Source organism: Izhakiella australiensis (assembly GCF_002006995.1).
GTDB lineage: Bacteria > Pseudomonadota > Gammaproteobacteria > Enterobacterales > Enterobacteriaceae > Izhakiella > Izhakiella australiensis.
This window is the reverse complement of the sequence record NZ_MRUL01000003.1, coordinates 337,841-385,030: the sequence shown is the minus strand read 5'-3', so window position 1 is coordinate 385,030 and position 47,190 is coordinate 337,841. Positions and strand designations below refer to the sequence as shown.

The following is a 47,190-nucleotide window of genomic DNA, read 5'->3' as shown; positions in this document are numbered from 1 at the left end:
TGCGCAGGGCCTGGCGTACAACGTGAAAACCATTGCTGCCAGCCTGCGCCGTCAGGGGTTACGGGCGAAAGCCGCACGCCGGTTCAGCCCGGTGAGCTACCGTGAACATGGCCTGCCGGTGTCAGAGAACCTGCTGAAGCAGGATTTTTACGCCAGCGGCCCGAACCAGAAGTGGTCGGGAGACATAACCTACTTGCGTACCGACGAGGGCTGGCTGTACCTGGCCGTGGTCATCGACCTCTGGTCGCGGGCCGTCATCGGCTGGTCGATGTCATCGCGGATGACGGCCCAGCTTGCCTGCGATGCGTTGCAGATGGCGTTGTGGCGGCGTAAACGGCCGGAGAACGTAATTATGCATACGGACCGGGGCGGACAATACTGCTCAGCGGCCTTTCAGGCACTGCTGAAGCGGCATAACCTGCGCGGTAGCATGAGCGCCAGGGGCAACTGCTACGATAATGCGTGCACGGAAAGCTTCTTCCACTCACTGAAGGTGGAATGTATCCACGGAGAACGCTTTGCCAGCCGGGAAATAATGCGGGCGGCGGTGTTCAATTATATCGAGTGTGATTACAATCGCTGGCGTCGCCACAGTGCCTGCGGTGGTATCAGCCCGGAACAGTTCGAAAACCAAATCCTCGCTTAGGGCGTGTCCACATTACGTGGGTAGGATCAAATAGCACAAATCCTTCCTCAGCTAGCCTGGAGATCCTTTCAAGCGGGGGGCAAAAGGTTAAGGCTGACACCTACGTACTTTCAATTGACTCTGCAGCATGGCAGAGCTAATAAATAGGGTTTAATACTATTATGCCGGAATATACTTTCGGCATAATTAAATTGATGCATCTTTGTACGTTAAGATTATTCCAGGTCTTATGTACTATTTTCCTCAAGGTTATCTCCTTTTTCTTATCCTTAAATTTAACGTTTTTTGATACTTTTTATCTGAAGAAATAACTGCGATTAGGGCGGAATTAATCTTTTTAATAACCCTCCGCATGCCATTTGTTGAGAAAATAACCAATTTAAAAATGAAAATACTCTCTCATATTATTGCCGTCCTGGCGGGTTCGCTGATCGTCACTGGTAACCTGCAGGCTGCCAGCCAGCCGGTGAAAGCGGAAACGCAATCTTTTTCATTAAAGACGGGAGCCAGTCGAATTATTTACCGTCCCGGATCTGCCGGTGCATCGTTGTCGGTTGCTAATCCGCAGAGCTTTCCCATGCTGGTTCAGTCACAGGTACTGATGGAGAATCAAACTGACGCCGCCCCTTTCGTGGTCACGCCACCGCTTTTCCGTCTGGACGCGCAGCAGCAGAACCGTTTACGCGTTGTCAGCACCGGTAATGTCGCGCAGGGCGACCGTGAGTCACTGTACTGGCTGTGTATGACCGGCATTCCGCCTTCAGTAGATCAGGAGTGGAGCCGGGAGCGGATGAAGCAGAGCGAGGCTAAGGTACTGGTGCAGGTGCGGGTAAAATCCTGCATTAAACTGCTGGTACGTCCCGCAGCCCTGAAAGGCAGCGTCACAGAGGCAGCCGCTTCGCTGACCTGGCAACGTCAGGGTAATCAGCTCAGGGCGCACAATGCCACACCTTATTATGCCAACCTGAAAAAAATCGCCGTCGGCAACCAGCCGATGAACACGCCCGGTTTTATTGCCCCCTTTAGTAGCAAAACCTTCCCTCTTATGCCAGGCGCTTCAGGCGACGTCCGCTGGGCAGTTATTACCGATAACGGCGGTGAAAGCCGTGAATATCGTGCGTCCTTGAAATAATGATCAACAATGAAATCTTTCAATACGCTTCTGGTTATGATGCTGCCGCTACTTTCACTGGCAGCAGAGGCGCGCGAATATCATTTTGATCCGGCGCTTATTGATAATGCCGGCGGCCATGTCGATCTGACGCAATTTGAGCAGGGCGGGCAGTTACCGGGCCTGTATCCGGTTGATATTCTGCTCAACGGTGAGTTTGTCGATGCGCAGGACATTCGCTTCATTCAGTTCAATGATGATAAAGGCGGCGTCAAGCTCACCCCGTGCCTGACCCGCGAGCAGCTCGCGGCATATCACGTCCGGGTTGAGGATTACCCGGATGCCGAAAAAGAGAACGGTGTTGCCGATGGCTGTTTTCCGCTGTCAGCGATCCCGGGCGCCAGTGCGGATTTCAATTTTAATAATCAGACGCTGCTGCTGAACATTCCCCAGCTGTTTATGCATGCCAGACGGCAGGGTATCGCGCCTGAGACGCTCTGGAATGACGGTATTCCGGCGCTGCTGATGAATTACCAGCTGGGTTCAACGCGTACCGAGTATCGCCATTACACCTCAAGAACGGATAACAGCAACTGGATGCAGTTGCAACCCGGCATTAACCTGGGCGCATGGCGGCTGCGTAATAATACCAACTGGCAGCGGTCGGGCGCTCAGGCTGGTAAGTGGCGAAGCGTGAATACCTATGCCGAGCGCGGACTGAATGCCATTAAAAGCCGGTTAACGTTAGGTGAAAGCTACACGCCCGCTGATATTTTCAACAGCGTGGCTTTTCGCGGCGTGATGCTGAGTTCTGATGAAGCGATGGTACCGGGGAGCCTGTATCAGTTTTCGCCGGTGGTGCGGGGGATAGCCCGTACGCAAGCCCGGGTGGAAGTGAAACAAAATGGCCAGACGCTTTACAATGCGCTGGTGCCGGCCGGCCCCTTTGCGCTGACCGACCTGATCGCTACCGGTTCTGGCGGCGACCTGGAGGTCACGATTCATGAGACAGATGGCCAGCCTCAGGTGTTTATCATCCCCTGGCAGACGCCGGCCATCGCGTTGCGTGAAGGGTACCTTAAATACAATCTGATGGCCGGTCAGTACCGTTCTGCTACCGGCGTGTCTCCCGACGTGGTACAGGCTACTGCCATCTATGGGCTACCCGCTAACTTCACCGTGTATGGCGGTGCGCAATTCTCTCCGAAATATCTGGCGCTTTCCGCAGGGGCTGGCTGGTCGGCCGGGAAAATAGGGGCGGTGTCGATGGATATCACCGAGAGCCGGAGTCAGCACCGGGCAGAGCGCGGGCGCGAGTTACGTCTGCGTTACAGTAAACAGTTTATCCCGCTTAACACCACCTTAAGTGTTAGCAGCGAATATTCGCTGTCCCGAGGTTTTCATACTCTGTCTGATGCGCTGGAGAATGACCCCCGGTATAGATCGCAATCCCTTTCACTGTCGCAGAAAAATCGCATCGGCATCGCGGTAAATCAGGGGATAGGAAGCCTGGGATATTTTGGCTTTAGCGGCTATCAAGCGCGTTACTGGGAGCGTGACGGTTATGACAGCACCTTTATGGCGACCTATACCCTGCCGTTTGAGGCGGTGACGTTAAGTCTGAACTGGTCGCAGAATCGCTACGGCAGCCGCAACAATCAAAAAGATCAGGTCACCAGCCTGTGGATGAGCGTACCGCTGGGCCGCTGGCTGGGTGGCAACACTCGCGCTTCTTACCGCTATACCAGCCCTTCAACAGGCAAGGCTACGCACAGTCTGGGTGTTAACGGCGCCGCTTTGCAACGTCGTCTGCAATGGTCAGCCAGCCAGCAGTTCAGGCCCGGCGCAGAAGAACAGAATAACGGCAACCTTAATCTGAGATGGAATGGCACCTACGGCCAGGCATCCGGTTACTACGGTTACAGCGATAGTTATCGCAGGACCGGAGCAGAACTGCACGGCGGCATGCTGCTCCACGGTAAAGGGATGACCCTGAGTCAGCCCCTGGGCGAGACGGTGGCGTTAATTGAAGCGCCAGGCGCCGCCGGTATTCAGGTCGGCGCCTGGCCTGGCGTGAAGACAGATTTCCGGGGTTTTACCAGCCAATCTTTTTTACAGCCTTATCAGACAAACACGGTGTATCTGAATCCTGAGCAATTACCGCCGGATGTGGATATTGCTGAAACTGATAAATCGATAGTCCCCACTCACGGCGCGGTTGTACCGATAAAATTCACCACGCGTACGGGCGCTCGCGCCTTAATAACGGTGTTACAGCCTGATGGGCGACCAGTTCCCTACGGTGCGCTGGTAACGGTGGTTGGCGAGCAAGCGGGAACGGGGATCGTCGCTGATGGCGGCGTAACCTGGCTGACCGGCTTGCAGAATAAAGGGGCGCTGATAGTGAAATGGGCAAAGCAGCAGTGCCGGGCAAGCTACCAGCTCCCCGCACAGCAGGACGCCGCCGGGATCTATGTCATGAATGCGCAATGTCAGCGGGAGAATTAAATTGTCGATAAGGAAGGTTTTTTTTGCACTCCTGTGTTTTGTGGCTTTGGGCAGTTTCCCGGCCATAGCGAAATCGGTGCGTACCGAGCTGCAAATTAGCCCGCAAATGGCGGGGACGGTTAAAGATGGTGCGATTTTGGCGAAGGGCCGGGTGTTTAACGCCGATGGCGCGGAGGGTTTTACCCTGTGGATGGAGGCGGCCAGCCCTGCGGGGGCGCCGGGCTATATCATTCAGAGCGAAACCGATCCGACAAAGAAAATACGTGTGCGGCTGGCTGGTCGGGACTGGCAGGTGAATCCCCTGAACAAAAACAGCATGATCTCCATTCGCCCAGCGCCTTCTGCCGCTTTTTTAATTGTTGCCGACGGGCAGCAGAATATCCCGGCAGGGAGCTGGCGACTGCTGGTTTCCGCAGCGCCCGGCTTCCATGAAAACCGCTCACAATGAGCGGTTCCTGGGCGGTGAGCACTTTCTTCAGTGCCAGTGATGGCACTTGCTGGTTTTACCGATACCGGGATTGAAGCTGTTGGTGGGATCGAGCTGTTGATAAAACGCCTTCAGCTGCGGCTGCGCTTCGTACAGGTGCCCGACGTTATGTTCAGCCGGGTACTGTGCGCCGCGCTGGTGCAGCAGCGCCAGCATCTTCTCTTTCAGCGCATGAACATCCACCCCTTTGCGCACGATGTAATCCTGATGAAACACGTAGCAAAAGAAATGCCCGTAATAGAGGCGATGGGTCAGCATGCTGTCGAATTCCGGCGGGAGCTGCTCAAACCAGTCGTTATCGTTGCGACGCAGGGCGATATCCAGCGCCAGAATCTCGCTGACTTCATTCTGATGCACTGCATGATAACGCACCGCGGCTCCGGCGGCGGCAAAGCGATGCAGAAAGGCTTTGCGCCCCTCTTCAGGGGTACAGCTAAAAAACTCACCGTCGCCTTCGGCAAAAAAGCGCGCGAGGAAACGCCGGGCTTCTTCAACTCCCTCGCCGGACATTTTCAGCATCAGATGGTGCTCAAAACGCTGGCGATATTGGGTTATTCGCGTCGGTAAATGGGAAGGAAACCAGCTGCTTACCCGTTGCAGCAGGCGATCAATAAAATTTGGCGCCACCAGTGACAGACGATTAAACAGCGCGTCCATGCGGCCTTTCAGGGTGAAAAACAGCGGCATACGATCGGTGCCGAGCTTGTCGATCATCAGAAACGTGTCTTTGCCATATTTTTCGGCAATATCGAACATATCGCGATGCAGATACTCACCGGCAACCGGAAGATGGGTGAAATGGGTCAGAATCTCGCGCCGCAGGCTGGTGAGCATTTCGGTGTTGTTGGTGCCGATATAAAAGACCTGCTGCTCAGGTTCGGCGACAAAGGTATCCAGTCGCACGGCAAATACCGCCAGCTTGCCAGCGCAGCCGGAGGCTTCAAACAGGCGACGGGCGTCGGCGTTAAAGCGTGAAGGCGTGTCGGCGTCAACCTCGCGCACCCGCGTGGCGTATTCATTATCCGAGGCGTGGCGCTCGTCATGCTCGACATCGGCAGGACGCCAGGTTTCATCGTCAAGGCGCGTCAGGATCTGCTCCGGCGTTTCGCCGAGTCGGATACCGAGGTGGTTAACCAGCACCAGCTTTCCCTGTTCATCAATGCGGGCATACAGCGCCATTTCGGTCCAGGCCGGTCCGCGCTTAATCAGGGCGCCGCCGGAGTTATTGCATACCCCGCCAACTACCGAGGCGCCGATGCACGATGAGCCGATCACCGAATGCGGCTCTCGTCCCAGCGGCTTGAGGATTTTCTCCAGCTGATAGAGCGTACTGCCAGGAAATGCCAGCACCTGCTTGCCCTCGTCCAGCAGCTGAACCCGATCGAGGCGCAGGGTGCTGATAATCACCACCGGGCGGTCGTAATCGCTGCCGTTCGGCGTCGACCCCTCCGTTAGCCCGGTATTCGCCGCCTGCATAATCACGATAGTCCCGGCCTCGACGCAGGCTTGCAACAGGCGCCATTGTTCGAGAAGTGAACCGGGAAACACCACCGCCAGCGCTTCGCCGCTGCCGGAACGAAAGCCTTTGCGGTAGCGTTCGGTTTTACGCGGGTCGGTGAGCAAATGTCCTTTGCCAACGATGCGCGTCAGCGTGGCGATTAACTTACGGTCTTCGGGCGTAACTATCGATTCCATATGATGTCCTTATATGCCAGTCGAACTTTAACCATAGCAGTTAGCCTGCGGCCGCTGGTTCTGCTATCGGCCTCTCAGCCTGATGTGATAGCGCTGTGCGCGAATGTCTTGTTATGGCAAACTTGCGCTAAGCTGTAATTTTGAGCCCAAAACTCCTTGTTGGGCAATGCGTTGAGAGAGCATTTTTTGATGAAATGGATTTGTGGTTTAGGACTGGCGGCAACGCTGGCTTTTCAGCCGGTAATGGCTGAATCGACTTTTGGTCATCACCCCCTGACGCCGCAGGCACGCGATGCGTTTGTTACCGACCTGCTAAAAAAAATGACGCTGGATGAGAAGATTGGCCAGCTGCGGTTGATTAGCGTCGGCCCGGATAACCCGAAAGAGGTGATCCGCGAGATGATTAAAAAAGGTCAGGTTGGGGCGATTTTTAATACCGTCACCCGCCCGGATATCCGCAAAATGCAGGACCAGGTGATGCAACTCAGTCGCCTGAAGATCCCGCTGTTCTTCGCCTATGATGTTATCCACGGTCAGCGCACAATATTTCCTATCACGCTGGGGCTGGCCTCCAGCTGGGACCTTGATGCGGTCAACACCGTCGGGCGGATTTCCGCCTATGAAGCCGCCGATGACGGACTGAATATGACCTGGGCGCCGATGGTGGATATCACCCGCGACCCGCGCTGGGGCCGCGTTTCGGAAGGTTTTGGCGAGGATACCTACCTGACGTCGCAGATGGGCAGGGCGATGGTGCAGGCCATGCAGGGCAAAAGTCCCGCCGATCGCTATAACGTGATGACCAGCGTCAAGCACTTTGCCGCCTATGGCGCGGTAGAGGGCGGTCGCGATTACAATACCGTTGATATGAGTCCTAAGCGCCTGTTCCAGGACTACCTGCCCGGTTATAAGACCGCGCTGGATGCCGGCAGCGGCGGCGTGATGGTCGCGCTGAACTCGCTCAACGGCGTGCCTGCGACTGCCGACAGCTGGCTGCTAAAGGACGTTTTGCGTAATGACTGGGGCTTTAAAGGCATTACCATCAGCGATCACGGTGCGATCAAAGAGTTGATTAAGCACGGCGTCGCCAGCGATCCGCAGGATGCGGTGCGCATTGCCATCAACGCTGGCGTTAATATGAGTATGAGCGACGAGTTTTACAGCAAATACCTGCCGGGACTGGTAAAAAGCGGGGCGGTGAGCGAAGCGGAAATTGATGACGCCGTACGTCACGTGCTGAACGTCAAATACGATATGGGGTTATTTAACGATCCCTACAGCCACCTCGGGCCGAAAGGCAGCGACCCGACCAATACCAACGCGGAAAGCCGTCTGCATCGCCCGCAAGCGCGCGACGTCGCGCGTAAGAGCCTGGTGCTACTGAAAAATCGTCTGGAAACCCTGCCGCTGAAAAAATCTGGCACCATTGCCGTGGTCGGGCCGCTGGCGGACAGTAAGCGCGACATGATGGGCAGCTGGTCGGCTGCCGGCGTGGCGGAGCAGTCAGTCACCGTGCTGCAGGGCATTCGCAATGCGGTCGGCGACAAGGCGGTGGTTATGTTCCAGAAGGGCGCCAACGTCACCGATAACAAAGGTATTCAGGACTTCCTCAACCAGTATGAACGCGCGGTCAGCGTCGATGCGCGCTCACCGCAAAAAATGATCGACGATGCGCTGGCAGCGGCGAAACAGTCTGATGTGGTGGTGGCGGTGGTGGGGGAATCGCAGGGCATGGCCCATGAGGCATCAAGCCGCAGCGATATTACCATTCCCCCCAGCCAGCTGAAGCTGCTGGATGCGCTGAAAGCCACCGGTAAGCCGCTGGTTATCGTACTGATGAACGGCCGCCCGTTAGCGCTGGTGAAAGAAGACATGCAGGCGGATGCGATGCTGGAAACCTGGTTTAGCGGCACCGAAGGCGGCAATGCCATCGCCGATGTGCTGTTTGGCGACTATAACCCCTCCGGCAAGCTGCCAATGTCTTTCCCGCGCTCTGTCGGCCAGATTCCGATCTATTACAACCATCTGCGAACCGGGCGCCCCTATGATTTTCAGCACCCGAATAAATACACCTCGCACTACTATGATGCCGCCAACGGCCCGCTGTATCCGTTTGGCTACGGCTTGAGCTACACCCGCTTTACGCTGTCGGACGTGCGCCTCTCCGCTAAAACCCTGGCGCGCAATGGCACCCTCAATGCCAGCGTAACGGTCACCAACAGCGGCAAGCGTGACGGCGCTACCGTGGTGCAGCTTTATCTGCACGATCAGACGGCCAGCATCAGTCGTCCGGTTGAAGAGCTGAAAAGCTTCAAGCGTATTTTCCTCAAGGCCGGGGAGACGCAAACCGTCACTTTCCCGATTGATATCAACGCGCTGAAATTCTGGAACGCCCGCATGCAATACGTCGTGGAGCCCGGTAAGTTCGACGTGATGATTGGCCTTGACTCAGCCCGTACCAAAAACAGCGTGTTTACTCTACTGTAATTGTTACGCGCTGCTGTCCCGCTGGCCGCTCTGCGGCTGGCGGGTTAATATTCTCTCCTGCCGATTTAGCACGGGTTCACTCATGACCGGGTTTCGCGACCTTATCCAACAGCAGGTTTTCCGTCTTAACGGCCTGTCACTTAACGAATTCGACCTCAGCCAGCCGCCTGGCGACCCCGGCCTTTATGGTCCTGATTGCGTTATCTGGCGCGTGCATGGCGACTTTCCCGCCATGCTGTGCGGCGGTATCAGCGCGCTGCTAATGCAGATGCTGCATCCTTCGGCGTTGGCGGGCGTCTGGGACCATTCGCGCTTTCGTGAGGATATGCTGGGGCGCCTGCGCCGCACCAGTCAGTTTATTGCGGTAACCACTTTCGGTAACAGCGCTGATGCCGGCACGCTGATCGAGCGGGTAAAGCGTATCCATTTACAGGTTGAGGGCGTTGATGCGCAGGGAAATGCTTATGCGGCCAGCGATCCTTCGCTGCTGACCTGGGTCCACGTCGCCGAGACCAGCCGCTTTCTGGCCGCGCACTTGCGCTATAAAAACCCCCGTCTCAGCCTTGAGGATCAGGACCGCTACTATCGTGAAGCGGCGCTGGTGGCCAGGGCGCTGGGCGCCAGCGAAGTGCCTGAATCAGTCAGCGAAGTGGCGCGCTATCTGGCAGCAATGCGCCCGGCGCTGCGCTGCGATGAACGCACCCGCGAGGTGCTTCAGCTATTAATGAACGCTCCGGCGCCCAGCTGGCAGGCGCGTCCGGCGATGTCGGTGATGTTGCGCGCGGGAATTGGCCTGCTGCCGGACTGGGCGCAGCAGCAGCTTGGGGTGCGCGCCGGACCGCTACAGCGGCGCTGGGTGGCAATAAATATGGCGCTGATCGGCGCGCTACTGCGCTGGTCTATCCGACGCGGCGCGTTTCACCGCGCAATGGCGCGCATGGGACGCGAACCCTAAGCGACAAGCGGTCCGGGATGGCCGCGGGGGTTCAGAGCTAAAGGGTTTTGCGCTGCGTGAACCACCTTTTGTCGCTCCTGTCGGCCTTTTGGGATATTTCCCGTTGTCTGTTGTCGGCACGGTGACGCATTCTGCGCTAATCTCCGAACAAAGGATCCCGCATTGTGATCGTCGAGGCCATATGACACGTTCCCACCTGATCTTAGAGGTGACTAACCCGCAGCAAACGCTGAGCGCCGTCGTTGAACAGGATGAACGTACAGCGTATCTCTACCTCTGGCCTGCCGACGCTTTGCGCACCCAGTTTGCCGTGCGCGGCTGCTGGCTGCGCAATTTGCTGCCGGCGCCGGCGCAGGAAGATATCGCCTCAATGGAGCAGGGGATAGCGCCGCTGCTGAGCGCTGGTGATTGCCGGACGCTGGAAGCGGAGCCGCCGCTGGATGCGGCGGGACTGCAGGTTATCTGGGAACCGGCCGGTGACGGCGCTTCGCTGTGGTATCAGGGGCAGCTGCTGGCGGTGATTCCCGGCTGGAGCCTGTATCAGGATAAGCAGGTCAGCTTCTCCGCCGGCTGTATCCGGGAGAATCGCATTACCTCACCGCTCGGTTCAGCGTCAACCAATGAATATTATGCCAGGGCGGAGAAGCACCGCTTATTCTGGCGCGACTGGCATGATGGTTACCTCTGGGAGCCGGTGCAGCGCGAACTGCTGCGCTGCTATGAAACCCAGTTTGGTGAATCGGTACGCTACTATGCCATTGGCCAGGGCGGCTGGCCGCCAGCGGCGATTTCACAGCACTTTCATCAGGGCTGCTGGATTTTTCTCACCCTGGGGATGAGCATCCGCCCGATGCCCTGGGTCGATTTTCTCTATGAGGATTTAGCGCCGGAGCACCGGCGCAGCGAGCTGGCAATGGCAATCGATGCGCAGACGATGACCGAAGAAAATGCCGTGCAGATGGCCAGTGCGCTCGCCAGCTTTGTGCCTTATCCCTGGCAGCATATTAGCTGGCTGGGTGAAGGACATACCTTAATTTCCGACGTCGCCCCGGTTGGCTTTGAAGGCTTTATTCTTTCCAGCGCGCTGGCGCGTGAATCCGCGCAGTTTACCCTGCCGAAGCGCGAGGGCGAAAAAGTTAACCTGCTGTGGGCAACCCCGGTCACTACCGCAGAACGCGAATTTGTACAGGCTGATGAAGATGGCGGGCTGAAATTAATTGCACGCTTATTGCAATATGAGGTGGGGCACGTGTTCCGTCCGCGACAGCAGGTGGTGCAAACCGATTCGCAGTAACGGAAAAATAGTTAAATGTTCTGAATGTGACGCCTGACTCACGCTTTTTATTCGCATTCTCTCCTCAAGATCTGCGACTCGCTGCCGTTAATTCGGATCAGGCAATAATGCCTTTTCGACCGACGTGGTGAGTCTATGTTTAAAACAACCCAGGGCCGATTTACTGTCATGATCGTCGGCTTTTTCATTGTGCTGCTGGCCGTTACCGTCGTGGCCATAAAAATGATGGTTGCCCCGCAACTCACCGATAACGAAGGGCGGTTAGTCCGTTTACAGATTGACCAACTGTCCGGGGCGATTACCGAGCAGATGAATCGGGTACAGGCCCAGCAGCGTACCATTACCGAAGCGGTTGGCGTATTAAGCAGCGATCAAATCGATACGCTGCTGCCGTCGCTGGTTAATCAGTACAATGACAGCAACGTCTTTGGCGGTGGGATTTGGCCTCTGCCACGGCAGCGTGACGCCGCTCGCGACAAGTTCAGTACTTTTTTCGCCCGTGATGCCAGCAACCAGCTGCAGGTTAATACCGTGTGGAACCAGCCCGCCGCCGATAACTACTGGGAGCAGCCCTGGTATAAGGGCGGCATGGCTGCACCGAAAGGGCAGTGTGCCTGGGCAAACGCTTATCAGGATGCTGCCAGCCCGCAGCCGCGCACCAACTGCGCAATGGCTATTTATCGCAATGGCGCCCAGTGGGGCGTCGCCACTATCGACGTAACCCTTGGCTTTTTTAACCAGCTGGTTAAACAGATGAGCGATGCTATTCATGGCACGGTTCTGATTGTTGAAGCCGACGGTAAAGTGGTGGGGAACGCGGCGCTGATTGGCGGCGAGGCAAAATTACAGAACCTGAGCGATCTGGCGCTACCGATGGCCGCGCCGCTGAGGCAGCTGTTAGGCAATGTCGGTAGTCAGGCAATGCAGTCCACTTACGATGGCGACGCAGGCAATCATACTCTGTTTGTCCAGCCGATTGCCGGCAGCCCCTGGTACGTGGTGAGTGATGTCCCCACCGCGCTGCTGACGCAGCAAACCAATGCCATGTTGTTGAAGCTGGGCATGGTGCAAATCCCGCTGGCGATCATTTTGCTGCTGGTGCTGCTGGGCTTTATCCGCACCCTGATGCGTAGCCTGAGAGGGCTGAACGACAATATTCAGTCGCTGTCCAGCGGTGGCGCTGACTTAACGCAGCGTCTGCCGGCCAGCAGCAGCCCGGAGTTTAACGCAGTGGCGCAAAGCTTTAACCAGTTTATCGCTTACCTGCAGGGGCTGATGCGTCAGGTCGGCGATAGCGCGCTGGCTATCACCTCCGCATCGCGTCAGATCGCCAGCGGCAACCTTGACCTCTCCTCGCGTACCGAAGAGCAATCCTCTTCAATCGTCGAGACGGCGGCTTCAATGGAGCAGCTTACCGGCACCGTGCGGCAGAATGCCGATAACGCCACTCACGCTAACCAGCTAGCCGGAGATGCTTCACGCGTCGCCGAGCGCGGCAGTGAGGTTGTGCAGCAGGTGGTGACCACGATGGGCGCAATCAATGCCTCTTCGCGTAAAGTCGTCGACATTATCAGCGTGATTGACAGCATTGCTTTCCAGACCAATATCCTGGCGCTGAACGCGGCGGTTGAAGCGGCCCGCGCCGGTGAACAGGGGCGTGGTTTTGCGGTGGTAGCCTCTGAAGTGCGTAATCTGGCGCAGCGTTCGGCTAACTCAGCGCGTGAAATTAAAAAGCTGATTGAAGAGTCGGTAACCAATATCGATCGCGGCAGCGATCTGGTGCACCAGGCTGGCACGACCATGGATGAGCTGATGCAGGGCGTAGCCAGCGTAACGACGCTGATGTCTGAGATTATGTCCGCCAGCCGTGAACAAAGCATGGGGATCGATCAGATTAATACCGCGATTAATCAGCTCGACGGCACCACGCAGCAGAACGCCTCGCTGGTGGAGCAGGTTTCCGCTGCGGCGCAGTCAATGGAAGATCAGACCGTGCAACTGGAGCAGGTTGTCAGCCGTTTTAAACTGTAATTCCGTTCGGGGGCGCCTCTGGCGCCCCCCCTTTCCTGCAAGTACAAACGCTCACAAAATTCACCTGGAAGCGTCACGGACGCTTTGTCTACACTCTGTTTATGCGTGAAACCGACCCGCTGACAGCATTATGCTGCTGCAACCCGATTAGCTGCGCGCCGAACCGGCGGCGGCTTCGCTATTTCCACTCAGTATCACTGGGTACATCATGTAATAATCGGGGGTCATCTGAAGGAGTTTTCATGTCCGAAATTGAGGTTATCCTGGTCGATGCTGCCGATCGTCCGCTGGGTAAAATGGAAAAGCTTGCAGCCCATACCCAGGGGATATTACATCGGGCGATCAGTGTTTATGTGTTTAATTCTCGCGGTGAGCTGATGCTGCAACGGCGCGCCAGCGACAAATATCACTGTGCCGGCCTGTGGAGCAATACCACCTGCGGTCATCCGCTGCCGCAGGAAGCTACAGCGGATGCTGCGCAGCGACGTCTGTATGAGGAAATGGGGCTACGTGCCCAGCTTACGCCGGTGTTCGAGCTGTACTATAACCTGGCGCTCGGCAACGGCATGAGCGAGCATGAATATGGTCACGTATTCTTTGCCTGCAGCGATCGGCTGCCGTGTCTGAATCCGCAGGAGGCCGATGGCTGGCGCTATGCCGCGCTGGCGGACATTGCCGATGATATAGCGAAAAATCCCCGGCAGTTTACCCCGTGGTTTTTACATACCTTTCCGCGCATCCCGGCGCAGGCAGCGGCCTTTTTGGCTGGCAATGCTGCGACGGTATAAAAAACGGCGCGATTAAGCGCCGTTATGCATTATTTATCCGCGAAATCCTCCGCGTCGATATCGTAGCCGGACGGCTCCCAGCGAATGAGCAGCAGCGCAATCAGCCCGGCCAGCGGCGCCAGGCCGATAACCCAGAAAACGTTGGTATCCAGCGAGGCTGACAGCAGGGGAAACAGGAACAGCGATACGGTGGAACTGGCGCGCATCAGCGTCTGGTTAAAGCCGACGCCAACGCCGCGCAGTGACGTTGGATAGCTTAGCGAAGCGAAAGTCATGCTGTGCGATCCGGGGCCGAATCCCTGTCCCAGCAAAAACAGCGCCAGCATCGCAATGGCCAGACCGGCCTGGGTAACGTTATCAGGGCGTCCGGTTAACGCCAGACCCAGCAGGGCAATAAACTGAAACACGTAGCCGAGCGTCGTCATTTTCCAGGCGCCGAAGCGGGGGACGAAGCGCACCGCCAGCAGGCCGCCGGTGAAAGCAAACAGCAGGTTGAGCGCCAGCGAAACCAGAATGGTGGTCAGCAGCGACTGAGCAAGAAAGCTGGAGATAATCACCGGCAGGCCAAAGGCGACGGCGTTATAAGCAAAGGAGGAGGCGACGGCGATCACCGTTGCCAGTAGGGTGCGCCTGAGGTAAACCCCTTTCAGCAGCGCGCCGTAGTTGCCCCAGCCGGCGCGACGTCCCCGCCGGGCCGGTTGGCGATCGGCATCATCAGCAACCTGGGCGTTAATGCCCCAGGAGTGCTGTAAAATCTGCGCCGCGCCTTCAAGATTACCCTGATTCGCCGCCCATACTGGCGATTCGCTCATATAGCGGCTGCGGATGGCGATGATAACGATTGCCGGGACGGCGCCAAAACCTAAAATCAGCCGCCATAGCCAGTCGGTATGACTTTCCGGCAGCACGGCGTAAAGCAGCAGCACCAGCAGGTAGGAGATGGATATCGCGGCGTACCAGGTCGGACACCAGAGCGAGATGCTGGCGGCTTTGTTTCCCCGCCCGCGCAGCCGCGAAAATTCGGCCAGAAAGGCCATCGCGACCGGCAAGTCGATGCCGACGCCGAGACCCATGACGAAGCGTGCGCCGGCCAGTACATATTCGTTGGGGGCAAAGGCGCAGGCCAGCGCGGCGATAACGAAGAAAAACATATCGGCCATAAATACCCGGTAGCGGCCGATTTTGTCAGTCAGATAGCCGCCAACCGCCGCACCGACAATGGCGCCAAAGGTAATCGCCGAGGCGACGATCCCGGTCCAGGTTGGCGTAAGACTAAATTCACGCGCCACGTCTTTGATGCCAAACGCCAGCGCGCCGAGATCGTAGGCGTCAAGGAACACGCCGCCCAGCGCTATCGCCATCACGATGCGCGCATTGTTGCGCGCGTGGTCGCTGTTATTGACCAGCTGAGCTACGTCGCTCGCCTTGTGTATGAATACTGGTTTCCCCGTTGGCGTTTCGCCGGCCAGCGCAACGTGCGCTGCAGATGTGAGATCGGACATGTTGTGGTTTGCTTTATGATTATAAATGGAGCAAAGAGCATACCGGTTGCGGGCTGAGTGTTAAATGCCTGCTGGTTATAAGTTAGTGCGCAATAATATTGGTCTGCTCCGTTGCCCGTGTCAGATTGTAAGCGCAGCGGCGTCAATGCAAACTTCCGCAGCATGAAACAAGACGGAGCGGCAATTTCAGCTACGCTTATAACTTGATTATCGATATGGAATAAGGACACAAGGCATGGCTTGCAAAATTTTGCGTCGCAGCGCGCTGTTTCTGGCATCAATGCTGGCGGTAACCGCCAGCGCGCAGGCGGCCGATCCGGTCAAGGTTGGCTCCAAAATTGATACCGAAGGTTCACTATTAGGCAATATTATTTTGCAGGTGCTGAATAAGCACGGCGTCAAAACGGTCAACAAGGTGCAGCTTGGCACCACGCAGGTCGTGCGCGGCGCCATTCTGGCTGGGGAGCTGGATATCTATCCTGAATATACCGGCAACGGCGCTTTCTTCTTTAACGATGAGAAAGACCCCGCCTGGCGCAACGCCAGCGAAGGCTATAACAAAGTGAAGAAGCTGGATGCTGAAAAAAATCATCTTATCTGGCTGGCTCCTTCTTCCGCCAACAATACCTGGACTATCGCGGTGCGCGGTGACCTGGCGCAGAAAAACAAACTGACCTCGCTGAGCGACCTTAGCCAGTATCTGCAAAAAGGCGGCGATTTTAAGCTGGCGGCTTCCGCTGAATTTATTGAGCGCGCTGATGCGCTGCCGGCTTTCCAGAAGGCCTACGGTTTTAAACTGCAGCAGAATCAGCTGCTGTCGCTGGCCGGCGGGGATACCGCCGTGACGATCAAAGCGGCGGCTCAGCAAACTTCCGGGGTGAATGCGGCGATGGCTTACGGCACCGACGGTCCGGTGGCAGCCCTTGGTTTGCAAACGCTGAGCGACCCTAAAGGCGTGCAGCCGATTTACGCGCCAGCTCCGGTTATCCGCGAAGCGGTGCTAAAAGAGTACCCGCAGATTGGCGACTGGCTGAAGCCGGTATTTGCTTCGCTTGATGAGAAAACGCTGCAGCAGCTGAATGCCAAAATTGCCGTTGAAGGGCAGGATGCGAAGAAAGTAGCTGCGGATTATTTGCAGCAGAAAAAACTAATCTAGCCTGACATGTGAGCAGCGAACCCGCCGGTTCGCTGCCCTTTATACCGGGGACATTTTGCCAAAGCTTATTCACCAACGCGTGCTGCTTACGCTACTTGTTCTTAGCGTGCTGTCCGCTCTGTTTCTCCCTTTTATCTCCTTTGCGCCTAACCGACTGGTCTCCGGTCAACCGATAATGCTGGCACAAAGCCTGCACGGCGTTGACTGGCTGGGTATGCTGCCGCTGGCGCTATTACTGGCTTGCGTGTTTCTGCCGGTCAGCCGCTGGCGGCTGATAATGGCGCTGCTCGCCAGTGAATTGCTGTTTCTCGGCCTGATCGCCCTTAGCGGACGTGAAGCGACGCTGTTGGCGGCGCAAAGCAGCAGTACGCTGGCCCGAACCTCATTTGGCAGCGGCCTGTGGTCACTGGCGGCGCTGATGCTGTTGGTGGCGGCCGATGCGTTGTCGCGCCTGACGCCCAACGTATTCTGGCGCACCCTGGGCAATGCGCAGATATGGCTGCTGCTGGTGCTGATATTACTCAGCGGTCAGCTTGATAACCTGGCGCTGTTGCGCGAGTACGCCAACCGCCGTGAGGTGTTTGATGCTGCGCTGTTACGTCATTTGCAGCTGCTGTTGGGTACGCTTTTCCCGGCGCTGATCATCGGCGTGCCGCTCGGACTTTGGTGCTATCGTCACGGTCGCCGTCAGTCGGGGGTATTTGCGCTGTTAAATATTATTCAGACCGTGCCTTCCGTGGCGTTGTTTGGTCTGCTGATGGCGCCGCTGGCCGGGGTGGCGAAAGCGTTTCCGGCGCTGGCGCGCATCGGCATTAACGGTATTGGCCTGGCGCCGGCGCTGATTGCCTTAGTGTTATATGCGCTGCTGCCGCTGGTGCGCAGCGTGGTCGCCGGTTTGCAACAGGTGCCGCGAGAGGTGCTGGAGAGCGCGCGCGGCATGGGAATGACCCGCCGGCAGATTTTTCTGCAGGTGGAGGTGCCGCTGGCGCTGCCGGTGCTGCTTACCGGGCTGCGGGTGGTGGCGGTGCAGACCGTCGGTATGGCAACCATCGCCGCGCTGATCGGCGCGGGCGGTTTTGGCTCCATCATCTTTCAGGGGTTGCTCAGCAGCGCGCTGGAGCTGGTGCTATTGGGCGTCATCCCGGTTATCGCGCTGGCGGTAATCGTTGATACGCTTTTTAAATTCACCCTTTCACTGATGGAGCGTGAACGCGGATGATTCAGTTTAATCAGGTCAGTAAATATTATCATGGCAACGCGGCGGTCAGTGATTTGACGCTGCATATTGGACGCGGCGATTTCACCGTGCTGATTGGCACTTCAGGCTCAGGTAAATCGACCACCCTGAAAATGATTAATCGTCTGGTCGAGCATGATGAGGGCAGCATCACCTTTGCTGATGAAGAGATCCGCGCGCTGGACATTAAAGCGCTGCGCCGACGTATGGGCTATGCCATTCAGAGCATTGGCCTGTTTCCGCACTGGTCGGTTGAAAAGAATATCGCCACGGTGCCGGAACTGCTCGGCTGGTCGAAGGCGCAAATAGCAAGCCGCGTTAGCGAGCTGCTGGCGCTGCTCGGTCTGGATGACAGCTTTCGTCAGCGCCGTCCGCATCAGCTATCCGGCGGCCAGCAGCAGCGGGTCGGCGTCGCCAGGGCGCTGGCTGCCGATCCGGAAGTCTTGTTGATGGATGAACCCTTCGGCGCGCTCGATCCTGTCACCCGCACCGCGCTACAGCAGGAGATGCTGCGCATTCATCAGCTCTCCGGGCGCACCATCGTACTGGTGACCCATGATATCGACGAAGCCCTGTTTCTGGCCGATAAAATTGTGTTGATGGACGGTGGCAAGGTGATGCAGCAGGGAACGCCGCTGGAAATGTTGACGCAGCCCGCCAGCGACTTTGTCCGCGACTTCTTTGGTCGCAACGAACTTGGCGTACGGCTACTTTCCCTGGGGCAGGCGGGCAATATGGCAAGGCGCGGCGAATGGCTGGAAGGTGAAACCATTCCGGCAACCATGACCCTGCGCGAAGCGCTTTCACAGTTTATCAGCCGCCAGCAGGAAAAATTACCGGTTGTGGATGAGCAGGGAAAACCGCTGGGTGTGCTGTGGTTCAGCGATTTGCTGCGTCAGCGGAGGGCAAGCAATGCGACGACTGGCTGATCCGCTTCTCTGGCTGATAGTGCTGTTTGTAGCGCTACTGGTGGCAATGCCCTGGAGCAAGCCACTGTTCGCCGCCTGGTTTCCACAGCTGGAGCGGCCGCTTTATCAACAGGACAGCTTTGTGCAGCTGGCGTTGGCCCATATTTCCCTGGTGGGTTTTTCCAGCCTGCTGTCGGTGATTATTGGCGTGGGCGCGGGGGTGTTGGTTACCCGCCATGCCGGGCGCGAATTCCGCTCGCTGGTGGAAACGCTAGTCGCCGCCGGGCAAACTTTTCCGCCGGTCGCAGTGCTGGCGATTGCGGTTCCGGTGATTGGGTTTGGCGCTGAGCCGGCGATTATTGCGCTGCTGTTATACGGCTTGTTGCCGATTTTGCAAGGTACCCTGGCGGGGCTGGACGCGGTGCCGGCCAGCGCGCGGGAAATTGCTGAAGGGGTAGGAATGAGCGCCCGGCAGCGGCTATGGAAAGTAGAATTACCGCTGGCGATGCCGGTGATTGTCGCCGGCATACGCACGTCGGTGATTATTAATATCGGCACGGCGGCGATTGCTTCGACGGTGGGAGCAAAAACCCTCGGTTCACCGGTTATTATCGGCCTGAGCGGTTTCAATACCGCTTATGTTATTCAGGGGGCGCTGCTGGTGGCGCTGCTGGCGATAGTTACCGACCGCTTATTCGAACGTTTGTTACGCTACCTGGCGTGAATAATCACCGAGTAGCCGACCAGCATTACGCCGCCTACGCCCCCGATTGCCATAAACAGAAACAGTAGGGTGACAGCAATTTTTTGCCAGTTCATATGCGAAAACCCGTTGCGAAGAAAAGGCGCAGTATACGCCCTTTTAAAATTTTTAGCTGGATGGGGCGTGCTTTAGCTACCGTGAGCGGCGATCGAGAAACCCTGTTCCTGCCAGTGAGAAAGCTGTTCCAGCTGGCGGTGTGAGAGTTTTTTTCCGGTGTAGACAAACAGATGCTGGCCGGGGAAAAGTTCCGGCCGGGGATGGTCGAGCGGTTCGGCCAGCACGTCAATACGCCATCCATGCTGGGACAGGCGCCATGCTTCCAGCCACAGGCGGGTGCGATCTTCGTTGCCCCAGCCAATCAGCAGCGCATCTTTACCCGCTTTTTTACGGGCGGCGTTGAGGCAAAAAACAACGTGATCGATCAGCGCGCCGTCCAGCAGGCTACACATGGTTCGGGCGGTGTTCTGATCGAGCCCCAGACGCTGGCGCACGGGGACGAAAACGTGATCGATAAGCGCATCAACCGGATGTTCGCGACCAACTGACATTATTCTGGCGCGCAGTTTCGCAGGGCGGACGTGGCGCAGCACCATCATCATCTCTTCCTGCAGGGCGGTCCAGCCGTCGTGGACTTCTACGCTGGCGCCTTCCAGCAACGCTTTAACTTTACCGACCGGCACGCCGCTTTCAATCCAGCGCTTGATCTCTTCAATGCGCTGAATATCCTCGTCATCAAATTGACGATGTCCGCCTTCCGTGCGTTTTGGCTTGAGTAATCCATAGCGACGCTGCCAGGCACGTAGCGTAACCGGATTAATGCCACAACGTTCGGCCACATCGCCAATACTATAAATAGCCATTACCTTCCTTAACTCAGACTTTCAGACTGCTGCATCTTAAACTTAACCAATACGACTAATCTGTACAACCATTTTTTATATGTACAATTTGATCCGACGACGGTTTTAATGGCATTATCTCAATTAAGAGAATATTTCTCAATTTTGAGAGGTGATATGCATCCTGCATCAACAACCGAGGCTCGTCTGGCGCAGCGGCTGGTGGCTCTGCGCCAGGAAAGGGGCTGGTCGCTGGAGACGCTGGCGGAAGCCAGCGCCATCAGTCGGGCCTCGCTATCGCGCATCGAACGCGGGGAAACCAGCCCCACCGCCACCTTGCTTAATCAGCTTTGTCGGGTTTATGGCATGACCATGTCACGGCTGCTCAGCGAGGTTGAAATGCCTGCCGCTGTCCATTTATCGCGAGCCAGGCAGCCGGTTTGGCAGGATAAAGCCAGCGGCTTTACCCGTCGCAACCTGTCGCCGCCCGCGGCGGATTTTCGCGCTGAACTGGTGGAAGGGCAGCTGCGCGGCGGGGCGCGTATTGAGTATGACCGGCCGCCAATGGCGGGTATTGAACAACATATCTGGATGCTGGATGGCGTACTGCTGCTAAGCGTGGAGCAGCAGCAATGGCGTCTGCAAGCCGGGGACAGCCTGCGTTTTCATTTGCAGGGGCGCAGCGTATTTCACGCGCCGGAAGCCGAAGGGGCACATTACTTACTGGTGGTGAACCGCTGATGATTAACTATGAATGGTTAAATGGTGAACAGGCGCAGCAGCAGCTGGCGGCGCTGTGTCGGGTATTGACGGACTGCGTGGCTGAGGGCGCCAGCGTTGGTTTTATTGATGCAGCCGATGATAAAACCATCCGGGACTTCTGGCAGGCTGGCATTCAGGCGGTCGCGCAAGGTGAAAAGGCGTTGGCGGTTGCCAGGCAGGGCGATGAAATTGTCGCGACGGTAATGGTGGTGATGGCGATGCCGGCTAACGGTATGCATCGTGCTGAGGTGTGTAAGCTGCTGGTGCGCCCGACGGCGCGGCGACAGGGGATCGCCAGAACGCTGATGCTGATGGCAGAAGAGTATGCGCGCCGTGCAGGGCGAACTCTGCTGGTATTGGATACCCGCAGCGATGACCATGCGCAGGGGCTATATCTCACCCTCGGCTGGAAGATTGCCGGACAGATACCCGCCTACGCGCTGTCGACGGAAGGTGTACTGGATGCAACCACGGTGATGTACAAGCCGCTGGGGGCCGCGTGATCATCGTCGCCGAGGAAAGTGCGCTATCCGAAGACGCCGGCATGTTGATGGCGGCACTGTCGCAAACCCTGAAAGCGATTACTGGCAGCAGCGGCCAGGGTAAATTCGATGCCGCTGCAATGGCGCAGCCGGGCTGCTGTTTTGCCATCGCCCGCGATGGCGCTGGCAACCTGCTGGGCTGTGGGGCGATACGTCCTTTACCTGGTTATGCGGGTGTTGCCGAGCTTAAGCGCATGTTTGCGCTAAAAAGCAGCGCCGGCGCCGGCACGGCGCTGCTGCGTTTTCTTGAGTCCCGTGCGCGTGAAGCCGGTTATCACGCCGTCTGGCTGGAAACGCGCAGGATTAATCAGCGGGCGGTCGATTTTTATCTGCACAGGGGATATCAGCCGATCTCCGCCTTCGCGCCTTACTGCGGCAAACAGGAAGCGGTCTGCCTGGGGCGCAATTTAAATGATGGCGGCTGACGTCTGAGCCGCGCTGTGGGACAATAGCCATCAGCATGTCGCAAAGTGGTGGTTATGGCGTTAACTCCGGCATTAAAAGAGCAGATTGCTCAGTGGTATAAAGCCCTGCAGCAGCAAATTCCCGATTTTATTCCCCGCGCGGCCCAGCGCCAGATGATTGCCGAAGTGGCGCGCACGCTGGCGGGTGAGGCCGGTCGTCATCTGGCGATTGAGGCGCCTACCGGCGTCGGCAAGACCCTGTCTTATCTGATCCCCGGTATCGCCATCGGACGGGCCGAAGAGAAGCCGCTGGTGGTAAGCACCGCCAACGTTGCTTTGCAGGACCAGATTTACGCCAAGGATTTGCCACTGCTGCAAACGCTGATCCCCGGGCTGCGTTTTACCGCCGCCTACGGTCGCGGCCGCTATGTTTGCCCGCGCAATCTGGCGGCGTTGGCGAGTCAGGATCAGCAACAGGATCTGCTGATGTACCTGCAAGAGGAAACCTTCAGCGCCAGTAAAGAAGAGCAGAAGCTGTGCGCCGGGTTGCAAAAGTCGCTGGATCGTTTTGAATGGGATGGCCTGCGCGACCACTGCGATGACAATATCAATGATGGCCTGTGGCAGCGACTGAGCACCGATAAAGCCAGCTGCCTGCGTAATAACTGCCACTGGTTCAAAACCTGTCCTTTCTTTCTGGCCCGGCGCGAAATGGAAAATGCGGATGTCATCGTCAGCAATCACGCGCTGGTGATGGCGGCGCTGGAGAGCGATTCCGTGCTGCCGCCAGCGAAAGATCTGCTGTTAGTGATTGATGAGGGACATCACCTGCCGGACGTGGCGCGCGATGCGCTGGAAATGAGCGGGGAAATCACCCCCGGCTGGAGTACCGTTCAGCTGGACCTGTTCCAGCGGCTGGTTGAGCTTTGTATGACGCAGTTTCGCCCGAAATCGCCGCCTGGGCTGGGGAATGCTGAGCGCCTTGCGCAGCACTGTGAAGAAGTGCGCGAACACCTGCAAAGTCTGGCACGTATGCTGGCGCTCTGGCTGCCGCCGGACGGCCAGCCAGGGGAACATCGCTTCGAAATGGGCCAGTTGCCAGATGAGGTGATGACGCTGTGCGCGCGGCTGGCGAAGCTGAGTGAGGGACTGCGCAGCCTTGCGGAAGCACTGCTCAACGATCTGAGCGAAAAAACGGCGAAGCACGACATCGTTAAATTGCATACTGCCCTGCTGCAAATGAGCCGGGCGCTGGGCTGGTTCGAAGCCACCAGTAAACTGTGGCGGCTGGCGGCGATGAATGAAGCCTCCGGCGCGCCGGTGTCTAAATGGGTGACGCGCGATCTGCGTGATGGCCAGGAATTATTACAGTTTCACTGCGCGGGTATCCGCGTCAGTGAACAGCTGGAAAACCTGCTGTGGCGCAGCGTTCCCCACGTTGTATTAACCTCCGCGACCCTGCGTTCGCTGAACAGTTTTAATCGTTTACAGGAGATGAGCGGCCTGGCTGAGCGCGCCGACGATCGCTTCATTACCCTCAGTTCGCCATTTAATCATGTTGAACAGGGGCGCCTGCTGATCCCGCAGCTAACCCAGGAGCCAACGCTCACCGGCGAAGCCCGGCATCTGGCGGAGATGGCGCACTTCTTTCGCCAGCAGATGAACGAACAGCGGCATAAAGGCGTTTTAGTGCTGTTTGCCAGTAACCGGGCAATGCAGCATTTTATCGCGCTGCTGCCGGCGCTGCGTCTGACGATGCTGGTGCAGGGCGATAAGCCCCGACCGGCGCTGATTGCCCTGCATCGCCAGCGCGTGAATCGCGGAGAGACCAGCGTTCTGGTAGGGCTACAATCCTTTGCCGAAGGCCTGGATTTAAAGGGGGAACTGCTGACTCAGGTGCATATTCATAAAATTGCTTTCCCTCCCATCGACAGCCCGGTTATTTTGACCGAAGGCGAATGGCTGAAGAGCCTGAAGCGCTATCCGTTCGAGGTGCAAAGTCTGCCCGGCGCCTCTTTTAACCTGATTCAGCAGGTTGGGCGGCTGATTCGCAGTCATGAATGCCGCGGTGAGATAATTATTTACGATCGTCGGTTGCTGACGAAAAGCTACGGTAAACGCCTGCTGGCGGCGCTGCCGGTGTTTCCGCTTGAGCAACCGGCGCTGCCGGAGGGAGAGCTGCCGCAGGCGCCGCCCGTGGAGCAAAACAAAAAGCCGCGCCGCTGGCGCCGTCGCTGAGAGTCGAACATGGAATTTAATCAGATAATTAAAGAGATTGGCCGCGGTAAAAATCACGCGCGCCATCTGGATCGCCAGACCGCCTGCGACCTTTACCGCCAGATGCTGGCCGGTGAGGTTCCGCCGTTGGCGCTGGGCGCCATACTTATCGCCCTGCGCATTAAGGGTGAGGGGCCGGAGGAGATGCCGGGTTTCTATCAGGCGATGCAGGAAAGGGTGGCGCAGCTGAAGGCGCCGGTCGGTCGGCCGCTGCCGGTGACCATTCCCAGCTATAACGGCGCCCGCCGCCAGGCCAACCTGACACCGCTGCTGGCGCTGCTGCTCAACAAGCTGGACTTTCCGGTGCTGGTGCATGGCGTGCGCGAAGATGAAACCCGGGTAACCAGCGAGCAGGTTTTTGCCGCTTCAGGCATTCAGCCTGCCGCCAGCGTTGAACAGGCGCAGCAGGCGCTGGACCACGGACAGGTCGCATTTATCAGTATAGAAACGCTTTGCCCTTCGCTCGCAGCGCAGCTGGCGTTGCGCTGGCAGCTGGGGGTGCGTAACAGCGCCCATACGCTGGCTAAGCTGCTTTCACCGTTTGGTGAACAGCAAACGCTGCGCCTGTCCAGTGTTTCTCATCCTGAATACGTTGCGCGCGTTGGCGACTTTTTTCAGCAGCTGGACGCCAGCGCGCTGTTGCTGAACGGCACGGAGGGGGAAGTCTATGCCAATCCCCAGCGCTGCCCGGCGATAACGCTTATTCGTCGTGGCGCAGAGCCGCAGGAGCTGGTGGCGCGCCAGCCGGAGCTGAGCCTGGCCGCTGACGCTTTACCGGCGTCGAAAAGCGCGGAAGATACCGCGAAGTGGACGATGCGCTGCCTGGCGCGCGAAGTGCCGGTGCCGCAGTCACTGAGACTACAGGTTGCTTGCTGCTTGCTGGCGGCCGGACGCGCCGCCAGCATTGAAGCGGGGTTGCAGCGGCTGGCGGATGCCGGTTATTGAGCGCGCGGACAGAGGTGTTCTACCAGTCCGACCCAAAAAGCGATGCCGTGCGCTAACACGGCATCGTTAAAGTCATAGCTGGCATTGTGCAGCGGCGCGGAAGGGGTTGCGCCATCGACGCCGATCCAGAAATAGGCCCCTGGACAGTGTTCAAGCATACAGGCGAAGTCCTCTGAGGCCATCGACGGATTAATATCCCAGTGAAGATGATCGGCTGGCAGCAGTGCCTGCGCGCACTCACGCACGCGCAGAGCGGCGGCAGGGTGGTTGCTGGTTACCGGGTAATCGCCGGCAAAGGTCAGGGTGCTTTCAATCGCCATCGGCGCGGTCAGGCTGTCGACGAAAGAGGCCATCAGCGTTTTGACCTGCTGGCGGACGTCGTTTTGCAGACAGCGCAGCGTGCCGCGCAGAGTGACCAGATCGGGTATAACGTTAATCGCTTCGCCGCCGTTAATCTGCGTTACGCTGATAACCGCTGAGGCGAGCGGCGACAGTCGGCGTGCCGGGATGGTTTGCAGCGCCATGACCAGCTGAGCCGCCGCGACAATCGGGTCCGCGCCGTTTTCCGGCATCGCCGCATGACAGCTTTTACCCTGCAGGGTGATGGTAAAGGTATCGAGGGATGCCATCATTGCGCCTGGATTAACGCCGATATGACCCAGCGGCAGGCCCGGCCAGTTATGCATACCGTAAATCGCATCCATCGTGAAACGGCTAAACAGCCCCTCGCTGACCATTTTGCGCGCCCCGCCGAGGTTCTCTTCCGCCGGCTGGAAAATAAAATGTACCGTGCCGCTGAAGCTGCGGCGGGTGCTGAGATGGCGCGCGGCGGCCAGCAGCATCGCCGTATGACCATCATGGCCGCAGGCATGCATTACGCCGTCATTTTGCGATCGCCATTCAGGGCTGCCGCGTTCGCTAACCGGCAGCGCATCCATATCGGCGCGCAGGCCAATAACCGGACCGGGGCCGTTTTCCAGCGTGCCGATAACGCTCGTTCCGGCCAGGCCGGTATGCACCTGCAGGCCGCATTCGCGAAGTTCGCTGGCGACCAGTGCAGCGGTTTTATGCTCCTGATAACCCAGCTCAGGATGCGCATGCAGCTGATGGCGCCAGGCGGCGGCGCGGTCAATAAGTGAGGTGGGCAGGTTCATACAACATCTTCCTGGCAATCTGATCTCCGGTAACCAAAACTACCATAAATTCAGCGGTGCTCAGGGGGAATCAACCAATCTTTACGTTATAACAGAATAAAAAAGAATATAACAAAAGCGCTCTGCCCGGGCGTGCAGAGCGCGGGTTTGCGTGAAGATTGGCGAACCGGTATGGCGCTCCCTGCCCGGGTGGGCAGAGTGCGGGTTTGCGCGAAGATTGGCGAACCGGCGTGACGCTCCCAGCCCGACGGGCCGGGAGCGGGGCGCTTACTTCTGCATCGGCAGGTTCAGGTCATACTCACGGGCGCACTGCTGCGCCAGCTCGTAGCCAGCATCAGCGTGGCGCATCACGCCGGTTGCCGGGTCGTTCCACAGTACGCGGCCGAGGCGGGCATCGGCTTCTTTACTGCCATCGCAGACGATAACCACGCCGGCGTGCTGAGAAAAGCCCATACCGACGCCGCCGCCGTGATGCAGGCTGACCCAGGTCGCGCCGCCAGCAGTGTTGAGCAGCGCATTAAGCAGCGGCCAGTCGGATACCGCATCAGAACCATCTTTCATTGCTTCTGTTTCGCGGTTCGGCGAGGCAACAGAGCCGCAGTCGAGGTGGTCGCGTCCGATCACGATCGGCGCTTTCAGCTCGCCTTTTCTCACCATTTCGTTAAACGCCAGCCCGGCAATATGACGTTCGCCGAGGCCCAGCCAGCAAATACGCGCAGGCAGGCCCTGGAAGGCAATGCGCTCTTGTGCCATATCCAGCCAGCGATGCAGCGTTTTATGGTGCGGGAACAGCTCTTTAAGCTTGGCGTCGGTTTTGTAGATATCTTCCGGATCGCCAGAGAGCGCCACCCAGCGGAACGGTCCTTTGCCTTCACAAAACAACGGGCGGATATAGGCGGGAACGAAGCCCGGGAAATCAAAGGCATTCGCCACGCCTTCGTCCTGAGCAACCTGGCGGATGTTGTTGCCGTAATCAACGGTCGGAATACCCATATGATGGAAATCGAGCATCGCCTGAACGTGAACCGCCATTGAGGCGCGTGCCGCTTTTTCGACGGCTTTAGGATTGCTGGCGCGCCCGGCTATCCAGCGTTCCACGCTCCATCCGGCCGGCAGATAGCCGTTGACCGGATCGTGCGCCGAGGTCTGGTCGGTGACAATATCCGGCTTCACGCCGCCGGCTTTGGCGCGTTTAACCAATTCGGGAACGATTTCGGCGGCATTGCCCAGCAGGCCGACGGAGATCGCTTTTTTCGCCGCGGTCGCATCGCTAATCAGCGCCAGGGCCTCATCCAGCGTACGGGCTTTATAGTCGACATAGCGGGTGCGCAGGCGGAAATCGATGCGCGATTCCTGGCATTCGATCGCCAGCACGCAGGCACCGGCCAGTACCCCGGCCAAAGGCTGAGCGCCGCCCATGCCGCCCAGACCGGCGGTGAGGATCCACTTACCGGACAGATCGTTGTTGTAATGCTGACGACCGGCTTCGACAAAGGTTTCAAAGGTGCCCTGCACGATGCCCTGCGCGCCAATATAAATCCAGGAGCCGGCGGTCATCTGGCCATACATCATCAGACCGGCTTTATCCAGCTCGTGGAAGTGATCCCAGTTGGCCCAGTGGGGAACCAGGTTGGAGTTTGCCAGCAGCACGCGCGGGGCATCGGCATGGGTACGGAACACGCCGACCGGCTTGCCTGACTGGATAAGCAGGGTTTCATCTGCCTGCAGCGCCTGCAGCGAGCGTAGGATCTGCTCGAAGCATTCCCAGTTGCGCGCGGCTTTGCCGATGCCGCCATAAACCACCAGATCCTCCGGGCGCTCTGCCACATCCGGATCGAGGTTGTTCTGAATCATGCGGTAAGCGGCCTCGATCAGCCAGTTAGCACAGTGCAGTTCGCTGCCGTGAGGCGCACGCACTGCGCGGGCTACGGCTTTGCTTACGGTTTCGCTCATCATCATTTTCCTCTTAGTGGCTTAGGGTGGCGTTGCTGGGCAGCAGCGCGGCGACCGGAGCAGGCCAGCTGTCGCCGGCGGCCCACAGGCGCATTTGTTCAATATCCGGCGCCAGCAGGCGGTCCTGGTCGACCCAGGCTACCCGCTGGCGGATGCGGGCAAATTGTTCTTCGATCAGTGCTGAGCTTTGCAGCGGACGGTGGAACTCCATCCCCTGGGCGGCCGCCATGGCTTCAATGCCGACAACCGCCGCGCTGTTGAAACACATGGCGCCGAGACGACGTGCAGCGTAGGTTGCCATCGAAACGTGGTCTTCCTGGTTAGCCGACGTGGGCAGGCTGTCCACGCTGCCGGGATGGGCCAGCGATTTGTTTTCTGACGCCAGCGCCGCAGCGGACACCTGGGCGATCATAAAGCCGGAGTTGACGCCGCCATCATTGACCAGAAACGGCGGCAGGCCGGAAAGGCCGGTGTCCAGCAGCAGCGCCAGACGGCGTTCGGAAATGGCTCCCACCTCGGCTACCGCCAGCGCGATAATATCGGCGGCGAAAGCGACCGGTTCGGCATGGAAGTTGCCGCCGGAAATCACTTCGCCGTTATCGCTGAAGACCAGCGGGTTGTCGGAGGCGGCGTTAGCTTCAATTTGCAAAATGCGTGCTGCGTGGTTGAGGTTATCAAGGCAGGCGCCCATTACCTGCGGTACGCAGCGAATGGAATAGGGATCCTGTACGCGTCCGCAGGTGGAGTGGGAATCAACGATGTGACTGCCTTCCAGCAGCGCCAGCACCGCTGCCGCCACGCCAATTTGTCCCTGCTGGCCGCGGGCCTGATGAATACGGCTGTCCAGCGGCTTCAGCGAGCCTTTAATCGCCTCCAGCGACAGCGCGCCGGAAATCAACCCGGCGGCAAAAACGTTTTCGCCTTCAAACAGGCCACGCAGCGCCAGCGAAGTGGAAACCTGGGTACCGTTAAGTAAAGCCAGCCCCTCTTTCGGGCCAAGCACGAAGGGTTGCAGGCCGGCGAGCTTTAACCCTTCAACAGCGGGTATCAGCTTGCCCTTAACCCGGACTTCACCTTCTCCTAACAGCATCAGCGACAGGTGCGCCAGCGGTGCCAGATCGCCAGAGGCGCCGACCGAACCCTTCTCCGGAATGCAGGGCATAATGCCGGCGTTGAACAGGGCGATCAGACCGTCGATCAGCTCAATGCGTACCCCGGAATGTCCGCGCGCCAGGCTGATAATTTTGCTGGCCATCACCAGCCGCGTTACGTCATCCGGCAGCAAATCGCCCAGGCCTACGCTGTGAGACAGCACCAGATTGCGCTGTAATTCAGCCAGGCGCGCGGCGGGGATAGTGGTGGTCGCCAGTTTGCCAAAGCCGGTATTAATGCCATAGGTTACGGTACCGGCATCAACGATGGCGCTAACGGTAGCGAAGGCCTGATGCACCGCAGAGCGCGCATTGTCATCCAGTGCCAGAGTAATGCCGCCGCGATAAATTGCTTTCAGCGTCGCCAGATCCACGTTTCCCGGCGTCAGCACGCAGTGGGAGGCTGTGAGTGCCATAGTATACTCCTGTATATACAAGTGAGTTCATTGGCCGGACGGTCGCCACACAGGGCGCCGGTAAAAAGCCGGTCAAATGCTGATTAAAGTCAGTGAAGCAGAAACGTCTAATCTTGTCTATACAATTAGCAATCACTATGCCAATGCGATCACAAAATCTGGAATTGCGTGGGCGGCGGCGTAACTGGCTGATTCAACAGGCTGGCATTACGCCGTGAAAATAGCCTGGTGTAAAAACAGGCCAGTCGATGAGGGGGATTTGCCCTGAAACAGTTCGCCATGCACTGATAGCGTGCAGGTCAAAAGGTTAACATGTATATACATTTAAGCCGCTTGTTATTACACTGAGCCCATCACCACTGTTAAGGACGTAATCATGGTCGAACAGACCGCTGTTTCTCAGCTTTCTGCAGCGATGAGCGATGATCCGGCACCGATTTATCAACGGGTTAAGCAGGCCATCATCAATCAGATTATTGAAGGACGCTGGAAAGCAAAGCAGCGCGTTCCTTCGGAAAGTGAGTTCGTCAACGAGCTGGGCGTGAGCCGCATGACCATTAATCGTGCGCTGCGCGAGCTGACCAGCGAAGGTTATTTAATTCGTATGCAGGGCGTGGGTACCTTTGTCGCTGAGAATAAAGGCTACACCGCGATGCTGGAAGTCCATAATATCGCCGAGGAGATCGCCCAGCGCGGTAACCATCATAGCTGCAAAATCCTCAAGCTCGGTACGCTAAAGGCGGGGCCGGATCAGGCCGCCGTGCTGGGTCTCTCTACCGGGCAGAGCATCTTCCAGTCGCTGATCGTTCATTATGAAAACGATCTGCCGGTGCAGATGGAAGATCGGCTGGTGAACCCGCTGGTTGCGCCAGGCTATCTTGACCAGGATTATCATCAGCTGACGCCCTATACCTACCTGATGCGCGTCGCGCCCCTGACCTCGGGCGAACACGTGGTGGAAGCGGTGCTGCCCGATGCCCGCCAGTGTGCGCTGCTGGCGCTGGAAAATAATGAACCCTGCCTGCTAATTCGTCGCCAGACCTGGAGCGATACGCGTATTGTGACCTATGCCAAGCTGCTTTATCCGGGGTCGCGCTATAAGCTGGTTGGTCGCTTCAAAGGGCACGGCTAAGCCCGTTATACCGCCGGACGGCGGCAACAGGGCTGGCTGCGAATACCGCTTTTACGGCAAATTTATCCCCTGCGCCGTTGGCGCTTAGCGGCGGCTGACGGCGGCGTAAAGCAGACGGGCGTCAGGCGTTTGCGGCGTTAGCGGGTCGCCATGCTGATGCCACCAGATGCCTTCGTTTACCTGTAACGTCATCTCACCGGCGCGCCAGCTGCCGGAAAGCACGAAAGCGACGCCCGCGTCCTCGGGCGCCGGACGCGTCGCGCCAGTGACCACCGTCATCGCCGCGCGATGGCTGGCGCGACGCGTCATCAGATTAAAATCCTGGCTGGCGCCGCCGCTGAGGCGGGCATAAACCTGATCCTCGCCGGCAAAGGCAAAAGGCTGCGCTGTTTGTAGTTGCTGCTGCCAGCCGCTGCTGGTCAGCGTAACGCCATCGCCGCTGAGCAGCGTAATGATCCTGTCGATCCCCGGAAAAGGGGAGAAGTCGCCGTCCTGCGAGATGGTGGCGATGCTGATACGCCAGCTAAAATCTTCCGCCCCCGGCGGCCAGGCGACGATTTCGCGGGTTTCGCCGCCGCCGTTGCGCCAGCGCGACACCGGCAGCGTATTCAGAGAAAAGTGAGGCATTATTTCAGGCCCTCAATCACCTGGCGGAACTGACGCGCGGCCTGTTCCTGTCGCTGATGCTGCCCCTGATGAATCACCTGGCGGCCAGCGACGAAAACGTCGCGGATCTGCGAACGGTTGCCGGCAAACAACCAGCGATTAATCAGCGCGCTGTCGGGCGTTGGTCCCAGCAGCGCATCCTCTTCCAGTACCAGCCAGTCGGCGCGAAATCCGGGCGCCAGTTCGCCAACCGCCAGCGCGCAGGCCTGCGCGCCGCCCTGACGTGCGCCGGCGAATAGCAGGTCGCCAACCGAGGGCTGCCCGTCCTGCACTAAACGATTACGACGGCGATCGCGCAGGCGCTGGCCGTATTCAAACCAACGCAGCTCCTCAACAACGTCTAACGATACGTGGCTGTCAGAGCCAATCCCCCAGCGTCCGTTCAGCGCCAGGTAATCGGTGCCGCGAAAAATACCGTCGCCCAGGTTGGCTTCGGTCGTCGGACATAGTCCGGCTATCGCGCCGCTGCTGGCCAGCTGGCGGACTTCATCGTCATCAAGATGGGTGGCATGGATAAGACACCAGCGCGGGTCAACGTTAAAGCGTTTGTACAGCCAGCTTACCGGACGCTCATTGCTCCATGCGCGACAGTCGTTGACCTCTTTTTCCTGCTCGGCGATATGAATATGTACCGGCAGCGTGCTATCGGAAGCTGCCAGCACCTCATGCATCTGCGCTTCACTGACGGCGCGCAGCGAATGGAAGCACAGGCCGTAATTAATCAACGGTTCCTGCGCCGTCAGGGCTTTGAGCCTTGCCTGCTGCTGAAGATAGGCTTCGGTTTGCTGAATGAAACGCTTCTGTCCCGGCTGGGCCGGCTGGGCACCAAAGCCGGCGTAGCTGTAAAGGACCGGCAATAGCGTCTGGCCGATACCGCTCTGCTGCGCCGCCAGCATCAGCTGTTGCAACATGGCATCATCCTGATAGGGCTGCCCCTGCGGATCGTGATGCAGGTAGTGGAATTCCGCGACCTGGGTATAGCCGCCTTTCAGCATTTCGATATAAAGCTGGGTGGCGATGGCGCCGACCGCTTCCGGCGTCAGGGTTTGCACCATGCGATACATCAGATCGCGCCAGGTCCAGAAGCTGTCCTGCGGGTCGCCGGCGACTTCTGCCAGTCCGGCCATGGCGCGTTGGAATGCATGGGAGTGGAGGTTAGCGACTGCAGGAATCACCGCACCGTGCAACCGTTGTGCATCCTGCTGCGGACTGTCGGGGGTAAGTTTGCGTAATATCCCCTGTTCATCGACTTCGATGACCACATCGTGGCACCATCCCTGTGGAAGCAGGGCGCGGGAGGCAAAATATCGTGACATTGTTGATTCCTGCTGATTGAGGTTGTATATACATATACATACTTATAGGCCAGCAGTAAAGCACACCGACAGGAGTAGTAATGGCAGTTGAACTGAAGTGTGACACCCTCTGGACGGGTGCGGATATCGCGACAATGCAGGGCGGACGCTACAGCCTGATTGAAGATGGCGCCATTGCGGTTCAGGGTGAACAGATTGTGTGGATTGGACCACGGGAACAAGCTAAAGCTATTCGTTGTGATCGCACGCACAATTTTGCCGGCGGATTAATTACACCCGGTCTGATTGATTGCCATACCCATCTGGTATTCGGTGGCGATCGCAGCCAGGAGTTTGAGCAGCGCCTGAACGGCGTCAGCTACAGCGAGATCGCCGCTCAGGGCGGCGGCATTATTTCCACGGTGCGCGCAACCCGCGCAGCCAGTCAGCAGGCGCTGGTTGCAAGCGCCCGCGCCCGCTTGCAGCGGCTGCTGGCCGAGGGCGTCACCACCGTCGAGATTAAATCGGGCTACGGACTGGATGAAGAGAGTGAGCTGCGCATGCTGCGCGCCATCCGCCAGCTCGGCAGCGAAATGCCGGTAGATGTGAAGGCGACCTGCCTTGCCGCCCATGCGTTTCCACCGGAGTATAAAGACAACCCTCAGGGCTGGATCGAGCGGGTTTGCCAGCATTTATTACCGCAGGTCGCGCAGGAAAAGCTGGCGGATGCGGTGGACGCTTTCTGCGAACATCTGGCATTTTCGCCCGATCAGGTCAGCGAGGTGTTCAGCGCCGCGCGGGCGCTCGGTATGCCGGTGAAATTGCACGCCGAGCAGCTTTCGGCGCTCCATGGCGCAAGCCTGGCAGCGCGCTTTAATGCGCTGTCTGCCGATCATCTGGAGTATGCCACCGAAGAGGACGCGTTGGCGATGGCGGCCAGCGGCACCGTCGCGGTGCTGCTGCCCGGCGCATTTTACCTGCTGCGTGAAACCCAGCGCCCGCCGGTTGAATATTTCCGTAAACATGGGGTGCCGATGGCGCTGGCCAGCGATGCTAACCCCGGTACTTCGCCGGCACTGTCGCTGCGCCTGATGCTCAACATGGGCTGTACGCTGTTTGGTATGACGCCGGAAGAAGCGCTCAACGGCGTCACCCTCAACGCTGCCAGAGCGCTGGGCTGCGCCGATCGGCTGGGCAGTCTGGAAGTCGGCAAGCGTGCTGATTTTGTTCACTGGCAGGTTGAACGACCGGCCGAGCTGGTGTACTGGCTGGGGGGCGAACTGCCCTGTGAAACCATCTACAGAGGAGAAATGCGGTGAAAAAACCTTTTGAATTTACTCGGGGGACCCTGCCTCTGCTGGTCAGTATTCCCCACGCTGGTACGGCGCTGACGCCGGAAGTCGAGCAGGGGTTAAGCGTTCCGGCGCAGGGGCTGTGCGATACCGACTGGCATATTCCGCAGCTGTATGACTTCGCGGTTGAGATGGGGGCCAGCGTGCTGGTCGGCAACTACTCACGCTTTGTTATCGATCTTAATCGCCCGGCGGATAACCAGCCGCTTTACGCCACGGCAACCACCGGACTTTACCCGGAGACGCTGTTTGACGGCACGCCGACCTTTAAACCGGGAATGACGCCAGATGATGCGCAGCGTCAGGGATATCTGGAAAATATCTGGCAGCCTTACCATCAGCAGCTGCAGCAGGAGCTGGCGCGGATTAAAGCTGAGTTTGGCTATGCGCGACTGTTCGATGCTCATTCGATTGCTTCGCAGATCCCGCGCCTGTTCGAGGGCAAATTACCCGATCTGAATTTGGGCACTAACGATGGCGCCAGCTGTAGCGCTGAGATGGCGGCGCAGCTTAAAGCCGTGTGCGAGGCACAAAACGACTACAGCTGGGTAATTAATGGCCGCTTTAAGGGCGGCTACATTACCCGTGCCTACGGCCAGCCGGCAGATGGCGTACAGGCGCTGCAGCTTGAGCTGGCTCAGTGTAACTACATGGAAGAGGCGCCGCCTTTCGCGTGGCGTGGCGACCGGGCGCAGCGTCTTCAGCCGTTGCTGAAACGTTTGGTTGCCACCCTGCTGGGGCGCTAAGGTAATAAAAAAGCCAGAAGTTTGCACTTCTGGCTAAATAAGACACAGGTTATTAGGGCAATTAAGCAGCCTGAAAAAGCAGGTTTAATAAGACCATTTTAACCTGTTGTTGGCGAAGTGATATCAGATATCGCTGAATAAGTTATTCAGAAAGCTTGAACAGCGAGATGCCTGAAGCGTGCCGTGATTGCAAATATCATCAGGCGTTTTTTGATTTACAAACCCCTCAGCATTTTCTTCCGGCACCGCTCCGTTGGGCGTCAAGGCGTCAAAATGAAGCCCCATTCAAGGGCGTTATGCGCTTGCATAGTGCAGCCTGTCTTTGCTGGCCGATTTTTTCTCAGCGTAACGGCCGGTTAACGCATTAATTTTCACGCTTGCGGCCATTCTGGCACAACTGTTGCTCTGTTATTTCCCTGTTGTATGTACAAGTGGTTCGCGGGGATTAACACAGTAATTTTACTGGATGAATCACACTTTTACCCTTCGCCTGGTGCAGGGTTGTATACGAACTTGTATATACATGACATAACGATTGAACAAAGTATTAACAAACCTGCCACTTAAATGGCCGAACTTTCACCGTTACCTCAGGGGAAAACCCTTGTTCCAGGAGCAATGTATGAAAACAACGTTCGTTCGCCAGTTCCTCATTACCTCCGCACTGCTGGGCGTTTCCGTCGCCAGCATTCTGCCCGCTCAGGCAAAAGAGTGGAAATCGCTGACCATTGCCACGGAAGGCAGCTATGAGCCCTGGAATATTACCCTGCCTGGCGGCAAGCTGAGTGGTTTTGAGCCGGAGCTGATGGCTGACCTGTGTAAACGTATGCAGGTTCAGTGCAAGCTGGTGGTGCAAAACTGGGATGGCATGATCGCCGGTATGCAGGCGGGTAAATATGACGTCATCCTTGATGCCATTGTGATTACGCCGGAGCGGCGTCAGCAAATCGGCTTCAGCATTCCCTATGCTCAGACGCCCGCCAGCTTTATCACCACCAAAGGCAGCAACGTACTGCCTGCCGGCGATAGCAAAGCCGCACCGGTCAAGCTGCATGACGATGCAAAAGAGATCGAACCGGCAATCGCTAAGCTGAAAGAAGCGTTAAAAGGCAAAACCATCGGTATCGCTTCCGGCACCGTTTACACCCCCTTCATTGATAAATACTTCAAAGATGTTGCCACCGTGCGCGAATACAATGCCTCGGCTGATGCGATCCTCGATCTGCAATCCGAGCGTATCGATGCGGTATTTGACGATGTGACCTTTGCCAACTCAATGCTTTCTAAACCTGAAAATAAAGACTTACAGCTCAGTGGCCCTCAACTGGGCGGTCCGATCTGGGGAGAAGGCGAGGGGATTGGTCTGCGTAAAAGTGACAGCGATCTGAAAGCGAAGCTGGATGAGGCGATTAAAGCCGCGCTGGCAGACGGCACGGTGAAAAAGCTGAGCGAGAAATGGTTTAAAACTGACGTAACGCCCACCGCGCAATAACAGGAGGTAGCTATGGCCTTACTGGGTTTTGGTGAAAACGGCTGGGGGCCGCTAATCCTCCACGCGGCGCTGATGACCTTATTGCTCTCATTTGCTGCCATGGTGGTTGGCGCGGTGGTTGGCAGCGGCGTTTCGGCCGCTAAGCTTTCGCCCCATCGCCCGCTGCGCTGGTTCGGCGATGGCTATTCGGTGATTTTTCGCGGCATACCTGAGCTGCTGATTATCTATCTGTTCTACTTTGGCGGTTCGGGGATTATTACTAAGATCGGCGGCCTGTTCGGCGCCGATGGCTTTATCGAGGTGCCGCCGTTTTTAATCGGCGCGTTGGCTATTGGCCTGATTTCGGCCTCTTACCAGGCGGAAGTTTACCGCGCAGCGCGACTGGCGCTGGCACCGGGTGAAGTCGAGGCGGCGATGGCGATCGGCATGACGCGCTGGCGCGTTCTGCAACGCATTATCGTGCCGCAGATGGTGCGCTATGCGCTGCCGGGTCTGTCTAACGTTTGGCAGATGAGCCTGAAAGACTCGGCGCTGGTCTCGGTGACCGGCATTATTGAACTGATGCGCGCCAGTCAGGTCGCGGCAGGTTCGACGCGTCAGTACTTCACTTTTTATGTGATTGGCGGCCTCTGCTATCTGGTGCTGACCGTGCTCTCCAGCCATGCCTTTAAGCGTGCTGAGCAACGGATGAACCGTGCCCATCGCAGCCGCAGCGCCGCGCAAGCCTGAGGAGGCGTAAGATGATTGATTTCGCTTTCCTGACCGATACGTTTCTCAAGCTTTCAGCCGCATTACCGGTGACTCTGGGGCTGTTTTTCGCCTCCTTTGCCCTCGGTGGCGTGCTGGCGCTGCTGATCCTGGCGATGCGCATGAGCCATAATCGCCTGCTTAGCGGCTTTGCCCGGCTCTATATCCTGGTGTTTCGTGGTTCGCCGCTGATGATCCAGCTGTTCCTGATTTATTACGGACTGGGGCAGTTTGAGGTGATTCGGCACAGCTTCGTCTGGCCGGTGCTGCGTGAACCCTTTTTCTGTGCGGTGGTAGCCCTGGCCCTTTGTACAGCGTCGTACACCGCTGAAATTCTGCGCGGTGCCTTGCTGGCGATTCCGCCAGGACAGATTGAGGCCGGGATGGCCTGCGGCATGTCACGCTTCCTGCTGCTGCGGCGCATTATTGCGCCGGTGATGCTGCGCTATGCGCTGCCAGCCTATTCTACCGAAGCGATCCTGCTGGTGAAATCCACCGCGCTGGCCAGCCTGGTCACCGTCTGGGATGTCACCGGCGTGGCCCAGCAGATAATTCAGCGCACCTATCGCACCATGGAGGTGTTTGTCTGCGCAGCGCTTATCTACCTGATCCTTAACTTCCTGATTGTGCAGGCCTATGCCTGGCTGGAGCGCCGCCTGACGCCGCGTCATCGTCAGCTGCCGCCGGAGCCTGCCGCTCCTCAGGTTATTGCCGGAGAAAAACATGAGTGAACTCGCGCCCGTAACGCTCGCCATGAGCGATATCCATAAATCCTTTGGCAACCTTGAAGTACTTAAGGGCATCTCGCTGGAAGCACATAAAGGGGATGTCATCTCCATTCTGGGGGCCAGCGGCTCCGGGAAGAGCACCTTCCTGCGCTGTATTAACCTGCTGGAAACGCCAGATTCTGGCGTGGTTAGCGTGGCCGGTGAAACTATCGAGATGAAACAGCACGCGCGCGGTCACCGGCTGGCGGCCGATCATAAACAGATTGAGAAGCTGCGCTCGCGCTTGGGGATGGTGTTTCAGAGCTTTAACCTGTGGTCGCACATGACGGTACTGGAAAACGTGATTGAAGGGCCGCGTTTTGTGCTCAAGCAGGACCGCCAGCGCTGCATTGAACAGGCCGAACAGATCCTGCAACGCGTCGGCATGTATAACCGCAAAGATTTTTACCCGTCACAGCTCTCCGGCGGCCAGCAGCAGCGCGTGGCGATTGCCCGCGCGCTGGCGATGGAGCCGGAGGTGATGCTGTTTGATGAGCCGACTTCGGCCCTTGACCCGGAGCTGGTCGGTGACGTACTGCGGGTTATGCGCAGCCTTGCCGAGGAGGGGCGCACCATGCTGGTGGTGACGCACGAAATGGGCTTTGCCCGCAACGTTTCCAACCGGGTTGTATTTATGCATCAGGGGACAATCGACTGCGAAGGGTCACCGGAAGCGATGTTTGGCGAGCAGGGCTCTCCACGCTTTCAGCAGTTTATTTCCAGCCACCGCGAACACTGAGGCCATCATGCAACAAAGCATTACCTGGGGCGATGCCCCGCTAAGCTGGCAGCAACTCAACGCCGTGGCGCGCGGCTCGGCAACGCTGGCGCTCAGCCAGCAGGCCTGGGCGCGCATTGATAATGGCCGGGCCATCGTCGCGCAAATCGTTGCCCAGGGCACGGTCGCCTACGGGATTAATACCGGCCTCGGCGCGCTGTGTAATATCACGCTGGCGGAAGAAGAGCTGGGTCAGCTTTCGCGCAACACGCTGCTGAGCCATGCCTGCGGCGTTGGCGAGCCGCTGCAAACGGCGGAAGTGCGCGCCATCATCTGCGCCGCTATCGCCAACTATTCGCAGGGAAAATCCGGCATCTCGGCAGCGATCGTGCAGGGGCTACTGGATCTGCTGAACCATGATATAACGCCGCAGGTGCCGGCGCAGGGGTCGGTTGGCTACCTGACGCATATGGCACATATCGGTCTGGCGCTGATTGGCATCGGCGAGGTGAAGGTCGGCGGTCAGACGCTGGCGGCCAGTGAGGCGCTGGCACGGGCGGGACTGAAGCCCTGTAATCCGGGGGCGAAAGAGGGGTTGAGTCTGGTCAACGGCACGCCTTGCATGACCGGGCTGAGCTGTCTGGCATTAGGCGATGCCGCCCGGCTGCTTGACTGGGCCGATGTGACCGGCGCGATGAGCTTTGAGGCGCTGCGCGGGCAGCTGGATGCCTTTGACAGCGAGATCCTGGCGTTGAAAGGCAGCGCCGGCGTGCAGCTGGTGGGTACCCGCCTGCGCGCGCTGCTGTCCGACAGTCAAATCCTGACCGGCAGTAAAGGGCTGCGCACCCAGGACGCACTCAGCCTGCGTTCGATACCGCAGATCCACGGCGCCTGTCGCGATCAGTTTGCCTACGTTGCCCGTCAGGTCGAAGCGGAACTCAATGCCGCTACCGACAACCCGCTGGTACTGGGAACGCCGGCGGAGTGGCGCGTGGTCTCGCAGGCCAATCCGCATGGCGAGTCGGTGGCGATGGCGGCCGATCAGCTGGCGATTGCGCTGGCGGAACTGGGCAGCGTAGCTGAGCGCCGTCTTGACCGGTTAATCAATCCGCTGGTCAGCGGCTTGCCTGCTTTTCTGGTCGCCAAACCCGGCGTTAACTCCGGGATGATGATCGCCCAGTATGTTGCCGCTTCTCTGTGCGGTGAAAACCGTCAGTTGGCTCAGCCGGCGGTGCTGGATAATTTTGTGACTTCAGGCCTGCAGGAAGATCACCTCAGCATGGGAACCAGCTCGGCGCGTAAGCTGCTGAAGCTGGCGGCTAACGTCACTCAGATTCTGGCTATTGAATATCTGCTGGCGGCCCAGGCGCTGGATTTCCACGATGCTGAACGCTGCGCCGCCGGCACCGGCCAGGCCTGGCGTCGGCTGCGCGAGCGAGTGGATAACTGGCAGGACGATCGCTGGCTGGCGCCGGAAATCGCCAGGGCGGCCGCGCTTATCGCCGCGGACGCGCCGGTGATTTCAGCGGCTGGGATCTGCGGGACGAATAAGGTCGAAGCGTTCTGATTCGCTGATGCCATAATAGCTTGTAGGTCCGCCGGCGCGTAAAATCGGCTGGGCCTTACTGGTTTGATAGATTCCATCCTCAAGCAGGCTTTCATCGATGTGGATCATCACCACTTCTCCCAGCACCAGCCATGATGGTATAGCTTCGCCCTGGTGGGTTTGCAGCTGGATAAGCTGCGTCAGACGACACTCAAAATTGACCGGGCTTTCACCCACCAGCGGCGCCCGGACCTGCTGTCCGCGCACGGGCGTCAAACCGGCGCGCTTAAATTCATCTTCATCGCTCGGCAGCGGCGCTGAACTTTCATTCATGGCGACCGCCAGCGGACGCGTCGCCAGGTTCCAGACAAACTCGCCCGTCTGGCTGATATTGGTAACGCTGTCTTTCCAGCCGCTGCTGGCAAAACCGATGATCGGCGGGCGGTAGCTAAAGCAGTTAAAGAAGCTGTAAGGCGCCAGGTTAGGTACGCCGGCGTCGCTGCGTGAACTGATCCAGCCGATGGGGCGCGGACCGATGATGGCATTCAGCGGATCGTGCGGCAGGCCGTGACCCTGTGCAGGCTGGTAACGATAACGTGAGTTGGACATGTTCATTCTCTGAGATACATTCGGTGTTTATTTTAATGGCAAAATGGCGTTATGGCGGTTATCTTACGCGCCTTCAGCAGGAGAGCGATGATGACAGTCCGCCAGCAGTCCCCGTTACATCCCCGTAATCGCCACCGCGAACGCTATGATATGGCCGCGCTGTGTCAGGCGCATCCGCCGCTCGGCGCCTTTATTATTCACAGCCCCGCCGGCGACGAAACGGTGAACTTTTCCGACCCGCAGGCGGTGCTGGCACTGAATCAGGCGCTGCTGAAATATCATTATGCTATTCAGTCATGGCCGCTGCCAGCGGGATTTCTCTGTCCGCCGGTTCCCGGTCGGGCGGACTACATTCACTTTCTCGCCGACCTGCTGGCGCAGCAGCCGCGCCGCCAGTCGGTCCATGAGACCTCGATTCTGGATGTCGGCTGCGGCGCCAATCTTATTTATCCGCTTATCGGGCAGCATGAATATGGCTGGCGCTTTACCGGTTCCGAGGTGAGCGAGCCGGCCATCAAAGCCGCCAACGCGATCATTGCCGCCAATCCGGGCCTTAACCGTAAGATTCGCCTGCGCCGCCAGAAAAATCCCCAGGCGATTTTTCAGGGCATTATCCATAAAGGTGAATATTATCACGCTACATTATGCAACCCGCCGTTTCATGCTTCAGCCGAAATGGCTCAGGCCGGCAGCCAGCGTAAACAGCGGAACCTGGGTCTGGGCGTAAATGCACCGCTTAACTTTGGCGGCCAGGCCCAGGAGCTGTGGTGTGAGGGCGGAGAAAGCGGATTTATTACGCGCATGATTGATGAAAGCGTGAGTTTTGCCCGCCAGTGCGGCTGGTTTACGACGCTGGTTTCGCGCAAAGAGAACCTGCCGGCGCTGTACGCCCGTCTGAGGCAGGCGGGCGTACAGGAGGTTAAAACCGTGACGATGGCGCAGGGGCAAAAGCAGAGCCGCTTTATCGCCTGGCGTTTCTGAACCTTATTCCGGCGCTGGCAGTACCGCGCCGGCGGCGTTGAACGATGCGTCATTGCCGGTTTGCATCACCTGTACCGTCTGATGCGGCGCCTTAATCTCAGCGGCGTCGAAATGCTTCTTCACCATGCCATCCAGCGCAAAGCGTACGGTCCACTGCTTCAGCGGCTGGGTGGTAAAGGAGACGCGTACGGTAAATGCCCGATCGCTTAATCCCACCAGTCCGGCGAATGATGGCTGGCCAATCACCATGGCGCGAATATCTTTATTTTCCATCAGTTCGGCTACCGCAGCCTGCAGCGTCTGGTTGACGCGCTCAACATCTTCGCGTCGGTCAACATCATAGTTGGCGACGAATGAACCAATCCCTCGCACAAAGTTGGCAAAGGTGGTGATCGAGGACCAGGGGATGATGTGATAGGCGCCGGTATCCTGACGCACGCCGACCGAGCGTATCGACATCCGTTCGACGGTGCCGGTTATTGCGCCGATAGTCACCAGATCGCCGGTGTTCATCCCGTTTTCAAACTGAATAAATACCCCGGTGATAATATCTTTTACCAGCGTTTGCGAACCGAAGCTGATTGCCAGTCCCAGCGCGCCGGCCCCTGCCAGCAGCGGGGCGATATTTACCCCGATTTCCGACAGTAAAATCATGATAGTTATGGTGCTGATTATCACCGCCAGCGCGTTGCGAAACAGCGTCAGCAGCGTGCGGGTGCGGGCGCTGGGCATCGGACGGCCGTAAGAATCGGACGCCAGGCGGTTTTCAATTAAGCTGGCAAGCAGCGTCCAGCCAACGGCGGAGAGGATCAGAATCAGTACCACGCGAATGGTCACGTCGACCAGCCGCTCGCCGGGACCGGCAGATAGCCAGTGCCAGAGGTCAAAAACTTGCCAGGCATTGAGCAGCAGCAGGATCACGGCGAATACGGTGAGGGAGCGCGCCAGTTTAAGCATCATTTTTACCCAGCCGTTCACGCGCTTTTGCAGCTCCGGATAGTGGCGTTGGAGTTCGGCGGACAGAATGATGGTTTTACCAATCCAGCGGGTAAGAATGCCGGATACCAGCGCGCCGCTCAGAATCGTAACCAGGGTACGCACCGTAGCCGCCATCATAAACTGCAGGCTGTTGCCGGGATTAAACACCGACAGGAAAAACAGCGTAACGAAGTAGATGCAGGCCAGCCAGTGCCAGATGAACGCGAATGCGCGGATGAAGAAAGCGAAAAAGGTCAGCGAACGGTCGGCCAGCGCGTTTAATTCTCGCTGAATATTACGGCGGTTATGCAAAATTAACCAGATGGCCCAGACGGTAATCATTCCCATAATCACCACGTTTGCTACTGCGGCAACCTGCTGGTTAATCTGGTTGCCGATAATGGGCACCACCACCAACAGGCCGTAGCCAATCAGACCGCTTAGCCAGCTAAGGCGCGTGCTCCAGTAGCTGGCGCGCTCATTGGAAAGGTGAAAAGGGCGCAGGTCGGGAAAGCGTGGGCAAAAAATCAGCCTCAGCACTGCCTTAAAAAACTCAATCAGCGCAAAAGCGTTAAGAAATAACCCCTGCTGGCGCATGATGGTGCGATTGCCATCATTAAGATAGTTGCTGAGGATTTGGCCGATAAAAATAGCCAGCGTCAGCAGCAGCAGGTCGATAATAAAAGCGCCGATAATCGCCGCAGGCAGCTGTAGCCAGCTGGTTCGTTCATCATTCTTATGTCGCCCCCAGCGGCCCATAAAACGGTAAATCGGGCTGGCTAAGCGGCATATCAGCAAATAGAAACCGAAAAGCGCAACTGCCAGCATCAGAAAGTGGCTCAGGGCGTTGATAAAAGTTTGCTGGTTAAACGTTTTGTGGGGGGAATTGATAATGGTGTTGTGCAACTGCTGGATTTTTGCGCTGAACTCGCCGCCATAGCGGCGGCTGACGTCGGTGACGTTATCCAATACGGTTTTGTCCTCCGCCGTGGCCGCGGGCGGCGTCAGCGTCGGCGGCGCGCTGTTCGATGGGCTGGCCGAAGCGTGGCGCAGCTGATCGATCAGTTCCTGACGGGACTGGTCATTTTGCAGAATATTTGCCAGTGCTGCGTAGGCCGCCTTCTTATCTGCTACCGTTGGTTTGCTGCTATTGGCGCCGGCGTCTTTGTCGGGCGATGACTGCTGTGTCGCTGCCGCCGCCGCCGCTGGTAGCGAAACGGCCTGCGCCCCACCGCTCAGCCCAAAAATAAGCATCAGCGCTAACCACCACACCGTCAGATTTTTGCTGGCCGCAGTATCGCCCGTCATTGCTTTTTCCCCTGTAATTAAACCGGTTGCCGACAAACAAGTATAGTGTCTGCCAGCGAAGGGGCTGAGGCAGGGGGCATTTTCGGAGTTAAGGAAGGGACATAAAAAAAGCAGAGGGGCCAACCTCTGCTTTTTGTGCTCTGTTTGTCAACGTGCTACATCGAACTCAAACGCCGTGCATTACTCAATGTTAGATTCGATAAACCACAGGAACTTATCCAGGTCGCGAGAGGCGGCGGTAAAGATATCCGCACTGTCTTCATCGCTAACTTCGCTGATAGCCTTACGAGTGTGGTTAGCAACAACCGCATAACGATCGGCCAGCGCTTTCAAATGTTCCTGTACGCTGTGAATGTTTAGCGGATAGCTTTTTAGTGGCGTTTTGTCGTTAACGACCTGCGTAGTCCCCAGCGCGACGCCGCCCAGTTGAACTACACGCTCTGCAATGGTGTCCTGATGATCAATAATCGCCGTGCGGAATCCGTCCAGCATTTCATGAACTGCGATAAAGTTTGAGCCGCGCATGTTCCAGTGCGCCTGCTTGGTGATCAGGGAGAGATCAATATACTCAACAACCAGACGATTGAGCACCTCGATTGTCGCTTTCTTCTCACTGTCAGCCACGTCATTACGGGTGTAAATCAGATCAGAAGATTTAGTTTTTACCAGTTTAGCGGTACTCATCATTAATATCCTCTTAATTTGTTAATCCTGAACTTCGGAACATATTATAGCAGCGATTTTTATTTCTGTGGGCCAGATTGCAACGATTACTTAAATAGCCAAAAACCACATAAAACCTATTGCGTTACAGGGTGTTGCGCAGGTTTATTTGATTTTTTATGATTAAAATCAGTTGGTTGGTTAAAGTCTATTGCAGGTTTGCTGAAAGTAAATTGATATTGTTAATAAAAGGTTTTCAATGTGTAAATAGGCGCGGCGTAAATGAACAGACAATAAACCCTATTTATCCAATGCTTCCCACAAGTTAATTTATTGACTTAATGGTTCAACGACGGCTTTTTTACGCTGCGCAGTCAGGGTTGAGCCAATGGATGCGCTGATAATCGCCAGCAGGCCAAGCCATTGCAATCCGTTGAGCATTTCGCCAAGAAAAACCATTCCCGAAAGCGCCGCCATGCCGGGTTCGAGGCTCATCAGGGTGCCAAACACGCGCGCCGGCAGGCGGGTAAGGGCCATCATTTCTAACGAGTAGGGCAAAGCGCTGGAGAGAATAGCGATGGCAATGCCGATTGGAATAATGCCGGGATGCCACAGTCCGCTATCGGCAAAGCTAAGACCGACCGGGACGAACACCAGCGCGCCGATTAACGAACCGGCCGCGACCGTGGCCGGACCATGATCGGCGCCGGCCCGGGGGCCCGTCAGGATATAAAGCACCCAGAAACCGCCGGCGAGCAGCGCCAGCAGCGCGCCTTTGCCATCGACGCTGGCAATACCTTTTCCTATAGGCAGCAGCAGCCACAGTCCCAGCACCGCCAGAATCACCCAGATAAAATCGCTCAGCCGTCGCGAACCAGCCAGCGCCAGCGCCAGTGGCCCACAAAACTCCAACGCAACGGCAATCCCCAGCGGAACGGTGCGTATCGCCAGATAAAAGCTGTAGTTCATCGCACCCAATGCCAGGCCGTAAAACAGCAGCGGTAGACGCTGCTGTTTACTGAATCGCAGGCGCCAGGGCTTGAAAATAATTAATAAAATTAGCGTGCCCAGCCCCAGGCGTAATGCCGTAATCCCCGGTGCGCCGACTTCAGAGAACAGCGTTTTTGCCAGTGCGGCGCCCCCCTGAATGGAGGTCATTGCAATAAGCAATACCACAACCGGAAACCAGACGGAGGATTTAAATCGGCTTAAATACATCCTGTGACCTTATCTATCCTTGCAATGGGGCGTTGCCGCTCAGTGTAATGGAGCGCTATGAAAAAACCGAGATGAGGTGAAAAAAAATTTCAACGAGGGGAAAATCAGGGCCAAAAGTGTCAAGAAATGTCAGATTTATTTTAAGAATTCTCTCAATGAACCTTTTTTTACTTAGTTGAATATGCGATATGACACACCTTATTTTTCCTGATATTTTAACAGGTTATAAAGTTTCATTAACTTTCTGTTACACGAAACTATCTGTTAGACAACCTTTTGCAGGCAGAGTTTCTGGCTAACTTTTGTTATATTCCCAGCGTTGTCAGGAGAGAAGTACTTTCACATTTGAGGTGGTTATGAAAAAAATTGCATGTCTTTCAGCCCTGGCTTGTGTTCTGGCAGTATCTGCTGGTTCGGCAATGGCACGTAGTACGGTTTCCCTTGGTTATGCCCAAAGCGATATGCAGGGCGTGGTAAACAAAGCGAACGGTTTCAACCTGAAATATCGCTGGGAAGATGAAAACAATCCGCTGGGCTGGATTGGTTCATTAACTTACACCACAAAAAACCACAATGTTGACGGCGTTAACGATAAAGGTCAGTACTACGGCATCACCGCTGGTCCTGCTTATCGTATCAACGACTGGGCTAGCATCTACGGTGTTGTAGGTATGGGTTACGGTAAATTCAACTCTAACACAGTGAGCTACCGTGATAAGGTTTCCAGCAACAGCGACGTTGGTTTCTCTTACGGTGCGGGCCTGCAGTTCAACCCGGTTGAGAACGTAGCTATCGATACTGGCTACGAGCAGAGCCGCATCCGCAGTACTGATATCGGTACCTGGATCGTTGGCGTAGGTTACAGCTTCTGATTATCCTGCGGGGACATGCTCCCCGCCGGTAAAATAAAAAATCCGCCACGATGGCGGATTTTTTTTGCCCACAAAAAACGGGTGGAATC

General features: G+C 57.3%; 41 protein-coding genes. 28 read left to right on the top strand and 13 right to left on the bottom strand.

Annotated elements, in window-relative coordinates; genetic code table 11:
• The 4 genes from BTJ39_RS07825 to afaD all read left to right on the top strand — a co-directional run.
• Nucleotides 1–646, top strand: a 646-nt coding sequence (locus BTJ39_RS07825; RefSeq protein WP_139356327.1) for an IS3 family transposase, incomplete at its 5' end; no start/stop codon positions are given.
• Nucleotides 647–1,031: 385 nt separating this feature from the next.
• On the top strand, nt 1,032–1,778 hold the full coding sequence (locus BTJ39_RS07820) for a fimbria/pilus periplasmic chaperone (RefSeq protein ID WP_176110251.1): 747 nt from the start codon (nt 1,032–1,034) through the stop codon (nt 1,776–1,778).
• 9 nt (nt 1,779–1,787) lie between these two features.
• Nucleotides 1,788–4,265 carry a fimbria/pilus outer membrane usher protein gene (locus tag BTJ39_RS07815; protein ID WP_078002095.1) on the top strand — a complete coding sequence of 826 codons (2,478 nt, stop codon included), beginning with the start codon at nt 1,788–1,790 and terminating at the stop codon, nt 4,263–4,265.
• A gap of 40 nt (nt 4,266–4,305) precedes the next feature.
• On the top strand, nt 4,306–4,713 hold the full coding sequence (gene afaD / locus BTJ39_RS07810) for an AfaD family invasin (RefSeq protein ID WP_078002094.1): 408 nt from the start codon (nt 4,306–4,308) through the stop codon (nt 4,711–4,713).
• 27 nt (nt 4,714–4,740) lie between these two features.
• Here afaD and dld read toward each other — a convergent pair whose 3' ends face one another.
• Nucleotides 4,741–6,447 carry a D-lactate dehydrogenase gene (gene dld / locus BTJ39_RS07805; protein ID WP_078002093.1) on the bottom strand — a complete coding sequence of 569 codons (1,707 nt, stop codon included), beginning with the start codon at nt 6,445–6,447 and terminating at the stop codon, nt 4,741–4,743.
• Nucleotides 6,448–6,636: 189 nt separating this feature from the next.
• On the opposite strand from dld, the gene bglX reads away from it, so the two are divergent.
• The 5 genes from bglX to idi all read left to right on the top strand — a co-directional run bounded on the left by bglX (nt 6,637) and on the right by idi (nt 14,002).
• Nucleotides 6,637–8,934, top strand: a complete 2,298-nt coding sequence (gene bglX, locus BTJ39_RS07800) for a beta-glucosidase BglX (protein ID WP_078002092.1) — start codon at nt 6,637–6,639, stop codon at nt 8,932–8,934.
• 82 nt (nt 8,935–9,016) lie between these two features.
• Nucleotides 9,017–9,889, top strand: coding sequence for an oxygenase MpaB family protein (locus tag BTJ39_RS07795; protein ID WP_078002091.1), 873 nt, complete (start codon nt 9,017–9,019; stop codon nt 9,887–9,889).
• A 181-nt stretch (nt 9,890–10,070) separates the two neighbouring features.
• Nucleotides 10,071–11,183 (top strand): suppressor of fused domain protein, encoded by a 1,113-nt coding sequence (locus BTJ39_RS07790; protein WP_078002090.1) that lies wholly within the window; start codon nt 10,071–10,073, stop codon nt 11,181–11,183.
• Nucleotides 11,184–11,318: 135 nt separating this feature from the next.
• Nucleotides 11,319–13,214, top strand: coding sequence for a methyl-accepting chemotaxis protein (locus tag BTJ39_RS07785; protein WP_078002089.1), 1,896 nt, complete (start codon nt 11,319–11,321; stop codon nt 13,212–13,214).
• Nucleotides 13,215–13,456: 242 nt separating this feature from the next.
• Nucleotides 13,457–14,002 carry an isopentenyl-diphosphate Delta-isomerase gene (gene idi / locus BTJ39_RS07780; RefSeq protein ID WP_078002088.1) on the top strand — a complete coding sequence of 182 codons (546 nt, stop codon included), beginning with the start codon at nt 13,457–13,459 and terminating at the stop codon, nt 14,000–14,002.
• 29 nt (nt 14,003–14,031) lie between these two features.
• On the opposite strand, the gene BTJ39_RS07775 is transcribed toward idi, so the two are convergent.
• Nucleotides 14,032–15,504: an MFS transporter gene (locus BTJ39_RS07775; protein WP_078002087.1), complete on the bottom strand. Its 1,473-nt coding sequence runs from the start codon at nt 15,502–15,504 to the stop codon at nt 14,032–14,034.
• A gap of 280 nt (nt 15,505–15,784) precedes the next feature.
• On the opposite strand from BTJ39_RS07775, the gene osmF reads away from it, so the two are divergent.
• Genes osmF through BTJ39_RS07755 form a run of 4 tightly spaced genes read left to right on the top strand, consistent with a single transcriptional unit; the run spans nt 15,785 to nt 19,529 of the window.
• A complete protein-coding gene (osmF, locus tag BTJ39_RS07770) occupies nt 15,785–16,660 on the top strand; it encodes a glycine betaine ABC transporter substrate-binding protein OsmF (RefSeq protein WP_096777702.1) in 876 nt (291 codons plus the stop codon).
• Nucleotides 16,661–16,715: 55 nt separating this feature from the next.
• A complete protein-coding gene (locus BTJ39_RS07765; RefSeq protein ID WP_078002085.1) occupies nt 16,716–17,879 on the top strand; it encodes an ABC transporter permease in 1,164 nt (387 codons plus the stop codon).
• The gene (locus BTJ39_RS07760; RefSeq protein ID WP_078002084.1) at nt 17,876–18,826 is read left to right on the top strand and encodes an ABC transporter ATP-binding protein; all 951 of its coding nucleotides are present in this window, start codon (nt 17,876–17,878) and stop codon (nt 18,824–18,826) included. Before BTJ39_RS07765 ends, BTJ39_RS07760 begins: the two co-directional genes overlap by 4 nt.
• The gene (locus tag BTJ39_RS07755; protein WP_078002083.1) at nt 18,810–19,529 is read left to right on the top strand and encodes an ABC transporter permease; all 720 of its coding nucleotides are present in this window, start codon (nt 18,810–18,812) and stop codon (nt 19,527–19,529) included. Before BTJ39_RS07760 ends, BTJ39_RS07755 begins: the two co-directional genes overlap by 17 nt.
• Here the strand turns inward: BTJ39_RS07755 and BTJ39_RS07750 are convergent.
• Together BTJ39_RS07750 and BTJ39_RS07745 are read right to left on the bottom strand one after the other, a co-directional pair.
• The gene (locus BTJ39_RS07750; protein WP_078002082.1) at nt 19,517–19,624 is read right to left on the bottom strand and encodes a protein YohO; all 108 of its coding nucleotides are present in this window, start codon (nt 19,622–19,624) and stop codon (nt 19,517–19,519) included. The two genes, BTJ39_RS07755 and BTJ39_RS07750, sit on opposite strands and share 13 nt — an antisense overlap.
• A 72-nt stretch (nt 19,625–19,696) precedes the next feature.
• On the bottom strand, nt 19,697–20,428 hold the full coding sequence (locus BTJ39_RS07745) for a MerR family transcriptional regulator (RefSeq protein ID WP_078002081.1): 732 nt from the start codon (nt 20,426–20,428) through the stop codon (nt 19,697–19,699).
• Nucleotides 20,429–20,584: 156 nt separating this feature from the next.
• On the opposite strand from BTJ39_RS07745, the gene BTJ39_RS07740 reads away from it, so the two are divergent.
• The 5 genes from BTJ39_RS07740 to ybiB are packed head-to-tail and all read left to right on the top strand — an operon-like array spanning nt 20,585 to nt 25,337.
• Entirely contained in the window at nt 20,585–21,148 is a 564-nt protein-coding gene (locus tag BTJ39_RS07740; protein WP_078002080.1) for a helix-turn-helix domain-containing protein, read from the top strand.
• Nucleotides 21,148–21,672: a GNAT family N-acetyltransferase gene (locus BTJ39_RS07735; RefSeq protein ID WP_078002079.1), complete on the top strand. Its 525-nt coding sequence runs from the start codon at nt 21,148–21,150 to the stop codon at nt 21,670–21,672. Before BTJ39_RS07740 ends, BTJ39_RS07735 begins: the two co-directional genes overlap by 1 nt.
• On the top strand, nt 21,669–22,136 hold the full coding sequence (locus BTJ39_RS07730) for a GNAT family N-acetyltransferase (protein WP_338418157.1): 468 nt from the start codon (nt 21,669–21,671) through the stop codon (nt 22,134–22,136). The genes BTJ39_RS07735 and BTJ39_RS07730 overlap by 4 nt, the downstream gene beginning before the upstream one ends.
• A gap of 54 nt (nt 22,137–22,190) precedes the next feature.
• Complete coding sequence (dinG, locus tag BTJ39_RS07725; RefSeq protein ID WP_078002126.1) at nt 22,191–24,353, top strand: ATP-dependent DNA helicase DinG; 2,163 nt, start codon at nt 22,191–22,193, stop codon at nt 24,351–24,353.
• Between the two features lie 9 nt (nt 24,354–24,362).
• The gene (gene ybiB / locus BTJ39_RS07720) at nt 24,363–25,337 is read left to right on the top strand and encodes a DNA-binding protein YbiB (RefSeq protein WP_078002078.1); all 975 of its coding nucleotides are present in this window, start codon (nt 24,363–24,365) and stop codon (nt 25,335–25,337) included.
• Here the strand turns inward: ybiB and BTJ39_RS07715 are convergent.
• The 3 genes from BTJ39_RS07715 to hutH all read right to left on the bottom strand — a co-directional run bounded on the left by BTJ39_RS07715 (nt 25,331) and on the right by hutH (nt 30,011).
• Nucleotides 25,331–26,491 (bottom strand): M20 aminoacylase family protein, encoded by a 1,161-nt coding sequence (locus BTJ39_RS07715; protein WP_078002077.1) that lies wholly within the window; start codon nt 26,489–26,491, stop codon nt 25,331–25,333. The two genes, ybiB and BTJ39_RS07715, sit on opposite strands and share 7 nt — an antisense overlap.
• Before the next feature lie 267 nt (nt 26,492–26,758).
• Nucleotides 26,759–28,444: a urocanate hydratase gene (hutU, locus tag BTJ39_RS07710; protein WP_078002076.1), complete on the bottom strand. Its 1,686-nt coding sequence runs from the start codon at nt 28,442–28,444 to the stop codon at nt 26,759–26,761.
• 13 nt (nt 28,445–28,457) lie between these two features.
• The gene (gene hutH / locus BTJ39_RS07705) at nt 28,458–30,011 is read right to left on the bottom strand and encodes a histidine ammonia-lyase (RefSeq protein WP_078002075.1); all 1,554 of its coding nucleotides are present in this window, start codon (nt 30,009–30,011) and stop codon (nt 28,458–28,460) included.
• A gap of 376 nt (nt 30,012–30,387) precedes the next feature.
• On the opposite strand from hutH, the gene hutC reads away from it, so the two are divergent.
• A complete protein-coding gene (gene hutC, locus BTJ39_RS07700) occupies nt 30,388–31,143 on the top strand; it encodes a histidine utilization repressor (protein ID WP_078002074.1) in 756 nt (251 codons plus the stop codon).
• A gap of 84 nt (nt 31,144–31,227) precedes the next feature.
• Here hutC and BTJ39_RS07695 read toward each other — a convergent pair whose 3' ends face one another.
• Nucleotides 31,228–31,770 carry a HutD/Ves family protein gene (locus BTJ39_RS07695; protein WP_078002073.1) on the bottom strand — a complete coding sequence of 181 codons (543 nt, stop codon included), beginning with the start codon at nt 31,768–31,770 and terminating at the stop codon, nt 31,228–31,230.
• Nucleotides 31,770–33,125: a formimidoylglutamate deiminase gene (locus BTJ39_RS07690; protein ID WP_078002072.1), complete on the bottom strand. Its 1,356-nt coding sequence runs from the start codon at nt 33,123–33,125 to the stop codon at nt 31,770–31,772. The genes BTJ39_RS07695 and BTJ39_RS07690 overlap by 1 nt, the downstream gene beginning before the upstream one ends.
• 80 nt (nt 33,126–33,205) lie before the next feature.
• Between BTJ39_RS07690 and hutI the strand changes: the two genes are divergently transcribed.
• From hutI to BTJ39_RS07655, 7 genes are all read left to right on the top strand, one after another.
• On the top strand, nt 33,206–34,423 hold the full coding sequence (gene hutI, locus BTJ39_RS07685) for an imidazolonepropionase (protein WP_078002071.1): 1,218 nt from the start codon (nt 33,206–33,208) through the stop codon (nt 34,421–34,423).
• Entirely contained in the window at nt 34,420–35,202 is a 783-nt protein-coding gene (gene hutG, locus BTJ39_RS07680; RefSeq protein ID WP_078002070.1) for an N-formylglutamate deformylase, read from the top strand. Before hutI ends, hutG begins: the two co-directional genes overlap by 4 nt.
• 622 nt (nt 35,203–35,824) lie before the next feature.
• Nucleotides 35,825–36,694, top strand: coding sequence for a transporter substrate-binding domain-containing protein (locus BTJ39_RS07675; RefSeq protein WP_078002069.1), 870 nt, complete (start codon nt 35,825–35,827; stop codon nt 36,692–36,694).
• 12 nt (nt 36,695–36,706) lie between these two features.
• Nucleotides 36,707–37,423 (top strand): ABC transporter permease, encoded by a 717-nt coding sequence (locus BTJ39_RS07670; RefSeq protein ID WP_078002068.1) that lies wholly within the window; start codon nt 36,707–36,709, stop codon nt 37,421–37,423.
• Between the two features lie 11 nt (nt 37,424–37,434).
• Nucleotides 37,435–38,172, top strand: coding sequence for an ABC transporter permease (locus BTJ39_RS07665; RefSeq protein WP_078002067.1), 738 nt, complete (start codon nt 37,435–37,437; stop codon nt 38,170–38,172).
• Nucleotides 38,165–38,947 carry an ABC transporter ATP-binding protein gene (locus BTJ39_RS07660; protein ID WP_078002066.1) on the top strand — a complete coding sequence of 261 codons (783 nt, stop codon included), beginning with the start codon at nt 38,165–38,167 and terminating at the stop codon, nt 38,945–38,947. The genes BTJ39_RS07665 and BTJ39_RS07660 overlap by 8 nt, the downstream gene beginning before the upstream one ends.
• A 7-nt stretch (nt 38,948–38,954) precedes the next feature.
• Nucleotides 38,955–40,493, top strand: a complete 1,539-nt coding sequence (locus tag BTJ39_RS07655) for an HAL/PAL/TAL family ammonia-lyase (RefSeq protein WP_078002065.1) — start codon at nt 38,955–38,957, stop codon at nt 40,491–40,493.
• Here the strand turns inward: BTJ39_RS07655 and BTJ39_RS07650 are convergent.
• Complete coding sequence (locus BTJ39_RS07650; RefSeq protein ID WP_078002064.1) at nt 40,449–41,081, bottom strand: flavin reductase family protein; 633 nt, start codon at nt 41,079–41,081, stop codon at nt 40,449–40,451. The two genes, BTJ39_RS07655 and BTJ39_RS07650, sit on opposite strands and share 45 nt — an antisense overlap.
• An 87-nt stretch (nt 41,082–41,168) precedes the next feature.
• Here BTJ39_RS07650 and rlmF point away from each other — a divergent pair, with 87 nt between their 5' ends.
• Nucleotides 41,169–42,062, top strand: coding sequence for a 23S rRNA (adenine(1618)-N(6))-methyltransferase RlmF (gene rlmF, locus BTJ39_RS07645; protein WP_422386020.1), 894 nt, complete (start codon nt 41,169–41,171; stop codon nt 42,060–42,062).
• Between the two features lie 3 nt (nt 42,063–42,065).
• Here the strand turns inward: rlmF and ybiO are convergent, their stop codons facing one another.
• The 3 genes from ybiO to rhtA all read right to left on the bottom strand — a co-directional run bounded on the left by ybiO (nt 42,066) and on the right by rhtA (nt 46,229).
• The gene (gene ybiO, locus BTJ39_RS07640; RefSeq protein WP_078002062.1) at nt 42,066–44,348 is read right to left on the bottom strand and encodes a mechanosensitive channel protein; all 2,283 of its coding nucleotides are present in this window, start codon (nt 44,346–44,348) and stop codon (nt 42,066–42,068) included.
• A gap of 180 nt (nt 44,349–44,528) precedes the next feature.
• On the bottom strand, nt 44,529–45,032 hold the full coding sequence (dps, locus tag BTJ39_RS07635) for a DNA starvation/stationary phase protection protein Dps (RefSeq protein WP_078002061.1): 504 nt from the start codon (nt 45,030–45,032) through the stop codon (nt 44,529–44,531).
• Nucleotides 45,033–45,341: 309 nt separating this feature from the next.
• Nucleotides 45,342–46,229 (bottom strand): threonine/homoserine exporter RhtA, encoded by an 888-nt coding sequence (gene rhtA / locus BTJ39_RS07630; protein WP_078002060.1) that lies wholly within the window; start codon nt 46,227–46,229, stop codon nt 45,342–45,344.
• A gap of 356 nt (nt 46,230–46,585) precedes the next feature.
• On the opposite strand from rhtA, the gene ompX reads away from it, so the two are divergent.
• Nucleotides 46,586–47,101, top strand: a complete 516-nt coding sequence (gene ompX, locus BTJ39_RS07625) for an outer membrane protein OmpX (RefSeq protein ID WP_078002059.1) — start codon at nt 46,586–46,588, stop codon at nt 47,099–47,101.
• Nucleotides 47,102–47,190: the final 89 nt, after the last annotated feature.

Excerpts from the sequence above, each read along its gene's own strand:
- BTJ39_RS07815 (WP_078002095.1), top strand. The coding sequence starts at position 1,788 with ATGAAATCTTTCAATACGCTTCTGGTTATGATGCTGCCGCTACTTTCA.
- BTJ39_RS07790 (WP_078002090.1), top strand. The coding sequence starts at position 10,071 with ATGACACGTTCCCACCTGATCTTAGAGGTGACTAACCCGCAGCAAACG.
- BTJ39_RS07755 (WP_078002083.1), top strand. The coding sequence starts at position 18,810 with ATGCGACGACTGGCTGATCCGCTTCTCTGGCTGATAGTGCTGTTTGTA.
- BTJ39_RS07745 (WP_078002081.1), bottom strand. The coding sequence starts at position 20,428 with ATGGCTATTTATAGTATTGGCGATGTGGCCGAACGTTGTGGCATTAAT.
- hutH (WP_078002075.1), bottom strand. The coding sequence starts at position 30,011 with ATGGCACTCACAGCCTCCCACTGCGTGCTGACGCCGGGAAACGTGGAT.
- hutU (WP_078002076.1), bottom strand. The coding sequence starts at position 28,444 with ATGAGCGAAACCGTAAGCAAAGCCGTAGCCCGCGCAGTGCGTGCGCCT.
- bglX (WP_078002092.1), top strand. The coding sequence starts at position 6,637 with ATGAAATGGATTTGTGGTTTAGGACTGGCGGCAACGCTGGCTTTTCAG.
- dinG (WP_078002126.1), top strand. The coding sequence starts at position 22,191 with ATGGCGTTAACTCCGGCATTAAAAGAGCAGATTGCTCAGTGGTATAAA.
- BTJ39_RS07760 (WP_078002084.1), top strand. The coding sequence starts at position 17,876 with ATGATTCAGTTTAATCAGGTCAGTAAATATTATCATGGCAACGCGGCG.
- BTJ39_RS07735 (WP_078002079.1), top strand. The coding sequence starts at position 21,148 with ATGATTAACTATGAATGGTTAAATGGTGAACAGGCGCAGCAGCAGCTG.
- BTJ39_RS07795 (WP_078002091.1), top strand. The coding sequence starts at position 9,017 with ATGACCGGGTTTCGCGACCTTATCCAACAGCAGGTTTTCCGTCTTAAC.
- BTJ39_RS07675 (WP_078002069.1), top strand. The coding sequence starts at position 35,825 with ATGAAAACAACGTTCGTTCGCCAGTTCCTCATTACCTCCGCACTGCTG.
- BTJ39_RS07715 (WP_078002077.1), bottom strand. The coding sequence starts at position 26,491 with ATGAACCTGCCCACCTCACTTATTGACCGCGCCGCCGCCTGGCGCCAT.
- hutI (WP_078002071.1), top strand. The coding sequence starts at position 33,206 with ATGGCAGTTGAACTGAAGTGTGACACCCTCTGGACGGGTGCGGATATC.
- BTJ39_RS07785 (WP_078002089.1), top strand. The coding sequence starts at position 11,319 with ATGTTTAAAACAACCCAGGGCCGATTTACTGTCATGATCGTCGGCTTT.
- BTJ39_RS07665 (WP_078002067.1), top strand. The coding sequence starts at position 37,435 with ATGATTGATTTCGCTTTCCTGACCGATACGTTTCTCAAGCTTTCAGCC.
- BTJ39_RS07775 (WP_078002087.1), bottom strand. The coding sequence starts at position 15,504 with ATGTCCGATCTCACATCTGCAGCGCACGTTGCGCTGGCCGGCGAAACG.
- hutC (WP_078002074.1), top strand. The coding sequence starts at position 30,388 with ATGGTCGAACAGACCGCTGTTTCTCAGCTTTCTGCAGCGATGAGCGAT.
- ybiB (WP_078002078.1), top strand. The coding sequence starts at position 24,363 with ATGGAATTTAATCAGATAATTAAAGAGATTGGCCGCGGTAAAAATCAC.
- BTJ39_RS07750 (WP_078002082.1), bottom strand. The coding sequence starts at position 19,624 with ATGAACTGGCAAAAAATTGCTGTCACCCTACTGTTTCTGTTTATGGCA.
- BTJ39_RS07690 (WP_078002072.1), bottom strand. The coding sequence starts at position 33,125 with ATGTCACGATATTTTGCCTCCCGCGCCCTGCTTCCACAGGGATGGTGC.
- rlmF (WP_422386020.1), top strand. The coding sequence starts at position 41,169 with ATGATGACAGTCCGCCAGCAGTCCCCGTTACATCCCCGTAATCGCCAC.
- BTJ39_RS07740 (WP_078002080.1), top strand. The coding sequence starts at position 20,585 with ATGCATCCTGCATCAACAACCGAGGCTCGTCTGGCGCAGCGGCTGGTG.
- BTJ39_RS07820 (WP_176110251.1), top strand. The coding sequence starts at position 1,032 with ATGAAAATACTCTCTCATATTATTGCCGTCCTGGCGGGTTCGCTGATC.
- dld (WP_078002093.1), bottom strand. The coding sequence starts at position 6,447 with ATGGAATCGATAGTTACGCCCGAAGACCGTAAGTTAATCGCCACGCTG.
- BTJ39_RS07660 (WP_078002066.1), top strand. The coding sequence starts at position 38,165 with ATGAGTGAACTCGCGCCCGTAACGCTCGCCATGAGCGATATCCATAAA.
- ompX (WP_078002059.1), top strand. The coding sequence starts at position 46,586 with ATGAAAAAAATTGCATGTCTTTCAGCCCTGGCTTGTGTTCTGGCAGTA.
- idi (WP_078002088.1), top strand. The coding sequence starts at position 13,457 with ATGTCCGAAATTGAGGTTATCCTGGTCGATGCTGCCGATCGTCCGCTG.
- rhtA (WP_078002060.1), bottom strand. The coding sequence starts at position 46,229 with ATGTATTTAAGCCGATTTAAATCCTCCGTCTGGTTTCCGGTTGTGGTA.
- BTJ39_RS07670 (WP_078002068.1), top strand. The coding sequence starts at position 36,707 with ATGGCCTTACTGGGTTTTGGTGAAAACGGCTGGGGGCCGCTAATCCTC.
- osmF (WP_096777702.1), top strand. The coding sequence starts at position 15,785 with ATGCTGGCGGTAACCGCCAGCGCGCAGGCGGCCGATCCGGTCAAGGTT.
- ybiO (WP_078002062.1), bottom strand. The coding sequence starts at position 44,348 with ATGACGGGCGATACTGCGGCCAGCAAAAATCTGACGGTGTGGTGGTTA.
- BTJ39_RS07695 (WP_078002073.1), bottom strand. The coding sequence starts at position 31,770 with ATGCCTCACTTTTCTCTGAATACGCTGCCGGTGTCGCGCTGGCGCAAC.
- BTJ39_RS07650 (WP_078002064.1), bottom strand. The coding sequence starts at position 41,081 with ATGTCCAACTCACGTTATCGTTACCAGCCTGCACAGGGTCACGGCCTG.
- BTJ39_RS07655 (WP_078002065.1), top strand. The coding sequence starts at position 38,955 with ATGCAACAAAGCATTACCTGGGGCGATGCCCCGCTAAGCTGGCAGCAA.
- dps (WP_078002061.1), bottom strand. The coding sequence starts at position 45,032 with ATGAGTACCGCTAAACTGGTAAAAACTAAATCTTCTGATCTGATTTAC.